Raw genomic sequence first — 57671 nt, forward strand, 5'->3', positions numbered from 1 at the left:
GAGCTACTCGATGAGCTGACGGCCCGACGCGGCGTCCGTTCCTTTGACCCCGCCAGCGAACGAAAGCTCGCTGACCTGCTTGAGCGGGCCCGCCGCTCCTCCAAAACGACCCCCTTGGGTGAGGCAGCCCAGCCGCACACAAGTGCTGAGCCCTCCACGGAACCAGCACAGCAGCACACAGACCCTCACCAGGCAGCGGACGACGCCGCCCCTCAAGCCCCTCAGTCATCTAGCTCCGCAGATGAAACTGCCCCCCAGCCTGCACCCGAAACACAGCTGGCCCAGGTCAGCTCCCCTACTGAACAGGTAGCAGAATCAGTAGCAGACCAGAATCACGCCCCGGAGACAGAGCCCGAAACCACGAGCGAGCGCGTAGGCAAACGATTCGCGCAAGTCACCCCGGAAGCCCCGGCCCAGCCCGAAGCCCTTGCACCTGGAGCTACTGAACCCTCCTCTGCTCCGGAAGCCCCGGCCCAGCCCGAGACTACCCCAAGCTCAAATACTGCCCAGTCTGAGGACGACGCCAAGGCCCAGTCCCGTCCTGCTCGTGCCAAGCGCACCAGCGTACCTAGCTGGGACGACATCATTTTCGGCAACCAGCGTCGATAACCTGCGGTCATCTGCCCCGTGTGCCAGCCCTAGCGGGGGCGCACGGGGCTGGGCTATGAGGGCCCCGAAACCGTTAGGGGCACCACAGCCCCAGCCACGCGGTAAACAGTACAATAAGACCAACACCTACTCACCATCGCACCTGGGAAGAGCCCGGTTTCGCCCCGGCCTCCCACCCACACCTTGAGGACTACATTGCCTGCACCTAGCCCCAATGACCATCCCCAGAATCAGGGCCAGGACGACCCCACAGAGGTTTTCCCTGCCCACACCGGTGCATCTGAACCGGCACCAGATACAACGTCAGACAAAGCGGTTGCCCTTGCAGAAGAAGCCCGCCGCCAGGCAGCTGCCGCAGCAGCCCTCGCAGCTGGTGCCAGCCGTGACCAGCTTGAACCGCCGCTTGACGAAGATGAAGAGACGGAAGCTGAAAGACGGCCCCTGGGTTCAAAGCTGCTGTTTGCTGGTTCAGCTGCTGCCACGGCTGTTGCCATTGGTGTAGCTGCCCTCCTTCTCGCCCCTGGAGCTGACCAGTCCAGCCAGCAGCCGTCCGGATCCACCGCAGAAACATCAAGCAGTCCTGCTGTATCTTCTGCGTCTGCTACTTCCTCGCCCACGCCCAGTCCTACGGCTAGCCCGTCCCCGTCGGAAACCCCAACTCCTGAGCCAACAACGGCTGAACCCACCGTCCTTGAAGAGACCCCTGAGCCTACCCCTGAGGAGGCCCTGGCCAGCGCTGAGGCTACAGCTGCGGAAGAAGGTGTAACAGAGGAGGCTCTGGTCGAAGAATACGTGGAAGACACTGGTGAAGCGTATGTGACGGAAGAACCCCAGACTGTGGAAATTGTCGCCCCTGTTGTCCCCATGCAGCCGGTAGCGCCGGTGCCTCCTCCGGTCGTGGTAGCCCCTGAGGACGCGGTTGAGGACGTTGAGGAAGGCGCCGCTGTTGTGACTGCTGAGGCAACGGATCCTGGCCTTGTGCCTGCCCCTGAGGCATCGAGTGCTTCAACCTCTGAAAGCACGGATTTCTCAACCTCCCCCTAGGGTCGAAATCCCGCATCTAGCTTTCCTTGCAAAGCGCCCTGAATCTTCTGACGATTCAGGGCGTTTTCGTTTCTCTTGTTTGTGTTGATTGCTGGTGGGGTGGGTGCTACCCGGTCGGTAGCATCAGCAAGGGTACCGTGGTTTCTTCTGGGGTCAGGGAGCCATGCTGGCCCACCATATTCAGTGCGTGTGGCTTGTAATGCCGCATGTCATAGAGGGCTATGGGCTCGCGGGCTGCGACGATGATATCGCCCATGCGTTCCCGGGCGGTTGAGCTGACGGGGCTCCCACAATAGCCTGCGTCGAGTAGGCTGTCCCGGTCGATGACCCAGGCGGCGTGGCCCCAGGCCTCAGCCCAGGCTGTCATGGTAGCTTCTGTGGCGGCCTCTGACCTATCTTTCACATACAGCTGAACCATGCGAGGCTCACCAGCTGTGAGTTTGACGTTGGTCAGCAGGTCAGTATTGGTGGAGTAGTCATAGCGGTGTTCGGCGGCAATATCTACCATTCCGTGGTCAGCAGTGACGAGCAACAGGACGTGGGGCGGGAGTTTGCGAGCCAGGGATTTGAGGGCAAGGTTCAGCTCTTCGAGTTGATGTAGCCACTGGTCTGAGTCAACGCCGTACCGGTGCCCGGCCTGGTCTATTTCACCCCAGTAGAGGTAGACCAGGGAGGGTTTCCGGGAGGTGAGCAGGCTGGCTGCCAGTGTAGTGCGGGCCGCGTACCCGGTTGCATGGATAAATCTTCCCCCTCGTAGGGAGGCCTCGCTCAGGCCGGTCCCAGCATACTTACTGAGGGACACTGTTGCTACATCGAGGTGCTTCTCGTACCGTTCAAAGACGGTGGGGTGGGGCTGCCAGGCTCGGGGGTCTACCTGTTTATCCCAGCCTGAGAGTTGGTTCATGACGAGCCCGGTTGCTGGGTTGAGCACCTCGTACCCGGCCATACCGTGAAAGGCGGGGGCTGTTGCCGTCCCCAGGCTTGTTAGGGACGCTACGGTGGTAGATGGCAGGGCTGATGAGAGGGGCCCAAGCTGGGTGGCTTTTTTAAGGAAGGGGGCGTAGGAGCCGTACTTTTCGAGCAGGGTTTGCCCGAGCCCGTCGACCATGACCAGACATACGCTGCGGTACTTGCTGGGATCTACCCCGGCCTGTGCCAGGCGGCCAGCAAGATCTGCGGGGTCGTGTCGTCCTGGGCCCAGAACGGGGTGGGCGTCCGGGGTGATGGTCTGTTGGGCAGTGAGACTTCCGCAGGATTCAAAAATATCGCCAATGGTGTTCTTGCCGTAGGCGGGTGGAGCGGGGAGGGGGTTTCCACAGTGATCTTTGAGGACGGTCATGGTTCTACTCCCCTAGTCTGGTGGGTTCTTGGGTCTTTGCCCGGACGTCGCAAGCCCGGCCTATCTCTACCAGTGTAGGTGATAGGGCCGGGCCTGGAGGCACTTTAGTTTTTCTACCGGCTCATGGTTCTACCGGCTCATGGTTCTGCGGGCTGAGTCAGTTCGCTGCTGGGGGTTACCGAGGCGGAGCTTGGCTCCAACGACTGTCACGGTGTCTTGGGAGACGAGCACTGGTTTGAGCTCAAGGTAGGCAATTTCTGGGTGGTTGTCCTTGAGCTGGGCGACTCGGACGCAGAGGTCTTCGAGGAGGTCTACCCGGACGGCTGGGAGGTCTTGGGCTGCGAAGAGTTTTGCTGCTGATTTGGGAGAACGGATCATCTTGTAGACGTCGCGTTCTGTCAGCGGCGGTACCCGGTGGGCCCAGTCGTCCAGCAAGCTCGTGGCGTCACCGGCAAGGCCGAAGGATACCACGGGGCCGATTAGGGGGTCTTCGATAGCTGTCAGGACGCAGGCCTGGCCCCCTGGTACCTGCTGCTGCACAGACAGGTCGAAGACACCGTAGGGTTCGAGGACCCGGTGCATTTGGGCGATTTCACGCACGAGCTCTTCATCAGATTCGATGCCCAGGCGAACGCCACCTAGGTCGAGCCGATGGCGGAGGACGTCGTCTGTGGTTTTCAGAACGACCGGGTACCCTCCTGCCTCGTGGGCTGCCGCTACAGCTTCGTCCGGGGTTGAGAAGGTGTATTCAGGGAGCAGGTGAATTCCGTAGTGGGCGAGGACTTCCTCGGTTTCTGTGGTGGTGAGCTCTAGCAGTTCTTCCCCGTTGATACGGGCCAGGTGCCTTGCGATGGTAGCAGCTGCCTGCTTCGGGTGGGTACCGTCAGACTGGGCCAGTACCCCTGTTTCCTTGTCGCGCCATTCTACGTAGTCCATTACTGCAGCGAGCGCCTGAATTGAGGCCCCGGGGGACTCAAAGCAGGGTAGGCCGGTCTGTGATATTGCGGGCAGGGCAGTCCCGTCCTCAGGAGTTTCTGGGGAGGTTGCTGGTTCGTCCTGGCCTGGTTCTTCCCAGATACCGCGCAAGGCAGATTCGAAGCTGCTGGTGCCGGGGAAGGAGGCGATGGCGGGTTTTCCTGCTTTGAGGCTGGCTTTGAGTAGGACGGAGGCGACGTCTTTCGGGCTGATGGTCTCCCCGGTGAGGAAGACACCTAGGACTGCATCGATATCTGATGATTCAAGTGCGCTGGTGGCGACGTCTTCAAGTACGTCGAGTCCGTTGATTCCTTCGTCCGTCAAGCGCAGCATGGATTCGGTGATGCGGACGTCGATGCGTAGCTCTTCAGCCTTGTCAGCAACGATCTGCCCGAGGGCTGATGCGTTGGAGAGGATTGCGACTCGACGCCCTGCGGGTAGGGGCTGGGAGACTACGATTTGGGCGACGTCGAGTACCCGGTCGAAGGTTTCTGCGCTGATGACGCCTGCTTGTTTGAACATGGCGTCGATTGCGCCGGTGGGGGCGATGGAGGTGCGGCCGGAGTGGCCGGGGGGTAGTTTTTGGCCGGTGACGGCGTGTTTGGCGACGAGGACGGGTTTGACGCGGGATAAGCGTCGAGCAATCCGGGAGAATTTGCGGGGGTTGCCGATGGATTCGAGGTAGAGGGCGCAGACTCGGGTGGCGTCGTCGTCTTCCCAGTACTGCATGATGTCGTTGCCTGAAACGTCAGCCCGGTTACCTGCTGAAATGAGGGAGGATACGCCTATTCCTCGTTTGACGGCCGTGTTGGAAAACATGGCCCCGATGGCTGATGACTGGCTAAATAGCCCCAGGGCTCCGGGTTTGGGGTCTTGGCTGCTGATGGTGGCATCGAGCTTGATGGCTGGATCATTATTGAGGAGGCCGAAGGAGGCTGGGCCGATGATGCGCATGCCGTATTTTCGGGCTGATTTGACGAGGGCTTTCTGGCGGGCGCGGCCTCGGGCCCCGTCGTCGGCAAAGCCGGAGGTGTAGATGAGGGCCCCGCGGACGCCTGCTTCCCCGCAGGCTTCGACGACGTCGGCGACGTCTGTGAGCGGCACCGCAACGATGGCCAGGTCGATGGTGTGGGGTACCTCTGCAAGGGAGGTGAAGATGGGGGTATCGCCTGCAGGGTGGCCAGCGGAGTTGACGCCGACGAGGGTGCCGGTAAAGCCGCCGTCAACGATATTATCGATCACTTTCTGCCCGTTGGACTCCCATTTGTCGGCGGTGCCGATGACGGCGACGACGTTCGGGGCGATGAGTTCTGCAATTGACTTGGCCTCGGCTCGGTGTTCGCGGGCTTCGCGCACGGCCTGGGATTTTTCGGTGGGATCGATGTTGAAGTGGACCATGACTAGGCCATCTTCAAATTCTCGGGAGATTTCGTACCCGGCGTCTGTGAAGACGTTGAGCATTTTGCGGTTCTGGGGTAGTACTTCTGCGCTGAAGCGGTCGATGCCTCTCTCGTGGGCTGCAGCGGCGAGGTGTTCTAGCAGGATCGAACCGATGCCCCGCCCCTGGTGGGCGTCTGAGATCATGAAGGCAACTTCGGCTTCGTTGTTGAGGTGGGTTCGGTCAAAGCGTCCGATGCCTATCATTTCCTCCCCCAGCATGATGACGAAGGCGACGCGGTCTTGGTGATCGACGGTTGTAAACCGGGTGAGTTCTTGGTCGCTGAGGGTGGGTTTGTGGGTGAAGAAGCGTAGGTAGATGGTGTTTTCTGATTGCCCTGCATACATTTTTTCCAGGGCCCCCCGGTCGGTTGGAACCACTGGGCGGAGATGGGCTGTCGCTCCGTCGCGTAGTACCACGTCTGCTTCCCAGTGTTCGGGGTAGATGAAGGGGATTTCAGCGGTTGTGGGGTGGGCGGGGTCTGCTGGGGTGAAGCGGTTTTCGCCGGTCATGGGGAGTCTCCTGGTGGGGGTGGAGGGCTTGGTCCTGTTCACTATTTTAGCGCCTGTGTGAACTTAGGCACAGGCCTTGGGGGTAGATGAAGCAGTATAGGCAGAGGCCCCGCCGATCCCTGGGGTAGGGACGGGCGGGGCCATGACGGTGGGGTTCAGCCTGCGACTGGTGCAGGTTAGAAGTCGGCTGCGGTGTTGTCTTCGATGCAGTGGGCAATTGCTTCATCGTCGCCTGCGTGCGTGTATTCGCAGTTGGCTGTTTCTGCAATATTGAGGAACCAGCTCATGAAGAAGAGCATGAGGATGGCTAGCGGTAGGCAGATAGCCCCTAGGGCTAGGCCGCTCCAGGCGAACCCCTTGGTAGCTCCCTCGTAGCGGGTCCGGGGTGAATTTCGGAGGTTTTTGAGGGCCTTGACCCCCAGGACGATAGCACCGATGGCGGGGATGAGGCCTGCGAGCGCAACAATTCCACCTAGTATTACCACGATGATGCTGGAGATGGCCGCCGCCAGTGACATGACTGCCAGGTAGTACCCGCGGCCGCGTTTGTCCCGCACGTTGACCCCCAGTGGACGACGCTGCCCGGGGGGAATGAGGTACTGGGCGGGTTCGCCGGGGGTAATCTCGTCGAAGGGCGGGGTTGGGGGTTCCAGCAGGGCCGTCGGGGCAGTTCCCTGTGCTGGCTGGCCCTGGGGTGCCGGCTGGTTTTCGGGGGCGGACGGGTGCTGGGGGTGGGTCACGGCTCTACTCACTTTCGGAGTTACTTGGCTGAGCTTTTAGCTTATCAGTTCCCGTGGTGGAGGGCTGGGCTGGTGTCATTTTCCTGGAGTTCCCTGAAGAGTTTGAGCCAGAGGAGCTCGAAGTGGAGGTCGATGCTGCTGACGTCTCGGCCCACGATGCTTTCGAATTTTGCAAGCCGGTTCCGGAGGGTGTTTTCGTGGATGTAGAGCTGGGCTGCTGCCTGCTTGTAGTTGAGGCCGTTTTCTATGTATGCCCAGACGCATTCCAAGAGGGATGCGCCGTGGTCTGGGAGGTCTAGTAGGGTTGCTCCGAGGTGTTCTTCGATGAGTTCACCGATGAGGGGGACGAGGGGGACTGCCATCCGCCAGCTACGTTCAGGTCGGTCGTAGCGGCCAGGACGTGAGGAGACTGGAACGGACCGGGCGACGGCGACGGCCCCTGCCCAGGAGACGTGGAGGTCTTCGAAGCGGACGCCTTGTCCGAGCATGACGCGGGCGTCAGGGCAGAGTTTGAGGACGGTTTCAATCCTGTTCGAGGTTACTGCTGGTATCAGGCCAATCAGCTGCCCGTCGGCTTCACCTGCGAACGCTGGGACTGTTTCGGTGGAGTATTCCTTTTCGACGGCCTGTTTCCAGGCTGCTGGGTTATTGCTGCGTCCCAGGCACACGCGGTAGAGGTGCTGGCCGGAGAGTCCTAGCCTGTGTGCGTAGCCGGCTCGGGCGGTTCTGGCGTCCTTATCTTCTTGGGTCAGGAGGTTCAGTAATTCAGCGACGACTGCCCTTCTGCTTTCTATCCTGTCTTGGCCGGAGGCCTGCAGGGCCCGGTGCAGGGAAAGGTTCAGGGTGTTTTCGGCTGCTCCTAGGGCTTCTAGGTGACGGCATGCTTCTGGGGCCGGGGAACCGTCGCCGTCTGCGTCCAGGAGTAATCTGCTCTTGACGGCTCGGCTGCTTGCCCCTGTGATGAGGAGCAGGACGGCCTCCCCCACCTGCCGCGCCATGGGTAGCAGGGCTTGTGCCACCTGCTGGGCCTCAGCTCTGTTACCGGGAGTTGTACCTTGCTGCGTCACAGCGTTGATGTAATAGTCCACAAGGAGGCTAACGTCTGCGTGTAACTGCTGGCGAGGTGGAGTGGAACATTCCTCTATTGTTTCCAGCAGCTCGGTCAAGATATCCATGACCAGGAGATTCTTTGAAGCAATCAGCTGTGACTCGCTCAGACCTGCCGAGATGTTGGGGATTTTTTGCATACATCATTATAAAAATCTCCAAGAAAATTAGTAAAGTAATAGAATTTTCTACATTGCCATGAACTGAGTCACATCATTAGTCTTGTTCTCAAGCCTCAGACATGAGTGAGGCATGACACTTATACCCCATTGCACAAAGGGCCACCACCATGACACAAGCAATCTTCAAAGCAGAACAGGTCATGCAACCTGTCCGCACCACCAAGCAAAAGAGGAAGGCCTTCATCGGCGCCGTCGCCGGCCACCTCATTGAATGGTACGACTACGGCGTGTACGGCTTCGTTGCCGTCTACGTCGGCGCAGCCTTCTTTGCAGCCAACACCCCCGCCCTAGCCCTCATGGCCTCATTCGCGACCTTCGCTCTGTCCTTCTTCATGCGCCCTCTCGGTGGCTTCGTCTTCGGCCCCCTGGGCGACAAGATTGGCCGCAAGAACACCATGGCCCTCGTCATGTTCCTCATGTCGGGCTCAACCTTTGCCATCGGTCTCATGCCTACCTACGCCACCATCGGCGTCTTCGCCCCCGCTCTATTGATCCTGGCCCGCTGCCTCCAGGGCCTCTCAGCAGGTGGTGAAATCGGAACCGTCACCTCCTACGTCGCGGAATACGGCGGCCCGCAACGACGCGGCCTAGCCACCTCAATCCTGATGACTATCGCAGTTTCCGGCCTGATTCTCGGCTCCATTGTGGCCAACGGCCTTGCCTCAATTCTGGGTGACCAGGCCATGCAGGAGTTCGGCTGGCGTATCCCCTTCCTAATCGCTGGCCCCCTCGGCCTCATTGCAGCCTTTATCCGCTCCCGCCTGGAAGACTCAGCCCAGTTTGAGGCCATCTCAGAAACCGGCCACCAGGAGAAGGCCCCCATCCGAGCCACCTTCAAGTGGAAGCTCAACATCACCCTTGTCGCAGGCTCTATCGCCCTGCTGGCCTCCATGTTCTACCTGATCCTGACCTACTCCTCCACCTACTTCGTCAAAGAACTCGACTTCTCCCCCACCACCAGGTTCTGGTTCATCACCATCGGCGGCCTCACCGCAGCATGCATGATGCCCCTCGGTGGCCTCATCACCGACGTCCTGGGCCGCCGCTGGTTCCTGATGCTCACATCAGCCCTGCACATCCCCGCCCTCTACTGGTACTTCACTACCGCTCCCGGATCAACCCCTGCAGAAATTTTCCTGCCCTTCATGGTGATCTGTGTCCTCTTCGGCCTCTACTCATCAACCCCGTACGCCGTCATGAGCGATCTCATCCCCACCGCGATCCGTTCCACCGGTATCTCCATGGGCTACAACATCCCCGTCGCGATCTTCGGCGGCTCCGCCCCCTTCATCGCCACCTTCCTCGTAACCCAGACCGGGGATATCACCTCCCCCATGTACTTCTTCATCGGGTGTGCCGTGCTCTCCTTCCTGGCAGCCCTCTTCACCACCCGCAAGAACTACGAGCGTGTTGAGAAGGCAGACGCCGACCTCATGGAGAAGGTTGCTACTTCCTCCATCCCTGTGGTTGACAAGAAGTAGGCCCGCCCCTCCCCTCTAGGCCAGGACGGTCCCGCCCCACCCGGGCGGGACCGTCCTGTTTAAGCACAAAAAAGCCTCCTGCCCCTTGTAAACCAAGGAGCAGGAGGCAGTATGTGGAGATGCGGGGAATCGAACCCCGGTCCGATGTGGCGTCAACGGGTCTTCTCCGTGCGCAGTTTGTGAAAGCGGTGTTTTCGGCTACCTTGCTTGCGCAAACACTTACAAGGCCTAACCTAGCCGTATAAAAGTCCCACCCGGCCCTACGACAAGGACGGGCAGCAGTGGCCTTTTAAACTGATGGTAGGGGCTGAGCCAAAGGCAAGCTCAGGCTACCAGACTGCATCGCTGGGATTATTAGGCAGCGAGTGCGAAGTCAGTGCGCTTAGATTCTGCACTTATTTTTTTGCAGAGGGCGTTAACGAGATAACCCTGCGTCCTCGGCACGCTTCATCCATCTCAACTCACATCGTCGAAACCGATCATCCCCATATTCTTTTATCAAAGAGCGCCAAGCTAAGCGTTTTCCGGTACACCCTCCGAGTCGCAACTCAAGTGGAGAATGCCAGCCCAAATAGCTCGGACAATCAACTCTACCACCGGCTTAAAAAGCTGTAAAGCAGTGTGGGGCACAACCTACAGGTTATGCCCCACACTCCTGATCACAACTTAGCTATCAATGCCCTCGTCATAGGTGCTCATACCAGTTTTTTCATCAATGCACTGCTGGACTGCATATTCATTGGGCTGATCAGCACACTGGATTGCAAGGGTGGTAATCCAACCCCAAAAGACAGCTGCCACCAGGGCACCAATCAGGCCCAGGCTGCTGGTGACAATACCAGCGATGGCCAGGCCTTTACCTTCGGCCTCTCCCCTGTTAGCCCTCTTGATACCCATGATGCCCAGAATCAAACCGACGATGCCGAAAAGTCCACCGATCAGTGCCCAACCGCTCAGGAAAGCAAGGATACCCAGCACGAGGCTAGCTACTGCGAGCCCCTTAGGTTTGGGGGCGCTATCAAAGCCATAACCATAACCGGCAGCTGCCCCGTACCCGCTGTAGGCGGGGGACCCGGCATAGGAATTGGCGTCATAGGAGCTTGTCCCATACGCCCCCGAGGTAGTGCCGTAACCGGTTGAGGCCGGGGTGCTGTAATCGGGGGTGCTGGCAGCTCCAGGAGTATCTGTGGAGTAGCTTGCAGTTGCGTCAGTTCCCTGGGACGGGGCTAGGGGCTCGCTGCCCTGGCTGTACTGCCCAGGTACATACTCGCCGTAGGGGTTGTCCTTGTTCGGTCCGGTGGTCATTGTTCTCCTCTTTCGTAGGTGTTCTGGTCTTAGCCCAGGTTCTTATACCGCATTGCCCTCTGAGCTTCGAGGTTGTCCTGGCGCTCCCGCAGGGCCTGGCGCTTATCGTAGTCGCGCTTACCGGTTGCCAGGGCGATTTCTACCTTGGCCCGACCTTTGCTGAAGTAAAGCTTGAGGGGCACGACCGTGTAGCCGCTCTCTTTCAGTTTCTGGGCAATCTTGTTAATTTCGTTGCGGTGCATGAGCAGCTTTCGCCGACGGCGGGCAGCGTGGTTAGTCCAGGAGCCCCGTCCATACTCAGCAATATGAATACCCTCTAGCCACAACTCATTGCCGTACATCTGGCAGAAACCGTCTGTAATCGAGGCCCCGCCATCTCGCAAGGATTTAACCTCAGTGCCCATAAGCACCAGCCCGGCTTCCCAGGTTTCTACGATGTTGTAGTTATGGCGGGCACGGCGGTTGGACGCTATGGTGTGGTTGTTAGGGTCTTCTTTAGTTACTTTTTTCTTAGCCACAATTATTCTTCGTTCTTTCTCTTCTGTCGCTCTGATGCACGCCAGCGAACACCTGCGTCAATGAAACCGTCCAGAGCCCCGTCAAATACGGCGCTCGGGTTTCCTTCCTCGTAATTGGTGCGCAGGTCTTTCACCATCTGGTAGGGATTGAGCACATAAGAACGCATCTGGTCCCCCCAGGAAGCCTTGACGTCGCCGGCAAGTTCCTTCTTCTTGGCGTCCTCTTCTTCCTTACGGAGCAAGAGCAGGCGGGATTGCAGTACCCGTAGCGCCGCAGCCCGGTTCTGCAACTGGGACTTTTCATTCTGCATAGACACTACGATGCCGGTAGGTATGTGGGTCATGCGGACGGCCGAGTCGGTGGTATTCACGGACTGCCCCCCGGGCCCTGAGGAGCGGAAGACATCAATTTTGAGTTCCGACTCAGGGATGTCGATGTGGTCAGTCTGCTCAATCAGGGGAATAACCTCTACCGCGGCGAAGGACGTCATGCGTTTACCCTGGCTGTTGAAGGGAGAAATACGCACCAAACGGTGGGTTCCCGCTTCGATCGACAGGCGCCCGAAAGCATAGGGAGCTTTGACCTCAAAAGTTGCTGACTTAAGACCGGCTTCCTCCGCGTAGGAGGTATCCATAACCGTGGTATCAAAACCATTCTTTTCGGCCCAGCGCAGGTACATACGCAGAAGCATCTCTGCGAAGTCGGCGGCATCCACACCACCGGCTCCCGCTCGGATTGTAACAACAGCGTCGCGCTGATCGTACTCGCCCGAGAGTAGGGTAATCACTTCAAGCTCAGCCAGGCGTTTTTCAATCGCCCCTAGCTCACTTTCAGCCTCACGCAGGGTTTCTGCATCCCCCTCTTCGTCCGCAAGCTCAACCATCACTTCAAGATCGTCGATCGCTTCTTTGAGCTTGTTAAGTTTGTCCAGCTCAGCCTGCTTATGGGACAGCTGCGAAGTCACCTTTTGAGCAGCGTCAGGATCGTCCCAGAGATCAGGGGCACCGGCTGCCTCAGAAAGCTCTGCGATAGTAGCACGAAGCTGCTCAACATCACTGACCTCTTCGATAGAGGCATAGGTTGAGCGCAAGTTTTTAATCTGGGCAGAGAAGTCTAAAGTAGCCATGACTATTAACCCTATCTGATAGTGCCCCTCTACGCCCCTCTTTCCCTGTATTTTCGGCCTGGGCGAATGCATGTGTGGACAGGATCATCGAGCCGTGACAGCCCGAGCCTGACTAACCACAGTAATGGTAATGCCCTGAGGAACGACAACGGACAGCAAAGGCGGGTGGGATGTAGCGCTTAGGACAACTCGCGCTGTATTCCCATCAGCGACCCCCGTATCAGGGCCAATACTGAGATTAGAAAACTCCCCGCCAGCCCCTGTTTCAAGCACAAAGTTTTGAGTAGAGGCTTTTACCTGATCAGATGAAAGGTAAATCTGGGCTTCACTATCTGACAGGGCGCCAATACCACCTACCTGGGAGGCAGCAACAGTAGCAGCCTGGTCAGCAAGATACTGCAGCTTATGCCGCTCCAGGTAAGCCGAACTAATTGCAACGACCGTAGATGCAAGAAGCAGCAAGACCGCACAAAGCCCAATCACCAGCAGCAGAATACTCCCCTGGTCTGCTTCACTGTGGAGCTGCGGTATCTTCGCCCTATTCTTCAGCCCTCTACTCAACTTCTTAAAAACAACCCGGGCCATCACGAGTAATCACTCCCCCAGCTAATAGCTTCAGAGGTCATCGTCGCCATTGTCGGAGCATGAGACCAAGGAACCAACGGCAACGGCACCTCAACCGCTACCTGCACCCTGATACGGTCAGCGGGACCGCAGGTTGTTTCACACAGCAGAGTGGCTGTGACCCGGTGGCCTTCCAAACCATAATCGCCAGCTGCAAGTTCAGCAACTTTCTGGGCAACAGCCTGACTTCGTTGCCCCTCAGGTACCTGCTGAATAACCTGTAGGGCATGAGCGCTCGCATGGGAAGCTGCAAACGCACCGGCCTGCATCGCGAAAATCGACAGAAGGAAGTAGACAGTCGGGATCATGAGCATCGCGCCCAGACCGACGAATTCGACAATAGCGTTTCCGGTCTCCCGATGACTCTCTTGGGTGGAATCTGTGCTTCCTGGGTGAGGCAGGACCGGCTGTTGAGGAAAGGCATTATTCAGGCAGGATCGCATGGCCAGTCACCTCCCACCGGGAGTTCAGACCAAAAGGGCCAAGGAGCGGTATTGGCGCGTTCACCCGCACCTGCACAGCGTCGGCACCGTGCCACTGGGTGATGGCGTAGGTTACATCTGCCGAATAAGCATCTGGCAGGACGGCGGTGAGCAGCTCTCGGGTTCTTTGGGCTCCATCCTGAGGGGACCGATCTATCATGGCACCGTATCTGGCACCCTGAGAGGCTGCATCTTGAATCACGTTCTTTGTGAACATAGCGAAAGCAACTTGAAGAACCCCCAGAAACATCAGTATCACGAGGGCTGAAACCATGACGAATTCAGCTGTTGCATTGCCTGAATCCTTCTGTTGCTGTGGAGTGCTCACCGCCGGGCTTCCTATCGGTTGATCAGGCCCATAGCATTATTGAACATGTTCACGAGGGCTTCCTGGGCTACAACCAGGATCGCGGCCACGAGTAGCGCCGACATCATCGTGATCATCACCCAGCCCGGTACGTCTCCACGTTCCTTATCATCGTCCTGGGGGCCAGCAAATACAGCCAGCACAACCTTCAGAATCGCCTCATTGATCATCTGCTTCTTCATTATTTTCTCCTTAGGGAAGGTGCCCTTTCGGGCAGGTGTGGGGTGGATAATGGGGACATAAAAGTGATGGGAACCTAGAAATTTAGGTTGAGCAGGGAAACGCCGGGGAAGAGCGCAAAAACCACAGTGAGGGGAAGGATCATAAAAACCACCGGGGCCATCATTCCGATTTCTTTCTTGCCTGCGGTTTCCATGAGGTCGCGTTTCGCGTTGTCGCGGACGTCCTGGGCTTGAGCCCTCAGAACATCAGCAAGCGGGGTGCCCCGCTCGATTGCCACAATCAGGCCATCAACAAATCGGGAAAGGGCTGCGACAGTCGTCCTTTGGGAAAAGGTCTGGAGTGATGCCACCAGGGTTTCGCCTGATCGAGTCATAGCAAGAATCTTGGTGAATTCCTTGGCAAGTTCTCCGTTAGAACAACGGACTACCCTCTCTAATGACCCCAGGCCAGTTTCACCGGCGGCGACGCTTAGGGCCATAAGTTCTGCGAGCGCTGGAAACTCTTCGAGCATGGCCTGTTCCCGCTTCTTGATTTGTTGACCGAGCCAATAGTCTCTGCCAATAAAACCGGCAACGGTTGCTAGAAGTATCAGCATCAGGCCAGGCGCGATGCTCACCCTACCGCTGACGGCGCCCAGTGACACCAAGATGCTACTCACTAGCAGGGCTAGGAGGGCCCAGATTATTTGCTGGATTCGGTACTCTGAAACGGTTAGCCCTGTTCCTAGGTTCTGGAGGCGTTTTTCGAGGGCTACCGTGTCAAAATTTGCTCGGTTTACTATTTTCAAAGCCCACTGAACCATTGGAGTGACGAGGGCGGTAGCCCCACCGTAGAGACCTTCAGGGAGGTTTTCATACTGGTGGTTGAACCGAGATTTTCTGAGTTCGGAACCCCGCAATTGGGGTGCAATACGATCGGAAAAGTCTTGTTGCCGGTGAGAGGTGATGGACGTAATGACCAGCCAGGCACCGGCTGCACATAGCAGGCCTAAAAGTAGTTCAAGTTTCATGTCAGAACCCTTTTTTCTTCCGGTAGTGCCCCGATTTTCATCATGAGCCTGTAGGCGAACCAGGTGACAGCGAAACCTCCTGCGAGGACAGCAAAACCTGCGAAGCTGTTGTAAATCCTCAGGGTGCTCGGTTGGGTTGCCATGAGTGCAAGAACGACCCAGGGGGCAACGCACGCCAACCGGGCAGCGTTGATGGTCCACGATTGTCTAGCTTCAAGTTCAGATCTCGTCCGACTTTTTTCCCGGAGGAAGGAGCTCAGCGTGCCGAGGAGCCTCCCTAGATCGGTGCCACCTACCTCACGGGTGACCTTGAGTGCTTCGATGATGTTGTCAGCAGTGGGGTCGCTCAGTTTGTCCTTGAGGCGGTTGAGAGCGGGAATGAACTCGCCGCTGGCCCGGTAGTCTGATGCGAATGCTGCGAAGGCAGGACGCAATGGCTCAGGCCCCCGGTACTGAAGTTGCATCAGGGCGTCCGGTAGAGACATTCCTGCCCTAATGGCAGAGCGGATATGGTCTACTGCATCCGGCCATTGGTCCCTTAGCTGGGCCCGTCGCTTAGCAGCGATTCTTTTGACCCCAAGTTTTGGTCCGATAAAACCCATACCGCAAGCGAGGAAAGCAAGTGGCAACAGCGAGGTCAGCGCAAACGTCACGACGAAGCTGAGAAAGGCACACACGGTGGAGAGGAGATGGAACATGGTGGGGCTTATCCGTTCCATGTTCGCTTGAATCAGTAGCTGCTGGAGGTTTGAGGGTCTCTGTCTAGCTGTGTTTTTCTGTTGAGTATCAACCCAGAAGGACATAAAGACCAGTAGGGCGCCTAAACCGAGCGTCAGGCCAAGGACGACGCTCATAGGTCGCTCCTTTCAAAGCTTTCGATGCAGGGTAGTACCTGCTCGGGGTTGAACCCTGCCTGAACAAATTTCTCAAGTGATGGCACTTCTGATGCTGTGCAGGTGAGACTCCCGGAAATGTTTTTGAAGATTGGGGTGGATTCAATGATTCCGTTCTCGACCCGATTACCGATAGCAAGAATTTCTGCCACCTGCCGCTTTCCGGATCTGTCCCGTCTACAGTGAACAACCAAGTCAAAGCAGGAGGCTACGGTCGGTACCACGAAGTTAGATGAAATATTTTCACCGGCGAGGAGGGGCAAGGTGCACATCTTTGTGATGGCGTCCCGGGCAGAATTTGCGTGAATCGTGCAAAGCCCGGGCAGGCCGCTGTTCAAGGCTATGAGCATATCCAGCGACTCTGCTTCACGGACCTCGCCAATAATCAGGCGGTCAGGTCGCATGCGCAAGGCTTCCTTGACGAGTCTGCGTAGAGGAATCTCTCCGTTGCCTTCTAGATTTGGCTGGCGGCATTGGAGGTTCACGACGTCGCGCAAGGGAATTTTCAGTTCGAAAATCTCTTCACAGGTGATAACACGCTCTCTAAAGCCAATGGAGGCGGATAGACAATTGAGCATGGTGGTCTTCCCTGCCTGGGTAGCACCAGAGACGAGGATGTTCAGGCCACTGGCTACCGCAGAGTCCAAAAACTTTGCGGCTTCTGGTGTTAAGGAACCTAGCTTTACCAGGTCAGTCAGGCGAGTTGCACGAGCGATGAATTTTCGGATGTTGATCGCCCAGTGCTTCCTGGTGACATCTGGGATAGCCACATGAAGGCGGGACCCATCTGGCAGGGAGGCGTCGACGAACGGGGTACTGAGGTCAAGGCGACGTCCTGAGCTCTTGAGCATGCGCTCAACCAGGGCACGCACCTGCTCGTCGGATAAGGTTAAGCCGGTGAGCTCTGATTCCCCTGCCCGGGCTACAAAAATTTCTGTTGGCGAATTGATCCAAATTTCTTCGACGGTGGGGTCATCTAAGTATTTCTGGAGATCGCCAAAGCCACACACCCGGTCGAACAGAACAGTGATTAAGCCGTCGATATTGTTGACCCGCGGCACTTCACCCCGAATCATTTGTGTCTCATAGGCGCCCAGGGCCTTCTGAATGAGCTCTTTAGCCTCTTGTTGCTGGGCTAGCGGATCGATATTGCTGTGACGGATCAGTTCGCGAACGTTCGTCTCGATAATGCGTTCTGCTTGTACCGTGGGCATCGTGTCCCCCTCTCGCGTCTTTGCGATTAGCTGATAACACCAACAAGATACCCATGGTTAGGAGAAATACTCAACAAGGTGGAGAGTAAAGAGGATGTTTTTCCCGAGCTGGAGGCCCTACCTCAAAGACCCCCAAACCTCTAACACCACCTCTGACTAGGAATAATGCTGACACCCGGGGTAGATATCCACAGGAGAAAAAATTTGGTAATAAATTTCTGTAACTTTTTGACGCACTTCATCATCCTGACTAGGGAATCCACCAAAAAGCCCACAAGCTCAGCAGAGCTTGTGGGCATTTTTGGGGTCAAGGATATGAGCCTATCGCTGAGATCGCATGAGTTCTATCGCCTCATCGATGGGACCATCAAACTCTTTCGTACCGTGGTGCAAGACAACCCCGCGCTCACAGATTTTCGCAATCAAATCCAAATCATGGCTGACGACGACAAGAGTTTTCCCCTGATGGCTCAACTCCTTAATCTTTGCGATGCACTTCTTCTGGAACGGTTCATCACCCACAGCCAGAATCTCGTCTACTAAGAAAATTTCAGGGTTGGTATGCACTGCAACTGCAAAGGCTAGACGCAAATACATACCGGATGAATAAAACTTAACTTCCGTATCAATGAAGTTACCAATTTCAGAAAATTCAACGATTTCGTCAAATTTTTCCTCAATTTCAGCCTTACTCATTCCCAAGATTGCAGCATTAAGATACACGTTATCTCGCCCCGTTAAATCAGGGTGGAAACCAGCACCTACCTCGATCAGGCCCGCTATTCTGCCTCCTGTTAGTACCTGGCCCTGATCGGGGTGCATAACACCTGAAATCAACTTGAGTAGGGTCGACTTTCCAGAGCCGTTATAGCCAAGCAGGGCAACCCGTTCACCTTCACGAATATCTAGTGAAATCCCGTTGAGGGCATTGAACTTTTCGTTCAGGTCCCCCTTCCGGCCCTTGATCAGCCAGATAAAGGCTTCTTTCATGGAACGGGTATGCCGCAGTACAAACTTTTTGACCAGGGATTCAACCCGAATCACCACAGGGGCGTCAGGAGCTACCGGCGGAAGATCAAATTTTTCGATTTTCATGTCGGCTACAACTCCTGGGCGAAGTTACCCTCAAGTTTGCGGAAAAGAAGATCTCCAATCCACAGGGTAAGAAGAGAGGTGACTAGGGCAAGCGGAACCCAGAATGACAGCAAATTCGGAGGAATTTGCGATGTCGGAAGTAGGGCTGCCTCAGCAGATAGAGTGGGATTCCAGAAAGCATAGTGGAAAAGCTCCACAGCAACGGTCAGGGGGTTCAACATGTATACAGTCATGACCCACGAATAGAGGGTGTCCCGGACCATCGTCCATGAATACAAGACCGGTGAAAGCCAAGTGGCCACCATCAGCAACATATCAACGATATTTTCTGAATCACGGAAGAAAACATTAGCCACACCAAAGATAAGGCCAAGTCCTGCCGAGAAAATCATAATAATAACCATGCCGACTAGGGCAGCGCCAACCTGTTTCACATCAGGACTCCACCCAGCAAAGAAGCAGGCTATCAGGAGCACCAAAATCTGGGGCACAAAATGAATCAGGGCAACCCATACTGTAGATACAGAGAACAATTCCCTAGGAAGATAAATTTTCTTAATCAGGGCACCATTCACCACCATCGCCTTGGCACCATTGCTAAAACCTTCTGAGAAAAAGTTAATCACAATCATGCCCGAGAACAGGTAGATAGCATAGTTCTCCATGCCCCGCTCAAGACCGAGGAATAAACCCATAGCGATGTAAAATACACCGAATTGAACACCGGGCTTGATATATGACCAGAGGATACCAAGGACTGAACCACGATATCTTACCTGGATTTCCTTATCAACAAGAAGCTTAAGAAGATACCGATGGTTGATAACATCCATCAAGCCTCTTCCCCTACCCGGAGGTGATAAAGGTGCAGATTTTAGTGTGTTCATCGAGTTAGCTCAGATTCCGTATGCTTTTCGAAAGTCTTCTGCCAAGCTTCAAATGAGGCTATTTCAGTTGCCTTCTCACGGTACAGTTTGCTCAGTTGTGGCCATTGAAGTGCTAATTGAGTATGTAAACGGGTAGCCTCAATGAGCTTACTGCGCAACAACGCAGGATTGCGTTTATACCAAGATACTGCAGATCCTTCAGCATTAGACACTAATGCAGAGTCATACTGAGAGGTTCTCCACCAACGGTTATCCTGATGTGCAATGTGAACTTGGGGGGCCAACTTGGATTCATCTTTTATAGGAATTACTGTCTGTCGAATCACAGTTTTTAGGGTCCAAGGTACCAAGGATTTGTAGCTTGGAGGCGCAAAACCTCTACCCTTCCGTGGGGGCTTTGAGGATTTCGGCTGAGGAAGTTCGTCTATATCAGAGACAAATTGTGTTTCTGAATGCTCAGCAAGCATTTCTCGAATTTCACCAATTCGTTTATCAAGGATATCATGAAGCTGATCGGGACCGGCTAGGACATCTTTAAATGCCCTAATTCTCCCCTCCTCAGTTGAATACTGCATTGAAACCAAGTGCTTAAAATCAGCAAAAGTAGATTCTTTAAGCAATCGACCACCACGCTCATAGGGAGAATGAATTAATGCGGCAATGAGCCTGTTCCGTTCATGGAAGTATGACTGCCACCCCACCAAATCATCTTTATCAACCCAAGATACATGCCAGACAGCTGTACCCGGAAGTGAAACAGTGTTGTATCCTGCTTTTTTAGCACGGTAACCGAACTCAGCATCATCCCACTTAATAAATACAGGCAACGATAAGCCAATATCTTTAATCACTGAAGTAGGTATTAGGCACATCCACCAAGCATTGTAGTCAACATCAATTCGCCGGTGTAGCCAAGGAGTTCCTCTCAAATTACCAAATGCGAAATTAAATCCTGGAACGAGAGACTCATGTGCAGGCTCCCAGAAGAAACGATAAGGGTTAATTTTTTCGCCAAAAGTGTGAAGCACAGTTCTATTGTTTAAGTCAAACATGTGCCCACCCACTAAAGTGGGCTTCTTGCAGTAATCCCCAAAAATGATAGATCGAACAATAGATTCCGGTTCGATAGCAACATCGTCGTCAAGCAAAAGAACGTAATCTGAACCGTTTTTGATGCCTTCAAACATACCTCGTGCGAAGCCGCCTGAACCACCCAAGTTAGCTTGATTAATAATACGCAGCTTCCCAGCTAGCAGTTTAGCTATTTCTTCGAACTCTGAGTGGTCCTGCACTTTTTTAGTGCCTTGATCAACAACAAGAACTTCTTTTACTACGTTTAGCACTTCTTGACTTTCTCCAATAGCTCGGAGATTTGAAATACAGTAGTCAGGCTTGTTCATCGTAGTGATTTGAAGAGTTACTTCCCCGACACGAGGACGAGGCACCTCTGTACTCCAGCGTGCGTAATCTATAGTAACTGGCTCTCCAGAAGAGACAATATCAAACCAATACCAACCACCATCGCCAAATGCAGTAAGAGGTAGCTTGACAGAGGAGGATGACACACCCGTAAATGAAACTGATTTTACTGTCTGAACATTTCCCCAAGCATTTGATTTATAAATAAAGATAGTTCCCGCACCTTTAACCTGGTATTCAAGGTTAACACTCTTTATATTTGTCCAACGCTTCCAATAAGAGGCTGCAAATGCGTTAAAATATGTAGCGAACGATACTCTTTTGTTGGAGTCAATTGTTATAGAATAACGACTTGCCTTAGAGGCCAAAGAGTCATCAGAGTAGACAACATTGTTCGTCTGCGTTGAATCAGAATCTTTTTTAAGGTCCTCTTTCAGAGTTGTTTCTCTCTGGTACAGAAAACTATTATCAGATGAGTTTTGAAGCCCGCTCTGATCAACATAAAGAGGCAAGGTATCGCTATTTTCCACTGAAGGAAACACGATATTTTGAAGCGTGATGTTTTTCATTGAAATTTCCTTACGCGTCGATTCCACCTGAGACAAGCTTTTCGCCCTTTTCGAAGTGGGGGCGGAGCTTGTTGTCGAACATGGAGAGGGCAGCGCCGATGGCCATGTGCATGTCCAGGTACTTGTAGGTACCCAGGCGGCCGCCGAAGAGGACGTTGTTCTCACCACCGGCAAGTTCGCGGTACTTCAGGAGCATTTCGCGGTCGGCGCTGGTGTTGATGGGGTAGTAGGGTTCGTCGCCCTTTTCTGCGAAACGGGAGTATTCGCGGTGGATGACGGTGGCGTCCTTGGTGTAGTCACGTTCGGGGTGGAAGTGACGGAACTCGTGGATACGGGTGAAGGGGTAGTTGGCGTCGGGGTAGTTCATGACGGAGCAGCCCTGGAAGTCTTCGATATCGAGGACTTCTTCTTCCAGGTCAATGGTACGCCAGGACAGGTCACCTTCAGCGTAGTCAAAGTAGCGGTCTACGGGGCCGGTGTAGACGACGGGAACCTGGCCCAGGACCTTGGAGCGGGAGTACTCGTGGCCTTCTTCGAAGAAATCGGTGTTGAGGTGAACTTCGATGTTGGGGTGGGCGGCCATACGCTCAAGCCAGGCGGTGTAGCCGTCGACGGGCAGGCCTTCGTACTTGTCGTTGAAGTAGCGGTTGTCGTAGTTGTAGCGTACGGGCAGGCGGGAAATGATGGACGCGGGCAGGTCGGCGGGATCGGTCTGCCACTGCTTGGCGGTGTAGTGCTTGATGAAGGCTTCGTAGAGCGGACGCCCGATGAGGGAGATGCCCTTGTCGTTCAGGTTCTTGGGGTCGGTTCCAGCCAGCTCGCCAGCCTGTTCCTGGATCAGGGCCTTGGCTTCAGCCGGTGAGTAGGCGGCGTTGAAGAACTGGTTGATGGTACCCAGGTTGATGGGCATGGGGTACACGATACCGTTGTGGTTGGTGTAGACGCGGTGGGTGTAGTTGGTGAAGCCGGTAAAGCGGTTGACGTATTCCCAAACCCGCTCGTTAGAGGTGTGGAAGAGGTGGGCGCCGTAGCGGTGAACTTCGATTCCGGTCTTCTCTTCGTTTTCACTGTATGCGTTACCGCCGATGTGGTGGCGACGGTCAAGCAGGGCTACCTTCAGACCGAGTTCAGTTGCAGCTTGCTCGGCGATTGTCAGGCCGAAGAGGCCAGAGCCTACTACTACAAGATCAGCGTTCACTTACATACTCCTTGTTTGGGGCTGCAACCTGGTGGGGCAGGGAGCTGCCATACTCTGCATTTCTACATCGTAGAAAAACCTTCCAAGGTTTGCCTGGGTTGAGGCAAACACAGTTATAGATAAAACTACCGGATTCTAGGGCCTAGTGTCTGAAAAATTGGCTTGTGGTGCCGTGTGATTATTCCCCCCTGGCGGTTAGGCCTCCTAGTGGTGGTCAAGAGTCCCCTACAATTTTGAATTTTTTCCACCCCAAACACCCTAAAACAAGCAAATATGGTTGTTTTTTAGTTTTGTGCCGTTGAAATGGCACTTTTTCTGGTGTTTAGTTCACCCCATGGATCTACACATGAGAGTTCAGCAGCCCGGATCAAATTCCTTTCGTGCCGTGTATCTTTCACTCGGCGGACGCCCCTCTGGTCTACTCCTGTGGGAGGAATTATGTCGCCTGTGGGGTACCGAAGCCTATACCTGGTTTGTTGGCGGTAGGGATATTAGAGACCTTTCGCCAGCGGATCTATTGCCCCTCGATAGCGCTACCCTGAACTGCCAGCTGGTCAATAGCCCCCTTGGTTTTGCGCCGCCAGCTCCTCCTCTATTTACACTAACTGTGCTGCATGGCCCTGATTCCCAGCATCAATTCCCACTTGCTCGTGGACAGTGGAGTCTGGGGAGAGCAGCTAAGCACATTCGTGTTGCTGATCCTGCCCTTGAGCCTGTAGCTGGGTATCTTGAAGTCTCTAGTTCTGGCATTACTGTCGTCCAGGGTGACATTTCAGCTCCTGTGAATCTGGGGCAACCTTTCCAGCTGGGTGATTCCGTTTTTGTGGTTGATCGAGTGTCAGAGACCTCTATCAGTTCTTTTTGTGATCCGATCGGGCAAGAGGTTGATGTCCCTTCCCCACGGCCCCTGTGGATACTTTTAGTGATGCTGTGTTTCCCCCTGGTCATTGGTGCTGTCCTTGCCTGGTACACGGGGCTTTGGTTCATCGTGTTATTGGCTCTTGGTTCTTCTGTCGTGATGGGTTTGCATATGCTTGCTCAAGGTGGTGAAACCGGTCAGAGAAAGAAATTATTCAACTCCTGTATAGATCAAGAGTTGGCAGCTGTTTCCCAGTATCGCGGGCACCGGTCAGTTGCCCCTGGTCAGGGATTTGTTGTAGGACGCGGACGTCGGCCCATTCGGGTGAGGAGCAAGCACAAAGAGGTTGGGGACCTGCCGCTAGTAGATGACGTTCCCTGGGTTGTTTCTTTTGACCAGGTAAAGCAGTTTTGGCCCCAGCTGTCTCTGTCCACCCAGCGGGCGTTGATATGCCAGTTGCTTCGCCAGGGTGTTGAGTGTTCGGTTTTGGTGAATGAGTCCTCCTACGGAGGGCCAGTTGTCGAAGGCTCCCCTGCATTCGGTGAAATTCTAGAAGCCCTTGCAGGCTCACAGATGGTTCAGTTAGTGCGTCCTCATCAGATACTCCAAACTTCAGGTCAGGTACTTTTCACCCCCGTCGCCCTTCCTGATCTTCCGGATCAGGTCACGCAATTAGTGGTTGGTACCCCAAAGCACGACGGTACCCTAGAAGTACCGGATGTTTGGGAGTCAGTTACTCCCGATGGGATCTCGATAGCCCGTATGATGCAGGAGCTTGATGAGTTTCGGCAACCACCGGGTGTTTTTCACCCTAGAGGTTTGACTCGCACATCTGAGCTCCCCTCCTTTTCGGGCCCTACGAGCGCCGACTTCTCGACACACCTGTGGGCCCCTGAGGTTTCTTTTTACCTGGGCCAAAACCACGAGTCAGACTCAGAACTTTCACTGGGCTTAACCAGCGATGGCCCTCACTTCTTATGCGCCGGAACTACAGGTTCTGGAAAATCTCAGCTCCTCCGCACCCTTCTGTGGTCCATGGTGTTACGGTATCCCCCAGAGCGCCTGGGGCTTGTACTCATAGATTTCAAGGGAGGAGCCGGCCTCGGTCCCTTCGCGCCGCTCCCCCACGTCGCTTCCTTCATCACAGATCTTGACGATTCAACCTTAGAACGGGCCCTTAAATATCTCAGGGCTGACCTGAATAGGCGCAAGAAAATATTCCTCCGAGCTGGAGTTAGTTCCTACGAGGACTACCTCCACCTCTGCAGGACTCAGGAACAACCTCCTGAATTTCCCGAGCTGGTGCTCTGCATCGACGAGTTCAAAATGCTGGTAGATGGTTACCCAGAAATCATGGAAGAATTCATGCGCATTGCGACTGTCGGCCGCTCTTTGGGTTATCACCTAATTTTGGCAACGCAGAGACCACAGGGGGCTATTTCACAAGATATTCGGGCTAATATTTCCTCTATCTTGTGTCTCCGAGTCAGTTCGTCGCAAGAATCCTTCAACGTTTTAGGGTCAGATAAGGCCTCCCATATTTCTGCTTCCACTCCCGGTCGAGGCTATCTCAGCGACGGCAGCGGACAGCTCCTTGAATTCCAAGCTCCATTACTTGATGGTCTGCATCATGTTCAAACCAAGAACACTGTTCAAGCACGTTTCGTACTCTCTCAGCCTTCTGGTTCTCCTGGTGAGCAGCTGTCCCATTGTTTAACAGATGGGGAACTACTCACGCTTCACCAGTCCCTCTTCAAGGGACATAGGAAACCGCAGTACCAGCCGATTCCTCCGACGCCGACCGGTCCCCTTCTGGCATCGCCCCCTGACAACCTAGCCTCATCTCGCCCTTATGTCCTTGGAGAGTTTGAAATTCCTGAACTGGCAATTTGTCAGGATGTGGAATGGGGAAACTCTAACCTCCCCATCTTATTGATGGCTAGCCCTGCAGACCGTTCTACGCCCCTTCAGTTACTGGTCCGACAAGCCATGACCCGACGAGATCCCGTCATTATCTACACAGAGTCAGAGCAAACTGCTGAAGAGTTGTCTTCGAAGCTCGGCCAAGAACCAGGAGTTCAGATTCTGACCCCCAAGGACTTCGATTTCGTACGCCTGATCCTTGCAGAGCTAAACGCCTATTCAGCCCAGCGTCTCATCCTCATTATTGATGGACTCGATACCCTAGTAGATTCCTTGGGACGGTATCCAGACGCCGAGGCCCAGCTCTTCGAAGCCCTCACTGTCCGTCATCACGTTCAGCACAGAATCTTCTGCACATCCCTACAACAGCCTCGCGGCAAATTCCAGCATGTATTCCCTGTAACCCTGTACTCTGCCCAGGCCCTTGAAACTCACCCCGTCAAAGCTCATCAAAAAGATTATCCCCGTCCGCCCCATGGCATGTGGGCCCTTGAAGGAACCCCTGTACAGGAGGTATCCCAAGGTCAAGTCAAAGCAGGCAGCTTTGCCTGGGCTCAATTTGACGTCGATGCCACTGGCACGGAGCAGTTGCCTCACCTAGAGACAGACCCAGAGGTCATGTGTCCCTGGCAGCAGCTGCCCCACACCATATCTATAGAACAAGCCCTACTAACTACAGGGGCAGAACCTACCTTCCCCAGCCCAGGAAGCCTCTTCCTTGGAGTCAGCAGAAATAATGTTCCTGCCTACTTACCGAAAGTCCGAGGAGGGCTTGTGCCCATCTGCGGTAATGAACGCTCAGGTAAAAGTACCCTGCTAGACAGCCTGATTCAGGCTAATTCCCATCAAAGTTTCATCAAGCTCTCTGCACTCCAACAGCCAAGTCTTGAAGATATCGAGAAGGCTCTCGACCAACAAGGCCCTGCCCGCCCCATCCTGCTGATTGATGATCTGGAATACCTCTCTTCTGATGTCCAGCAAGCTATTTTGAACAAGAAGGAACAGTTCGAGCAGATTATTGTGACCTACAAGCATTGGCCCAGGTGGAGTACGTCTCCCGTCCTTTCAGCGATGAATGGAACCTCAACCGGACTTGCGCTCTGCCCAGAAACACCCGCAGATCTAGGATTCTTCCAAGGCACTCCCCTGCCCCTGGACCTCCGAACGGGCGGTAAAGTACCGGCCGGAAGGGCCGTACTCTTGACAGGTTCAAAAGCAACTGCCTTCCACGTTGCGGTACCCTGAGAGGCACACCAGAAGCAATTATTTCTGGGAGCTTGAAGCAAGATAGAGCAGAGTTTCCTTGGTAAACAGCAAGAGAACACAGGCACCTGCCAACACGGTGGAGGCGATTCCCATCAGAAAGTATCCCCCCAGGGCAGTTTGCACTCCAATGATGACTGCAAAAAGCTCCCAAACAAGCACCAGGGGCTGCCCAAATCGCCTCCCCTGATAGACAGCGAATAACCCTATACCCAGCACACCGGCAAGAATAAAGTAAAAGCTGGCCAGGACGGAGGCAACCCCCAGGTTTTCTGAAGACAGGATTCCCAAGATTGCATCGCCCAAAATATAAGTAATTTGAACTGCACCAATCAGGGCAAGGACCAGGACACTAACTGGTACCTTCCGCAGTACATGGGGCTGGTGTTTTGTCATTTTTCTCCTCGATGTGAAACAGTAGGGCACAGAGTTTCATCTCTAGGATAAGCGCCCCAGAGTGTCAGCACTCACGCGCTTTCACTCAACAACCCACCCCTGTGACATTTACCTCAGGGGTTGGAAGTATTTTGGCTCATAAACCCCTTGTCTAAGTCTCCATATCGTGCGAAAGTTATTGAGGTTCAAGTTTGGCCCCTTGTGAAAGGGGCCAGATTTTTTTGTTAGTTGTTGGTGAGCTTTCACCAGCTGATCCGGTTACCCCTATAGGAGAGCATGCTAATGGATTGGCGAAGCCGTGCTGCTTGTCTGGAAAAAGACCCTGAACTCTTCTTCCCAGTAGGAAACACCGGGCCTGCCTTGCTTCAAATTGAGGAAGCAAAGAATGTTTGCCGAAGCTGCACTGTAATGGACACGTGCCTGCAGTGGGCGATTGAAACCGGCCAGGATTCAGGTGTCTGGGGAGGAATGAGCGAAGATGAGCGCCGCGCAATGAAACGTCGTGCCGCTCGGGCCCGTCGGGCTTCCTAAAGGACACAAAAAGTCTGAGTTTAGTGTGGGGGCTATCCGTTCAACCGGATAGCCCCCACCTCTCTTTTGAGCTTTCAAGGCTTATATATCAGTGACTTCGATGGTCACCAAGGTTCCACCGCCATCTGCTGTAGACCAGTGAATCGACCCATTCAGCTCACTCGATACAAGGGTTTTGACGATTTGGGTGCCTAATCCAGTAGTAGAGGCTCCTTCCTCCAACTCCTGAATTTTCTGGTGGCTAATGCCCTCGCCACTATCTTGAACCGAGACCACGATGCTGTGGTTCTGCCGCTCATCGTAAAGATGCTTACAACCGAGGGTGACAGTACCAGTTTCCCCAGCTAAACCATGTTCAACTGCGTTCGCAACGACCTCGTTAATGACCAGGGCTAAAGGCGTAGCAACTTGGCTAGGCAGCATACCAAAGGACCCCTGAATAACAGTTTCAACGTGCTGGCCAGGTGATGCCAGCTCAGCAGCCAAACGGAACTGCCTTCCAATGAGTTCGTCAAAATCTACCTCCTGGTTGAGGCCCTGAGACAGGGCTTCATGGACCAGAGCGATAGTTGCGACCCGTCGCATTGCTTGTTCAAGGCCCTCTTTTGCTTCCAGGGTCGTCATTCGCCGGGATTGCAGTCGAAGGAGGGCCGAAACCGTCTGAAGGTTATTCTTGACTCGATGATGTATTTCTCGAATCGTAGCGTCCTTGGACATCATCTCCTGCTCCCGGTGACGTAGCTCCGTCACGTCCCGGCAGAGGATGACAGCCCCGTAGCGTTCCTCGCCCAGCCGAGAAAAATGGCGGAGGGGAATAGCCCTGAACGTAATGCTCTTACGGTTAGCCTTGATTTCTGCTCGCCAGGGCATCCGTCCTGTAAGAACGAGGGGCAGGGTTTCGTCAGCCTTTTCACCGGACGGCAGCAAGGTGCGGGTCACTTCCAGGAGGCTTTTGCCGATGAGGTCGCCCTCAAAGTTGAGTCGCTTGTAAATTGAAAGGGCGTTAGGTGAGGCGTAGGTGACCCGCCCATCTGTATCAACCGTAATCAGGCCGTCACTCACACGAGGATTTCCATGGGCTGTTCCTACGGGGGCTGAAAACTCTGGCCAAGCCCCACGTGAGACCATCAGCAAGAGATGATGGGAGACGTCCCGATATACTCTCTCAGCCTTTTGCCGTTTACGGGTCCCTAAGCTCTCCCGGTGGACAGAGAGCAAAGCAACCGTGCGTCCGTTACGAATGAGTGGGAAGAATTCGGCGTCCAGGACGATATCGGTCAGGTACTGTTCGTCCTTCACCGTCTTGGGGGTTTGGCTGTTCCAACTTGCCACTGCCCTGTCCACTAATTCCTTAATCAAAGGAACTCCCACGAGGTCCTGGTAGAAGACAGTATGGGTGCTGGATGGGCGGATCTGGGCGATGCTCACGAAACCAGTGGACGGAGGCAGGGACTGGGTAAGTGAGAACTGGTCAGAGACTGTCTCCTCATCTGGTATCCACAACAGCAGATCACAGTAACCTGTGTCTGCGATGATTTGCCATTCATTGGTGAGAAGGTGCAACCATTCGATGTCCCCAGGCCCGTAGGCACCGGTTTTGGTGAGGACTTCTGTAAGGGTCACGTTGCTTTACTCCTAGCTTGCTCTGCTTTCAACCCTTGCTTGTGCTGGCACAGCAGAGGTATCTGTGCGGACAGTCTATTACTTAGACTAGGCTCACATCACCTGAAGCTCCTAATTATCGGAGGAATCGTTTCACGCTCCTAGCGCCATTGCTCCTGACGGGAGAATGCCTAGTTAGATTGAGCTTCTACGATTTACCGGGAAAGGAGAACCATCTCCGCTTCTGTTGCCCGGCCTGGGTACGTCCTTCTTCCTTAGTGTTCTCAGGACGCCCCAGACCCAATTTTTCTTGGATATGGTCAGTTAGCTTGATGAGCTCCCCTGCAAGGGTTGAATTGGGGTCAGATTCAAAGACCGTCTTTCCAGCTAACCGAGCTTTTTCAACTGTCTGCGAGTCATCTGACATAAAGACGTCAATCGGGTGACTGGGGCCAAAGCGTCTCCAGGAATGTTCCAAAGCGCTTCGAGCTGCAGGGCCAACAGATTCGCTACGGACCCGGTTCACAGCAATGGTTACGGAGGACTCGTCAAGATCTTCCAGTTGTTGCTTCAATTGCTCGTATCCCTTGATCAGCCGGGGTATTCCAACGATGTCTGCCAACCCAATAACCAGAGTGTGGTCTGCTGAGGCAAGTGCTGCTAGTGTTGCGTCATTTCGCTGAGGCGCCAAGCCATCAAAGGCAAGTGCTTCATCTTCCTCTAGACAGAACCCTGAGTCGATAATGACGATGTCGTAGGAGGCAACGAGCCCTTCAATCACCTGATCCATGGTGTGCCGACGAATCTCGGTCCACCGATCAGGTCTGTTGATTCCTGATATGACGTGAAAGGAGCCGGACCTATGCGTGATGGTTGTTGTCAGCCTATCTATGGTTTGCTGAGTCAGCTGACCTCTTTCCGCATGGTGGCAAAGCTGGGCAAGGCTCGAATATTCATCGGTGAGCCCAAGAACAGCACTGACTGCAGGACCATAGGTGTCTGCGTCGACGAGACACACCGAGTACCCCTTGTCTGCATATGCCCCAGCAAGATTGACCGCGATAGTAGTCCTGCCGGGGGCACCAGTTGGCCCCCACACAACCAGGGTGTTCCCTCTGCTGGGTTTAGCCGACGTTGCCCGGGCATCAATTCCGGTGGTATCACTAGGCCCGTCAATATCCGGTGCCTCGACTAAACCTTTGGTGGTTTCGTATGCGTCTGCTGGGGTCCCTTCATCGTGACCGGTCTCCACCGCACCTGGTTGCTTCTCAACTGCTTGCTGAATCGCAAGGATAACCTCGCTGATGTCAGCTAACGAGTCAATATAGGTAGCCTGGTGGAAAGGAACTTGGTCGCCCGAATCGTTGATAATACAGACCGCTACGTCAGCTTCCACCAAAGAGGCAATGGTTGATAGGGTGAGCTCCTCAGCCTGAGTTACAATCAAGGCTGCTCGCGCTATCCCGCTCCGGGCCACTCCTAACAGTTCACCGATATCTTGAATATGACGGATGACGTTGACGTCCCCCCGCTGGGCTTCAATGCCAGCAATAAACCTGCCGCTGACGTCCCCCAGGACAATCAAAGGAATATGTGCCATCCCTATTCCTCCCCGTACGCTGCAGGGATGAGGTTAATGGCGGCACCACCGTTAGAGGCATTTAGAACCTGGCCCAGCTGGTCAGCGTTAACCCATAGCTCAACCGCAGTTTTCCCGGTCCCACCAATAATGGATTCCTGCGCCGTCACCGAGTGGATTTCAGCATGAGACACCAAGCTCTGCGGTTCCTCATAATCGTTTGATCCCTCTCGTTTGAACGACACCCACACATCGACCCGGTCACCGGACGTAAAGCTAGATACGGCGTAATGATCCATGAGGAGGGTAGCTAGCCGACGCCCATCCTTCAATTCGTCAGTGATACCTGACGACGTAATGAGCTCTCCAGCCTTCATAGGCTGAGTTGCAACCGTACCCGGCTTAAGCTCGACGTCCGCGCTCACGTAGTTCGGGGCAGCATCACCTAACTGCACATCGACGACTTTGAGATTTGCGGACGTCAAGGCATCACCAATTTTTAGGTCTGTAGAAGCCATGTAGAAGGGTTCAGTCTTATTGGCAAACCGCACTATCCCTACAACACCGATCATGGAGATAAGAATGAGCAGGAGGCCAAGCACAAGTTTGGGGTCCTTAAGTCCGGGGCGCTTATACCGCTGAGTTTCGGATGGAGTTGACATGTTGACACCTCTTTGAGTCAAATGAATTCTCGGTTGGCTAGGGGTTTTCCCTTGCAGTCTCTAGTTTTTCTGAGTTTACACTCCAGAAGCTAGCCCACGACACACATTACAAGCCATTTGCTTCCAATTTATATCAAATCGTTCCAAATGAAGTCATACTGCACTAAAATGGGTCTGCAGTAGAAGATCTTTACGCATCAATCGAGAGGCACCCAGATGGCCGAATCCCGTTTCCTAACCCTGACTGACGTAGCCGAAATTCTCAATATTTCCGCAAGTCAAACACGGGCACTTGTTCGCACCGGTGAACTTAAAGCCATCCAGATTGGCGGAAGGAACCAGTGGAGGGTCGAACGAACCATGCTCGAAGAGTACATCAAAGAGCGGTACGCCATCGCGGAAGAAACCATTAAAAATGAGCGCATGAACGCCGACATCAACTAACTTCCGCTCCCCCTCTATCTACTAGTCGATGCGCACTGCCGCAATGTTGAGCAAGGAAACCTCCCGAAGACTGAGGGACCTCCTGCCAGTTGCGGGATCAACAACGTCAATAGACACCTGGCAATAATCAGCACCAACTGCCACAATAATCCCCTCCGTACTGTGCCCGGAGTTGCCGCTATGGTCGATACGAATCCGTCGGCGCCCCTTCACCAATGCCCTCAACACTGAATTCAAGGTAAGCTTCCTGGCCACGTCACCTGTATCGGAATAAGACTTTTGGTCCCCTCCTTCCCACCACAATATTTCGGCGAGTGGGACGATGATATGCCCAGCATCTACTTTGAGGCGAAGCCAACCCATTCCAAGATCAACAAGTTTCCCTCTCCATACTTCGTCGTACCGCCAGGCAACTGTCACCAGTTTTCCCACCTGAGCGGCAAGCCTATCTGACATGGCTATACGTGACAGTTCTAGCTGCCTCAGCTCCTGCGCGTCCGCTTCGTAATCAAGCTGCCTTTGCGCATCTAGTTGCGCCTCGAAATCTCTGAAGAGTAGGTCTAGCGTATCCATAGGACTGAGCCTACCTGGATTCACCCAAATTTCGAAAAAGTCGAACAAAATCACCTAGAAGACTTGAAAGCCACCCAAACATCAGTAACATATTGAATTATCATCAAACTACATCAAATGACATGATTAGAGGTGATTTCAATGAAGAAGACGTTTCCTCGGGTCCTCGTTAAGGAGCTCATCCAGCCCTTCCTGGCATCCGTTGGTTTGTTGGTTGGTGTCGTGCTCTTACTTCCCAGCAGGGGTTCTGGTGCCCGTGTCCACGGTAGTTTCGACGCTTGGTTCAGCTGGTACTCCCTGGTGGGAGTCACGATTCTGTGCGGGCTAATTGTCCTGTGGTGGCTCGCTGGTTTTGTCTTCCTCGGGGGAAGTTATATCTTTGCCCGACTTCGACCCAGTTCCTATTCACCAGTTGTTCCCTCCTGGGCCCCTAAGGCAATGAAGACTCTTGCAGCTAGCACTCTTGGCGTGAGTGCTTTGATGGGTTCCGGTTTCGCTCATGCATCTGCTATGCCAGAAGCGACACTTGTGGCGGGTGTTGAGAATCAGCTGAGTGTCTCTCAATTGCTGCCCAGGGCCCCAGCGGCTGGGCAGATAAGCCAGCTGCTGCCTGAAGGTGGAGGTGTCGATTCTGAGCCTCGCCAGCAGGTAACTGTGACCTCCTTCAGAACTGTAGGCGAGCAGTCTTTGCCCTCGCCCCTTTTTCCTGGATCCTATGTGCAGGGCCCGCAGGCCTTGATAGTTGAGGCTGCTGCGAATAGCTATTCAGGCATTTCCCCCTTCTTTGGAGCAGGTCAGAGAATCGCTGGTGGTTCTGGTGGTGGTGAAGCTGGTCCTGCTGGTCAGCGGATTACCTACACGGTTGTCAGTGGTGACACGCTGTGGTCTATTGCTGAAAAGCATCTTCCTGCTACTGCCTCTGGAGCTGAGATTTTTGATGCTGTTCGTTCTATTCAGTTGAGTAATCAAGACTCTATCCCCACTCTTGATGCCCTGATTTTTCCTGGTCAGACCATTCATTTTTCCCTTTAGTTTCCCCGTTGAAGGATTTTCCCATGAAGACGACTTTTCCCGAACATGATGATCGCCGGTTTTTTGCGATGGATATTGATTCTTATGCTCGTGCCTTGGCACGTGGTGCTTCTTCACCTCGTGTGAGTGGTGTTGAGCATGTTGTTCCTGTTATTGATGAGGAAGAGGCTGCGGTTGAGCAGCTTGGTATAAGGATTGGTACGGCTTCTCTTGAGATTTTGATGGGTTGGAGGCCTGTTCATCATTTGTCTGCTTGGGTGTCGCCGGGGTGTTTTCGGGCTTTTGAGAAGCAGGTGGCTGTGGTGCGGAAGGTGGTTGCTGAGCGTCATCGGAAGTTTCCGCCTGTGCGGTCTCAGTTGCGTCCTCAGCCGTTGAAGCCGGTGAGGATTATTGTGCAGCGGGTTTCTTCGGTGGCTTTTGAGATGAGTTTGTTGGTGTCGGATGGTTTGATGACGCGGGCTGTTGCTCTTCGGGCTGAGAAGGTGAGGAAGAGCTGGCGGATTACTTCTCTTCAGGTTGCGTAGTGTTATCCCCCGGAACGTTTTGGATCCGGGGGATTTTTCTGTCTTGGTATGGGGTGTTGCAGGATTTTTCCGAGCGTGCGAGGAAAGAAAAAATCCTGCGGAATGGTTACCCGCGACCCGCTCCCCCCTCGCTGTTCCTCTTGTGTTTAGTCGAGGTAGTCGCGTAGGACCTGGGAGCGGGAGGGGTGACGGAGTTTAGACATGGTCTTGGACTCAATCTGACGGATAGGCTCGCGAGATGGAGCAGGATTTTTCCGAGCGTGCGAGGAAAGAAAAAATCCTGCGGAATGGTTACCCGCGACCCGCTCCCCCTCGCTGTTCCTCTTGTGTTTAGTCGAGGTAGTCGCGCAGCACCTGGGAACGGGAGGGGTGACGGAGCTTAGACATGGTCTTGGACTCAATCTGGCGGATACGCTCGCGGGTAACCCCGTAGACCTTACCAATCTCGTCCAAGGTCTTGGGCTGGCCGTCGGTCATGCCGAAGCGCATGGCGACGACGCCTGCTTCTCGTTCTGAGAGGGTGTCGAGGACGGAGTGGAGCTGCTCTTGGAGCAGGGTGAAGGAGACTGCGTCTGCGGGGACGACGGCTTCGGAGTCTTCGATGAGGTCACCGAATTCTGAGTCGCCATCTTCACCGAGGGGAGTGTGCAGGGAGATGGGTTCGCGGCCGTATTTTTGAACTTCGATGACCTTGTCGGGGGTCATATCGAGTTCTTTGGCAAGTTCTTCGGGGGTGGGTTCCCGGCCAAGGTCTTGGAGCATTTGACGCTGGACGCGGGCCAGCTTGTTGATGACTTCGACCATGTGGACGGGGATTCGGATGGTGCGGGCCTGGTCAGCCATGGCACGGGTGATGGCCTGTCGGATCCACCAGGTGGCGTAGGTTGAGAATTTGAAGCCCTTGGAGTAGTCGAACTTTTCGACGGCGCGGATGAGACCGAGGTTGCCTTCCTGGATGAGGTCGAGGAAGAGCATACCGCGACCGGTGTAGCGCTTTGCGAGGGAGACGACGAGTCGGAGGTTGGCTTCGAGCAGGTGGTTCTTGGCGCGACGACCGTCGTGGATGACCCAGCGGAGTTCTTTTTTGAGCTGGGGGTCCATGTCGGGGTTTTCTTTGAGCTTGTGCTCGGCGTAGAGGCCTGCTTCGATTCGCATGGCAAGGTCTACTTCTTGTTCTGCATTCAGCAGGGCGACCTTACCGATTTGCTTGAGGTAGTCCTTGACGGGGTCGGCGGTTGCACCGGGGGTGACGACGCGGACGGCGGGGGCGTCGTCTTCGTCGTTGTTGGTGAGGACGAAGCCGGATCCCTTGGCGGCTACGGCTTCGGCTTCCTTTTTTTCTTCTTTGGTGACGGAGTCTGTGTCTTCATCTTCTTCCTCTTCGAGGTCGTCGATGTCTTCGTCATCTACGATGTCTTCGTCGAGGTCGAGGTCGTCTTCGGTGAAGTCGTCTTCTTCGTCTTTGACCTTGCGGGTCTTTTTGGGTGCGGCTTTTTTGGTGGTAGTTTTTTTGGCCCGCTTGGGTGCTGCCTCAGCTAGGTCGTCATCTGCTTCTAGGGTTTCTGCCGCTTCCTCAGCCTTTTTAGACTTAGTGCGGGTTGAGGTTTTTTTTGCGGTTGCTTGGGTGGCAGCGGTTTCGCTGGCTGCTTTCTTGCGTGCGGCTGGTGACACAGAAAACCTTTCTGAGCTAATTGACCGTAGCGAGTAGGTTGTGGTGTTAGCGGTCAAAACACCTAAGACCCTGTCAAGAGTGCCGTGCGATGTTTTGGCTTTCCTGGAGTCTTCATCAGTGGTTAACACTGGATGAGTTTTGTTTATTCCAGGTGGTTGGCCTGTGGTCGCTGTGATACTTCTTGATCGGGGTCAATAGCCTAGTATGACATGTTTTAGGTGTGGTTTCCATGAGGCGGGGCTTGTGCTGCCTCTGTTGTGGGTCACTTTCTTGGGGTTGTTGGGTCTGGGGTGATCCAGAGTGGCAGCACGCCTGAGGTGATGAGGGTGTGGATGGGTAGTGGGGTTGTGCTTGGGCTGAGTCGATTGGCTTTGTTGAGTAGGATGGCTGCTTCTGATGAGTAGCCGAAGCTCCATCTGATCCAGGCTTGGAGGGCTATGAAGTGGCTTTCTGCTTGGGTTGTGGAGATGTTTTCTAAGAGGGCTGCGAGGCTTTCTAGGGCTATGAGTTTGGTCCAGTGTGGTTGTTTGTCTTGTGCGCCGAGGAGTGCTGTGGCCAGGGGGCGGGCGGCGTCGGTGGTTGCTGGTGTTTTGGGATGTGGGAGGTGTGTTTTTTGGTGTAGTTCTGTGCAGCCTAGGGGTGTTAGTTCTTCTTGTGGTGGGAGTAGCCGGTGGTGTTCTTGGTGTGGCCCTTCTGGCTGGGTGCCCTCTATTTCTGCGATGAGTTCTAGGGCTTGGTGGGCTGCTTCTAGTGTTTCTAGGGTTGCGCCTAGGAGAAGCTGCATGGTGAGGCTGTTGTCTAGGGAGGACGCTAGGTAGGCTGCGATATGGGGTGAGACGAGTTCCCGTAGCTTATCTCCTAGGATGTATCCCTGGTCTGTGGTGAGTAGTTTTCGCCGCAGGCTTTGTGCTTCTTGGTGGGTTTGGGCTGTGCCCCATTCTGTGTGGATTTCCTGTGCGATGGTGGTGAGTACCAGGTCCCAGATGGTTAGGTCTGCTTCAAGTTGGAAGGTGGTGGGCGGGTTGAGGGTGTGGCGTTGGGTGGTACTTTCAGCGGTGAGTATTTCTGCAAGTGATAGCCAGTGGTCGCATTCTTCTGCGTCGTGGGTGTGGAGTGGGGCTGGGCTGAGTTGTTCTGCGCTTTGTTCGATGTTTTCTGCGATTGAGTACCCTCGGGTGAGGAAGTCTATGTAGACTCCGCTGCAGGTTATGTCTTCTACCTGACATACCTGGTGGAGGTTGAACTTTGTTCTGTCGAGGGCCCAGATGTCGTCATGCCCGATGATGATGAGGTCTTGGAGTGTGATGTCTCGTAGGGTGGTTTGTAGGTGTAGTTCTGGGAGCACACTTGTTTGAGAGAAGGCCACTAGTTCTTTCTCTTTGAGTTGTGATTCCTGGCTCTGGTTCGTGTTTCTTTCTGCCTTACTTTCGGTAAAGGCTAGGACGAAGATTTGTTGTGTTGGGGTACCGCTGGAGGTTTCTGCTGGAAGGTAGGTGAGGAGTGCGTTGACGGCTTCTTCTACTCTGTTTTCGGTGAGGATGGGTAGGTCTACTCGGAGGATCGGTCCGACGCCTTGTCCGTCTGAGGCCAGTATGACGAGTGAATTTTCGGGCCAGTAGCCGAGGAGGAAGAGGGAGGCGGCAACGACGTCGCGTTCTGAGCTGATGCGGGCGGTGATGGGTGTTCGTGACGGTGAGTTGAAGGTGTTCATAGCTTCACTGTGGGGTACTGGCGGCCCTTCTGACCAGGCTTCGAGCCCCCTGTGAATTATCGTTCACCATCTGGCTCCCTGGCCTGACTGGTGCTTTTACCCTTGTTTCACCCGATGGTGTCGCGTATTTGATGAAACCCCTGGAGAACCTTCACTGTCATGACGTGAATTTTCCACAGGGGTTACATCAGGTATTGAACCTGCTAGAAATTTTCTGAGGTTTCGTCTTCACCTTGGTGGTGGCTGTTCCTCAGGAGGAACTCTTCAATTTCTGCGCCAATTTCATCCCGTGATGGAATCTTACCTGCAGCACGTTCTGATAGGGGGCGGGAGGCGCTCCACTGGGCGGTATTAGCGTCGTAATTTTCTTCAAGCCGGTTGATCATCATCTGAATTTCGGGGTTGGCGCTGGCTTGCTCGTCGATCTGGTGCTGAACATTGACTGATAGCTCGCGCAACCGGTCTGATGGCAGGCTCAGTTGGGCAGCCATAGACAGGTGTTCCATAGCCACGAGTGCAGTTTGGGGCAGTTCAGATTCGGAGAGATATTGGGGTACGTTGACTGAGAAACCGGCTGTTCCGATTCCTGCTTCGGTCAACCGGACTTCGAGCAGGCTTGAGACTGACCCTGGGACGATGGCGTCCGGCTGGTAGGCCGAGATGCCTGCGGTGAGGTCCTTCCGGGACCCGTGGGCTGTCACGGGGATAGGACGTGTATGGGGTACGGGCATGGGGAAGGCCGTGATGGAGAGGGCCACTGATACTTCAAGTTGGACTGCAATTTCCACGATTTCAGCGGTAAATTTTTGCCAGCGGAGGTCAGGTTCGGCCCCAGCGAGCAGGAGGAATGGTTTACCAAGACGGTCTTCAACCACGTAGATCTTCAGCTCGGGCAGGACGGGGTCAACAAACCGGTCTTTCCTGAAGGTGATGCGAGGGCGTCGCGTCCGGTAATCATGAAGCTGATCTGCATCAAACTCGATGATCGCTACGTTCTCTAGTTCATGCAGTAAGACCTCACCCAGGTGACCTGCGGTTCCGCCGGCGTCCTGGGGGTGGGAGAGGGCAACGACGAGGGGCAGGCCCTTCAGGCGCGGGTTATCCAGGGCACCTGCGTGGGCGATGTAGAGCTTGTCGTGTTGGTTCATCTTCTGCTGCCTCCTCTTCCTGTGAGCCGGGGTCGTGGTGATTCTGTCATCCATTCGTAACTCGTCGCCCCTGAAGCGGTGCGTTTGTAGGCGACTGTCCCCGTGTCGTGATTATAACTCGTAGGGACCAGCCTTTATTCCCGTGTTCAAGGTGGGCGGGCCCGTCCAGTAACTTTCCTGAGCCGCCTGTTCGCTGTGCGTGATGCCCAGCTTTAACAAGGTTGCAGAGGTTACATTTTTTGCTCTGAAGGAATAGGCTTAGATGTTGAGTGCCAAGCCACAGCACATATTTTGCTCGTGCTGGCCGTTTGATTCCCACCTGATCAAGGAGACTTCAATGAGCGAATCTCATGACCTTTCTTTCTCTGTTTCTTCCCCTAACCTGGAGGACCTTGACGTCAACGTCCTCGTGCTGGGCGTACATTCAGACAAGGAAGGCCCCTTCTTGGCCGCCCACACTCTCGACGATGAGACCGCAGAGGGCCTGGATGCAATCTTGGAAGATGTTGGGGTAACTGGTGCGCAGGACGAACTCGTCCGCCTCCCCGGTTTTGAGGGAGTTGGCGCGGACGTCGTTGCCCTCATTGGTCTGGGTGGCGCAAAGGAGGACGAGGCTGCCCGCCTGGTTGCCCTGCGCTACGCTGCTGGTTCTGCCGTCCGTCAGCTAGCTGGCACCGAGAGCGTTGCCCTGGCCCTGGGCACCAACTCGGTAGAAGAGCTTGCGGCGGTGGCCGAGGGTGCAGCCTACGGTGCCTTTGCTGATGCCCAGATGCGCGTCAAGACTGCCGAGTCCGTCAAGGCCCCCGTCGCTGACGTCACCATTGTGACCGAGCTGTCTTCATCTGAGGCCGAGGGCGCCCTGACCCGTGCCCTAATTCTGGGTGAGGCCGTTGACCATACCCGCCGCCTCGTCAACACTCCCCCCTCTCACCTCTTCCCTGAAACCTTTGCAGAACGCGCCCTGGCCCGTCTTGAAAACCTTGACGACGTTGAGACAAAGGTCTGGGATTACGAGGAGCTGCTTGCCGGGGGCTTTGGCGGTATCGCCGGCGTCGGTCAGGGATCAGAACGGAAGCCCCGCCTGGTTGAAGTTAAGTACACCCCTGCCGGAGCCACCAAGACAGTTGCCCTGGTCGGTAAGGGCATTACCTTTGATACCGGTGGCATCTCCCTGAAGCCTGCTGGCTCCATGACCACCATGAAGTCCGATATGGCCGGGGCCGCAACCGTCCTCAACGTCGTAGCTGCTGCTGCTGAGCTGAAAATTCCTGTCGCGGTAAGCGGCTACCTCTGCCTGGCTGAAAATATGCCCGGCGGCAACTCCATCCGTCCCGAGGACGTCCTGACTATGCGTAGCGGCCACACCGTTGAGGTCATGAACACCGACGCTGAGGGTCGTCTGGTCATGGCCGACGGCCTGGCCCTGGCCTCCGAAGCTGAGCCGGACGTCATCCTCGACATCGCGACCCTAACCGGCGCCCAGCTCATTGCCCTGGGCGTCCGCACCGCCGCAGTCATGGGTGCTGAGGACGTCCGCAACCAGGTACTCGATGCAGCCAAGGCCGCTGGTGAAGACTACTGGCCTATGCCCATGCCCGAGCACCTGCGCTCCAGCCTCAAGTCCCCCGTCGCTGATTTGCAGAACATCGGCTCCCGCTACGGCGGCATGCTGGTTGCAGGTCAGTTCCTTGAAGAGTTCGTCGGGGAAAAGGACGGGGTCAAGATCCCTTGGGCCCACCTTGACTTCGCAGGCCCCTCCTTCAATGAGGAAGCCCCCTACGGCTTCACCCCCAAGGAAGGTACCGGCCACTCGGTAGCTACCCTTATCAAATTCATCGAAGGCTACCAGGCCTAAGCCAATCCTCGACTGATCTACCAGATCAGTAGCCGTCCTGCCCTGGCTTATCCCCAGGCAGGGCGGCTTCTTTTAACCCTGAATTTAACGTGGGATGCACCATATCTCATAGGCATATCTGAAACGGATGGCCTTCAAGTTACCCCCTTCACCCTGCACCCACCACCCACCTTGCCAACATATCGCCTAGTCAGAAGCTCATTGATTGCAAGGGGTTTCACCCGACCAGCGCATCCACCTCCAGGCAGCCCAGCCGGTAACAATACATAGCCCAATGGTGGTAGTCAGCCCCTACAAGATATAAGCTAGAAAACGACAGTACATAAGGGGGCTTAGGCCTCCGCGACCCATGCAAGGGAGCGTCAACGTGGCCGATTCGGCAACAACAGAATTCGATATCCTCATCCTCGGTGGCGGTAGCGCCGGTTACTCCGCAGCCCTACGCGCAGTACAGCTGGGCTTCACCGTAGGTCTCATCGAAAAGAGCAACCTAGGCGGCACCTGCCTGCACACCGGTTGCATCCCCACCAAGGCTTACCTCCACGCCGCAGAACTGGCTTCTGAAGCCAAGGAAGCATCAAAGTACGGCGTCAACACCACCCTTGAGTCCATCGACATGGCCAAGGTCCGTGATTACAAGGACGGCATCGTCGCCGGCAAGTTCAAGGGCCTGTCAGGCCTTCTCAAGATGAAGAAGGTCACCGTCATCGAAGGCGAAGGCAAGCTGACCGGCAAGGACACCATCACCGTCGGTGGTGTTGCCTACAAGGGCAAGCACATCATCCTGGCCTCCGGCTCTGTTTCCAAGACCTTCGGCATCGAAATCCGTGACCGCGTCCTCACCTCAACCGAGGCCCTGCAGATGGACTACCTGCCCAAGAGCGCAATCGTCCTGGGTGGCGGCGTCATCGGCTCCGAGTTCGCCTCCATGTGGAACTCCATGGGCGTAGAGGTCACCATCATCGAGGGCCTTCCCAACCTGGTCCCCAACGAAGACCCCTCCATCATCAAGGTCGTTGAGCGCGAATTCAAGAAGCGCGGCATCAAGTCCTCACTGGGCAAGTTCTTCAAGACCGTTGAACAGGACGCCAACGGCGCCAAGGTCACCCTGGAAGACGGCACCGTCTTCGAGGCCGACATCGTTCTCGTGGCCGTCGGCCGTGGCCCCAACACCGAAGGTTTCGGCTACGACGAGCAGGGCCTGACCATGGATCGCGGCTTCGTCATCACCAACGAGCGCCTGCACACCGGCGTCGGCAACATCTACGCCATCGGCGACATCGTCCCCGGCGTCCAGCTGGCCCACCGCGGCTACCAGCAGGGCCGCTTCGTTGCAGAAGAAATCGCTGGCCTCAACCCCCAGATCGTTGAAGATATCAACATCCCCAAGGTCACCTTCTGCGAGCCCGAAATCGCCTCCATCGGCTACTCCCAGCCCAAGGCTGAAGAGAAGTTCGGCAAGGAAAACGTTGAAGTTGCCGAATACAACCTGGCAGGTAATGGCAAGTCCTCCATCCTGGGTACCGGTGGCCTGGTCAAGGTTGTCCGCGAAAAGAATGGCCCCATCATCGGCGTTCACGCTGTTGGTAAGCGTATGGGCGAGCAGATCGGTGAGGCCCAGATGTGGGTTGTGTGGGAAGCCTTCCCCGAGGATGTTGCTCAGTTCATCCACGCTCACCCCACCCAGAACGAGTCACTGGGCGAAGCCGCTATGGCCCTCGCCGGTGCCCCTCTGCACGGCTAAATGAGTCTTCGGTAGGTGGTGCATCTTGGCGCCACCTACCCTCTTTCAATTTTCATCACTCACAAGGAGAATACGAAGGACTATGTCCACTACCGTAGAACTGCCCGCACTGGGCGAATCCGTGACCGAGGGTACCGTTACCCGTTGGCTCGTTGAGGTTGGCGAAACCGTTGAGGTTGACCAGCCCATCGTCGAAGTTTCCACCGACAAGGTTGACACCGAGGTTCCCTCCCCCGTCGCCGGCGTCGTCGAAAAGATCCTGGTTGAAGAGGACGAGGACGTCGAGGTCGGCGCCCCCCTCATCATCATCGGCGACGGCTCCGGTGCAGCTGCCGCTGCCCCCGCCGCTCCCGCCGCTGAAGAGAAGAAGGAAGAAGCTGCTCCTGCAGCTCCCGCCACCCCTGCTCCTGCTGCTGCCGCTCCTGCCCCCGCCGCAGGTTCTGCAACCGGCACCGAGGTCACCCTGCCCGCCCTGGGTGAGTCTGTCACCGAAGGCACCATCACCCGCTGGCTCAAGGAAGTTGGCGAAGAAGTAGCCGTTGACGAGCCCCTCGTTGAGGTCTCCACCGACAAGGTTGACACCGAGGTTCCCTCACCCGTAGCAGGTACCCTGCTCGAAATCCGTATCCAGGAAGACGAGGACGCTGAGGTTGGCCAGGTTCTGGCTATCATCGGCGACGCTTCTGCCGTTGCTGCCCCGGCTCCTGCAGCTGCTCCTGCTGCCCCTGCCGCAGAAGAGAAGAAGGAAGAAGCTGCCGCTCCCGCAGTTAAGGCTCCCGCCGCCGCTGAGGCACCCGCAGTTGAGCTTCCCACTGGCGAGAACGGCGAAGCCTACGTCACTCCCCTGGTCCGTAAGCTGGCCAAGCAGGAAGGCATTGACCTGTCCACCCTCAAGGGCACCGGTGTTGGCGGCCGCATCCGCAAGCAGGATGTCCTGGCCGCTGCTGAAGCCAAGAAGGCCGCTGCCCCTGCAGATGCCCCCGCTGCCGCACCTGCTGCAGCTGCTGCCCCTGCCCCCAAGGCTGAGGCCCCCAAGGCTGCCCTGTCCTCCAAGCGTGGCACCACCGAAAAGGCCCCCCGTATCCGCCAGACCGTTGCTAAGCGCATGGTTGAGTCCCTGGCTGTGTCTGCCCAGCTGACCACCGTCCAGGAAATCGACCTGACCCGCCTGGTTGCCCTGCGCAACAAGGCTAAGGCTGGCTTCGAGGCTCGTGAAGGTACCAAGCTCACCTTCCTGCCCTTCTTCACCAAGGCAGTCACCGAAGCCCTGCAGCAGTTCCCCCAGTTCAACTCCTCCATGAGCGACGACTTCAAGGAAATCACCTACCACGCCTCCGAGAACATCGGCCTGGCTGTAGACACCCCCAAGGGTCTGCTGGTTCCCGTCGTCAAGGACGCCGGTGAGCTGAACATCTCCGGTATTGCCAAGAAGATCAACGACGTTGCCAAGCGTGCCCGCGACGGCCAGGTTGGCCCCGAGGAGCTTTCAGGTTCAACCTTCACTATCTCCTCCACCGGTCAGACCGGCGGTGTCTTCTTCACCCCGATCATCAACCAGCCCAACGTTGCAATCCTCGGCATCGGTTCCACCAATAAGCGCCCTGCAGTTATCCAGGACGCCGAAGGTAACGACGTCATTGCAATCCGCTCACTGGCTTACTTCTCCCTGACCTACGACCACCGCGTTGTTGACGGGGCAGACGCAGGCCGCTTCCTGGCCTTCCTCAAGAACCGTCTTGAAGAAGCAGCCTTCGAAGCTGAGGTTGGCCTCTAAAATCCCGTCAAGCTATTTCAGCTGACACATGAGCAGGTGCCCTATCGGATTATCCGGTAGGGCACCTGCTGTACATACGGCAGCCTTGCCTGCGTGGCCACTCCCACACCGCTTTTACTGTCAAAGTGTCGCTAAGCCGCAGTCCCTTAAGTAGACTTGTCATTATGACGATCGCATTTTCAATTCTTCTTTTCTTGCACCTGGTCGGTGCAGCCATGGTCTTCGGCATCTGGATTGGCACCTTCAAAAAAGGTGTTGTGCTACCGGGCCAGTTCCATGCGGCCCTCCTGCAGGTCGTAACCGGTTTTGCCCTCTACTTCATTCAGATGGCTCACAACATGCAGCTCAACCACATGATGATTGGTATCAAGATGGTGATTGCCCTGGTCATCGCCGTAGCTGCCTTCATGGGTCAGAAGAAGTACAAGGCCGCTAAGGCCCTGGGCACCCCCGAAGCAGGCAAGAACATCGGCCTGGCTCATACTGTAGGTGGCCTTGCCCTCATCAACATCGGCATCGCTGTTTTCATGCAGGGCCCCCTGATCTAAGACAGGTCACCTCATCCAGGGACCCAAAGGGTAGGGACGGTTATCCGTCCCTACCCTTTTGTTTACCCTAACTATGAGTAGGCCAAGCTGACCGCTTCTGCCCTGTGAAGAAGGTACTTTCCCTCCTGTTTCTTGGCCTCGATCCGGGCTTTTTGGAGGACGATGCCGTCCCTGACTTCTATGCCCTGTTCAGCCAACTCAGCAGAAGGCCCCTGGGGAGTATACCCAACAGATTGAATATAGATAAGGGCCGTGAAACTATCACCTCCTGGGCCCGGGGTGATGGATTCAATGCTGTGTAAGGAGGTTTGCATGTGGGCTAATTGGGAGGCATCTGGGTCTTGGAGCAAAGTTCTATCAGCTTCATCAACTCCCCCACCGGCAACAGCATAATCAGCGATGCGCTCAGGCGCTTGGTCTGTTAAAGCCTGGCTCCGTACTGAAATCAGGTCTGCCAGAATCTGGGCTAGGTCTTGGTTCTCTTCCATCTCGGGGGCAGCTGCTTGGGCGGCGGGGACGGAGGGCTGCTCTCCAGGAGATGCCTCGGCCGCTGGGCTTTCTTCTTCTACCGCGATCTCAGCGGCGACAACAGTATCTGGGGTTGGGGCAGGTGTAGCCTGCTGATGGGCGTCCTGCCCAGGCAGACCAAACTGGAAGGCCAGGTAGCCACCTGCCGCGAGGACGAGGCATAGAGCCCCCACCACCTGCACCCTCGGGGGCAAACGCCGCCCTGTCTTTCCTGTCTTTCCTGCGGCAGTCTGGAAAATCTTGGGTGAGGCTAGATTCCGGCCTGCGGGCCGGTTCAAATTTTTGGTTGTCTCTCGCACCTGGGACTTTTTGCGAAACTTCCGGCGGACGGGGGTAGGTTCGGCTGGTTGCAGTGTGGGCAGAAGGTGGTGGACGCTGGGATGGGCGCTCAGATGCAGTTCAAGGGGCTGGGGGTCGTCTGCGAGTTCGAACAGGGACGCTATTTGGGCCAGGGTAGGTTGCTGGGCGCGACGGTCAATGGCGTTCTCTAAAGTCTCTGCCATCGCTTCACTAGTGCCAGGAGCTGCAATAGGCAATGGGGTGCGTAAACGCTGGGCTACTGGTTTTTCCCCCGTCAGGCACTGCCAGAGGATACCGGCGCAGGCCCCCGTATCATCTGCGATTGCTTTGGCGACGGTTGCCTCATCTGCTGCACGAAGATCCTTATCCGGCGGCAATAATTTCAGGTCCCCCGTCATGGTAAAGGCAAGAGAGTCTGCTGTGAGGTCCCGGTAGGCCATCTGGTGGCTGTGGAGTAGGTCGAGCCCTTGAATGAGTTGGCCGGCAACTGAGACAACCTGCCCCAGGGGCATTGCGCCCTTGGCCGCGCAGTAGTCGGCGAGGGTTCCGGCTTCTAGGGGCTCCACCCAGATTTGGTCGTCTGCTGAGTCTTGCCCCTGGCTGATGGCGTCCACGCGGGCAACTGCAGGTAGCGCAGGCAGGCTACACAGCCTCTCTGGGGCCTTACTCTGCCCGGACGGCATGGGAACAAGGGTGTAAGGCCCGGGCGGTAGCTGGAGGTGCTCTGCTGTTTCGCCTGAGCAGGTAACAAGCCAGGCTGGGGTTTTCCGTGAGCTGCCCAGGGGGAAGAGGACCTTGACGTCTGGTGCGGTTGATGTGTGCTCAGCCCCAGGCACAGGACCCGTTGGGAACTGATCGACGGCGGTGTCTGGGGCTAGGCTCGTGGGACTAAGCTGTGCATTCATACCCCTAGTCTTACCTGACCCGGCTATTCCCCCCTGAAAGTTTTCCACAGGCACGACTATTTCCCCTAGCCAGCTCAATGAATCTGCGGTGTCACAGAAGAGAAACACAAGGAATTCTCCCCATATCCCCCAGGAGTGCTCATCGCTGCCTGAAGCGACTGCCGGTTTTACCTTTTCCTCAAAAGGACTAATCTAGAGGGTATGGCATTAGAGTTTGAGCGTGTGGGCCTGGCCCCCGACTATGTGGAATACACCGGTGCCCTGGACTATCAGCGCACCGTCCACGAGCAGGTAGCCAGCAAACGCCGGCAGAACACCGTCCTGCTCCTAGAGCACCAGGAAGTCATCACCGCCGGTAAACGCACCGAAGACCATGAGTACCCCACCGACGACCGCGTCCCCGTCGTGAAAATTGACCGGGGCGGCAAGCTCACCTGGCACGGCCCCGGCCAGCTCGTCGGCTACCCTATCGTTCAACTCCCAGAGCCCATCGACGTAGTCCGCTACGTCCGCGTCCTAGAAGAAGTCCTCATCAACGTCATCACCGACCTGGGCATTACCTGCCAGCGGGTTGAAGGACGATCAGGGGTCTGGGTCCTGGGCGACGGCGCCCTCATTCCCGACAAAAAAATTGCAGCCATCGGAATCCGGGTCTCAAAAAACACCACCATGCACGGCTTTTCCCTCAACTGCAACAACCCCACCGACCCCTTCAGTGCCTTTATCCCCTGCGGTATCACCGATGCGGGCGTCACCACCATCAGCGAACAGCTCGGCCGGAATATAACCCCAGCCGATGTTGTTGACCGTGTAGAAGAAGAGCTGGCCCGCTACGCTGATCAGCTCGCAGCTGACTTCACCGTCGCCAACTAGTATTATTCAGACACCAATTGACCGGTTGGAATCCAACCCCACCGAAGGAGAAACCTCACCCATGAGCGCCCAGCCCGAAGGCCGTAAGCTCCTGCGCGTTGAAGCCCGCAACGCCGAAGTACCCATCGAGAAAAAGCCCTCATGGATCAAAACCAAAGCCAAGGTCGGCCCCGAATACAAGGAAATGGTCGACCTCGCCCGCGGTTCAGGCCTGCACACCGTCTGTGAAGAAGCAGGCTGCCCCAACATCTACGAATGCTGGGAAGACCGCGAAGCAACCTACCTGATCGGTGGCTCCGAATGTACCCGCCGCTGCGACTTCTGCATGATCGACACCGGCAAGCCCGTCGCCATCGACCGCACCGAACCCATCAAGGTCGCCCTCAACGTCAAGAAGATGGGCCTGCGCTACGCCACCGTCACCGGCGTCGCCCGTGACGACCTTGAGGACGGCGGGGCTTGGCTGTATGCCGAAACCATCCGCCAGATTCATCGCGTTTCCCCCAACACCGGCGTTGAAATCCTGATTCCCGACTTCAAGGGCAAGGAGGAGGACGTCCAGCAGGTCATCGACGCCGCCCCCGAGGTCTTTGCCCACAACCTCGAAACCGTCCCCCGCATTTTCCGCCAGATCCGCCCCGCCTTCCGCTACGAGCGGTCCCTGGACGTCATTACCCAGGGCAAGGAGGCCGGGCTGATTACCAAGTCCAACCTGATCCTGGGTATGGGCGAAACCAACGAGGAAGTCTACGAAGCCCTCTGCGATCTGCACGACGCAGGTTGCGACCTCATTACCCTCACCCAGTACCTACGCCCCGGCCCCCTCTTCCACCCCATCGAACGCTGGGTCAAGCCCGCCGAATTCGTCGAGCTCTCCAAGATGGCCGAAGAAATCGGCTTTGCCGGCGTCATGGCTGGCCCCATGGTCCGATCCTCCTACCGGGCAGGTAAGCTCTGGGCCCGCGCCATGAAGAAGCAGGGCCGGGAAATCCCCGAGCACCTCTCCCACATCGACGACACCGGCTTCGCCATGCAGGAAGCCAGCTCCCTCGTCGCCGCAGGAGCCTAATCACCAACAGTTCAAGCGCCCACCGGTTTCACCAGTGGGCGCTTGCCCTATAGAATAGGTGAGTTATGGCGACGCCGAATACGCCGGCTCCCAGCGCCAGAAAAACCATCACACCAAAGGACACAGAAGTGGCTGAATCCCGCGAAGAGAAGAAGAAGGCCCGCGCCGAACGTCGCGCCAAGCGTGGCCCCGGCATGTTTGCCCAGATGAAGCAGGTCTATGCTATGACCCGCGAACAGGACCCCAACATCCCCTGGATCTTGGCCCTCATCTTCTTCGGCACCGTCCTCGTCTTCCTGCTCATCGGTTTGCTGTTGAACAACTGGATCACCTTCCTGATTATCGGCATTCCCTTCGGCATCCTCTTCGCCGTCATGGTGCTCTCCCGCCGTGCAGAAAAAGCAGCCTTCGCCCAGCTTGAAGGCCAGCCCGGCCGATCCGGCGCGGCCCTGTCCACCCTGCGTCGCGGCTGGATCTTTGAACAGCAGCCCGTAGCCGTCAACAAGTCCCAGGACGTCGTCTTCCGCGCGATTGGCCGCCCCGGCATCGTCCTGGTCACCGAAGGCCCCACCTCCCGCGTCAATGCCCTGGTCCAGAAAGAAAAGCTCAAGTACGCCAAGATCGTACCGACCGTACCCGTCTCTGTGATCAACACCGGCAAGGCTGAGGGGCAGACCGACCTCAAGCAGCTCACCAAGACCATGAATAAGCTGCCCAAGAAGCTCACCCAGCAGGAAATGCACCAGGTCGCAAACCGCATTGAGTCGCTCTCCAAGCACAACAGCATGATGAACTCTATCCCCAAGGGTATCGACCCCATGCGTATGCGCCCCGACCGCAAGGGCATGCGCTAAAACCCAACAGTAAAGGCCCGGTTCTTCAAGAACCGGGCCTTTACTGTATGCACCCTTATGTGGTGGTCTTCTGCTTCTTACTGGACTTATACCAGTTAGCTATGAAAACGTAGGCAAGCAGGGCCAGAGTTATCTGCAGCATGTACTTGTCTATGGTTTGCAGAGTTGGTTGAACTCCCTCACCAAACATCAAGCCCAGGTACAGGTAGAAGCACTTATTGGCCAGGGCCAGCAGGTAGATATAGACGGCAATGCCCCAGCCGCTGAGCCGACGAATTCCCGCAATAGCCACCAGGATCGTGGCCGGGATCGGGGAGAAGGGAATAAACCCAAGAGCCAGGCAGAAAAAGAGGTGGCGCTCCACAAAACCTTCAAGTTTGCGGTACCAGAGGGGGGTGTGGCTAGCGAAAATCCAGTGGATGAAGTCCTGCCCCCAGTGCTTACCCATGAAGTAGTAGACCAGCAGGAACTTAATATGGCTCAGGGCCGCTAGCAGGGCTACCCCAGACCACAGCAGTATATTTTGCTGGTTCTGGGCGGCCGTAATCAGGGTACCAATCCCAGACCCGGTCAGCAGGGCCAGCAGGGCCGGGGCATTAACCATCAGGTTGGGGCGCAGGGGAATCATGACCAGGGAGAAAACCGTCATGACCCCCAGCAGGCTCAACAGAATCTTATCTGTCTTACCGGGGTGCAGCAGGAAGTTCGGCAAGGACGCCTCCTGCCCCCGCTCCTCCGGTGCGGACGGCTGGGCGTCGGTTGGTTGGGCGTCGGTTAGTTGGGTGTCGGCCAGCCCAGCCTGGTTCGGCTCAGCCTCAGCTACGCTAGCAGCCTCAGCCCCTCCCCCAGCTACAACCGGCCCGTCCAGATCAGCCGGGGCAACCGCGTCCTGGCCCACCTCAATCTGCTCACCACGAGCATTCTGCGTTTCAGACATCCACCCCTCCTAACGAATCACAACAAGAACAGTATGCCGGGCCTGGTCATGCAAACCCCGCTGATTAGCGTCCATAATCAGCACTGGCAGAAGCAGCATCACCAAAGACTGCCGAATCAAAGCCGACAACCAGCCAGCAGGCTTCCCGTCCAAACGCTGAACCTGCATACCCAAGGCAAAATGCCCCACCGTATGCCCCATAAAACCAACAGCCACCACCATATACAGCCAGAAAAACACCAGCTGAACAACATCAATGACAGCGACATTGACCTCCGGGAACAGGAACCGGCCTACCAGCCAGAACAAACCCTCCACCAGGTACCAGTCAACCGCAAAAGCAAGCAACCGGGGCAAAGGCCGGGCAATAGCCCCCCGCCCCTTACGAGGCCGCCCCATATCCTGCCCCGGATACTCCATCCAGGTCGGCGCCCCCTCAATCCAGGAGCCCAAATCTTTTCTCGAAACCATAACATCTAACCTTACCGGCTTCACCCACCACCGGCCAGGGACAACCCACCCCCGCGCCCCGTCCTACCATCCGAGAAACCAACACCCCACCACCTACACTGGAAGAAGCACCGTAACAGCACCGCAACCAACCACACAGGGCTTGTTACACACGCGAAACACAAGCGACACTTCAGAGCAAAAAATCCAGCCTAGGCTAGGAAACAACAAACAGGGACCCAGACCAGGGACCCGGGTCGCCACAACTCAAGGAGAACAACCGACCATGTTCACAACCGCACAGGAAGTCCTCGACTTCATCAAGAACGAAGACATCAAGTTCGTTGACATCCGCTTCACCGACCTGCCCGGTGTACAGCAGCACTTCAACCTGCCCGCCAAGGCCATCGACGAAGACTTCTTCACCGTCGGCCAGATGTTCGACGGCTCCTCAATCCGCGGCTTCCAGGGCATTGCCGAATCAGACATGCAGCTGATCCCCGACGTCACCACCTGCTACGTCGACCCCTTCCGCCTTGAAAAGACCCTGGTCGTCACCGGCTCCATCGTCAACCCCCGCACCGGCGAGTCCTACCACCGCGACCCCCGCGGCGTCGCCGAACGCGCCGAAGAATACCTGAAGTCAACCGGCATCGCCGACACCGCCTTCTTCGCCTCCGAAGCAGAATTCTTCGTCTTCGAAAACGTCCAGCACGAAGTCACCCCCCAGTCCGTCTTCTTCAAGATCGACTCCGACGAAGCCCCCTGGAACTCCGGCCGCGCCGAAGAAGGCGGCAACCTGGGCAACAAGACCCTCACCAAGGGCGGCTACTTCCCCGTCTCCCCCGTCGACAAGCAGGCCGACCTGCGTGACGCCATGTGCGTAGCCCTTGACGAAGTAGGCCTTGAAGTCGAACGTTCCCACCACGAAGTAGGCGCCCCCGGCCAGGCTGAAATCAACTACAAGTTCTCCACCCTCACCCAGGCCGCCGACGACCTGCTCAAGTTCAAGTACGTCATCAAGAACACCGCCGACCAGTGGGGCAAGACCGTGACCTTCATGCCCAAGCCCGTCTTCGGCGACAACGGCTCCGGTATGCACTGCCACCAGTCCCTCTGGCAGAACGGCGAACCCCTCTTCTACGACGAGCGCGGCTACGCAGGCCTCTCCGACGTCGCCCGCTGGTACATCGGTGGTCTGATCGAGCACTCCTCCGCAGTACTCGCCTTCACCAACCCCACCGTCAACTCCTACAAGCGCCTGGTCCCCGGCTACGAAGCCCCCGTCAACATGGTCTACTCCCAGGGCAACCGCTCCGCCGGTATCCGTATCCCCATCACCGGCACCAACCCCAAGGCCAAGCGCCTCGAGTTCCGCGCCCCGGACCCCTCATCCAACCCCTACCTGGCCTTCGCAGCCCAGCTCATGGCAGGCCTGGACGGTATCCGCAACCGCATTGAACCGCCTGCCCCCATCGACAAGGACCTCTACGAGCTGCCCGCCGAAGAAGCAGCAGACATCAAGAAGGCACCCGCCAACCTTGAAGAAGCCCTGTCCGCCCTCGAAGCCGACCACGACTTCCTGCTCGCAGGCGACGTCTTCACCGAAGACCTCATCTCAGCCTGGATCGACTACAAGCGCACCAACGAGCTGGCCCCCCTCTCCCTGGTGCCCCACCCCCTCGAATACCAGCTCTACTACGGCGTCTAAAGCCCCAGTAAACTGACATTCACCAGCACAAAGCCGCGCTAGGCGTCCGCACCCCAAGGACGCCGAAGCGCGGCTTTTGCGCCCCAGCAAGAGCCCACGAAAGGACCCCATGAACACCCAGGCAACCATCCTCGACGGCCGCTCCACCATCTACCGCAACGAAGTCTTCCAAACCGGCCTCATGAGCCAACTCCTCGACGGAATCTACGACGGCGACATGACCATCGGCGAACTCCTCGGCCACGGCAACTTCGGCGTCGGCACCTTCGACGGCCTCGACGGCGAAATGATCGTCCTCGACGGAACCTGCTACCAAATGCGCTACGACGGCACCGTCACCCCCGCCTCCCTCGACCAGAAAACCCCCTTCGCTGTCATCACCAACTTTGTTCCCGCCATCAAACGCGACCTCCCCACCAACCTACTCCGCCAATCAGCCAGCCAGGTGCTCGACAACTTCACCCTGTCGGACAACTACATGTACGCCATCAAAATCGTCGGCGACTTCGAATGGGTACGCACCCGCACCGTCAAAAAACAGGAAAAACCCTACCCCAAGATGGTTGACGCTGTAGAGGGTGAAGACATCGTCCAATTCGACGACGTAGCAGGCACCATCGTCGGCTTCCGCACCCCCATCTACGAACAAGGAATCGGCGTGCCCGGCTGCCACGCCCACTTCATCGACAACGACCGCACCCGCGGCGGCCACGTCATCGACTTCAAACTCCGCAGCGCCCACGTCGAAATCTGCCCCGGCACCGGCCTCCGCCTCCACCTGCCCCTCAACGAAGCCTTCTCAAATGCAGACCTGTCTCCTGAAGATCTCGCTGATCAGATCTCTAAGGCTGAGAAGCACTAGGAAATCTCAGCGGTTTCGGGCTCATGCTCGCTGCCGACCCTCTCGTCTGGTTCGCTAGCGCTCACGAGCCGATTCACGCCAGCCCCATCCAGCAGCTTCGCTACGAGCCCGAAAACCGCTACGGCAAGTTCTCGTGTGGATAAGAAAACTCACCGTACTCCCCTACCCCGGGTAGAAGTGCTTTTCGTAGACGGCGCGGGCCTGGCGGGTGATTCGCAGGTAGTCGTCCTCAAGGAGGCGGGCTGAGTTGGGCGGGTAGCCGCACCAGCGGGCGATAGCCTCAAGGTCAGGACGGGTGGTGGTAAGGGTATCGGAGGCCCGGCCGGTTCGTAGCACGTTCAGGCCCCGGATTTTTGAGGCCAGCTTCCAGGCTGATTCCAGCAGCTCGGCGTCCTCCACTGGGAGCAGGCCCTCCTGGGCGGCGGCCCGCAGGGCTTTCAGGGTTGAGGTGGTCCTCATACCCTCGACCCGGTGGGCGTGCTGGAGCTGCAGGAGCTGGACGAGCCATTCGACGTCCGTCAGGCCGCCACGGCCCAGTTTCAGCTGGCGGGTCTTATCAGCGCCGCGGGGCATGCGTTCGTTCTCCACGCGGGCTTTCATGCGGCGGATCTCTGTGACCTGTTCTGGCCCGAAGGTTTCTGGGTAGCGGTAGGGGGCGATCAGGTCGACGAAGGCCTGGCCAACCTCGTCAGAACCGGCAAAGGGCCGGGCCCGCAGCAGGGCCTGGAACTCCCAGGTATCTGCCCAGCGTTCGTAGTATTCCCGGAAGGAATCCAGCGAGCGCACCATGGCCCCTGCCTTGCCTTCGGGGCGCAGGTCGGCGTCAATTTCAAGGACTTTCTCGGCGCGGATCGGCGGTGTGGTGGGTTGTTTGAGCAAGGCAACCATGCGGTTGATCAGATCGGTCGCTTCTGCTTGGGCGGCTTTTTCGTCGGCCCCGGGGCGGGGAATGTGGACGTAGATGAGGTCGGAGTCTGAGCCGTAGCCGATTTCGGCTCCACCCTGGCGGCCCATGGCGATGACGGCGAGGTCGGTGAGGGGTTCTCGTCCGTCGGTGTAGAGTTCGCGGGTGGCGATAGCGAGGGCGGCGCGGATGGCGCCCTGGTCGATATCGGAGAGGCCGTGGGCGACTTCTGCGTTGGTGTTGAGGCCGAGGGCTTCACCCATGGCGAGGCGGAGGATTTCGCGGCGCCGGGCCATGCGGACGGCGCGGATCGCTTCGGCTGTTTCTGGGTGCCGGGTCAGGTGGGAGCGGAGTTCCCCGATGATGACTTCGGTTTCCCGGGGTTTGAGGTCTTCTGCCTTGTCGAGCCAGGCGATGGGGTCGGGGACGTCTTCGAGGAGGTCTGAGATAAAGCGGGAGGAGGCCAGGAGGGTGCAGAGGCGTTCGGCGGCGGCTGGGGAGTCGCGGAGCATGCGGAGGTACCAGGGGGTTCCGCCTAGGGATTCGCTGACGCGGCGGAAGCCGAGTAGGCCGGCGTCTGGGTCGACGCCTTGGGCGAACCAGCCGAGGAGGACGGGCATGAGGGTGCGTTGGATTTCTGCTGAGCGGCGGAGGCCCTTGGTGAGGGCTTCGATGTGGCCCATGGCCCGGCGGGGGTCCTTGTAGCCCAGGGCGGCGAGGCGGTCTTGGGCGGCTTGGGGGGTGAGGGCGACCTCGTCCTTGGACAGGTGGGCTACGGCGGCCAGGAGGGGCCGGAAGAAGAGCCGCTCGTGGAGGGACTTGACGGCCCGTTTGATGCTGGCCCACTGCTTGAGCATGTCTTCTTCGGTCAGGTGGGTGTTGGTTACCGGGGAGCTGAGGGCCCGGGCTAGGGCCCGCCGGTCGTTTTCCTTGGCCGGCATGAGGTGGGTGCGGCGCATGTAGAGCAGCTGGATCCGGTGCTCCATGACGCGTAGGGTGGCGTAGTTTTCGGCGAAGTCTTGGGCGTCGGCCCGGCCGATATAGCTGGCCTTGGCTAGGGCGGTGATGGAGTCGGTGGTGGTTTGGGTGCGGACGGTTTCATCGGTGCGTCCGTGGACGAGCTGCAGGAGCTGGACGGTGAACTCGACGTCGCGTAGGCCCCCTGGGCCGAGTTTGATTTGGCGGTCGACCTCGGCGGCGGGGATGTTGTCGGTGACGCGGCGGCGCATGGCTTGGACGGATTCGACGAAGGATTCCCGGGCAGCTGATTCCCAGACGAAGGGGCGCATGGCGCGGGCCCAGCGGACGCCCAAATCTGGGGTGCCTGCGATGGGGCGGGCCTTGAGGAGGGCCTGGAACTCCCAGTTTTCGGCCCACCGCTTGTAGTAGGTGGTGTAGGAGTCGATGGTGCGTACCAGGGCGCCGTCCTTGCCTTCGGGGCGGAGGTTGGCGTCTACCTCCCAGAGGGCAGGTTCGGGGGCGGGGGCCATGATGGCCTTGGAGAGGGCGTGGACGAGTTCGGTGCCGATTTGGGTGAGGTGGTTTTCGGTGAGGGGGGTGAAGTCGTCGGGGAGGTCGGTGAGGGGTTTGTGGGCGACGGCGTAGACGACGTCGACGTCTGAGATGTAGTTGAGTTCACGGGCCCCGCATTTGCCCATGCCGATGATGGCGAGGTCGACGGCTTCGACGTCGAGGGGGTTGCGGGTGGTTGAGACTTCGGCCCGGGCGATGGCGAGGGCGCCTTCGAGGGCGGCGGCTGCTAGGTCGGCGAGGTGGCGGCCGATGGTGGGCATGGCCTGGACGGGGACGAAGCTGGTGAGGTCCTTGATGGCGATATGGGTGATGGCGCGGCGGTAGGCGACGCGCAGGGCGGTGTAGCCGTCCTTGCCGGTGAGGGTGGCGACGGGGGTGGGGGCGGTGGGGTCTGCGCCGACGGCGGTAAGTAAGTCAGTGCGGTAGACGGTGTTGAGGGGGGCGATGGGGGTGAGGTAGTCGCCGTCGGTGTCGGGTAGGAGGGATCTGGGGGTGTCCTGGCTGAGGTCGGGGGTGCGGTCGGGGTCGAGGAGGTCTGTGTGTTCGGGGTGGCGAATCAGGAACTCGCCGAGGGCTTCGGAGCCTCCCAGCAGCCGGTAGAGGGCTTCAGCCCTAGCCCCCTGGGCGGCCAGTTGAGCGATGTGGGGGGCGCGTTCGATGAGGCGGACGAGGGCGGGCAGGGCGATATCGGGTGAGGGGGCTAGTCTGAGCCCCTCGAAGAGGGCTGCCCTGTCAATGCCTTCAAGTTCCCGGGAGTTGAGCCAGCGGGCGCTCTTGGCGGCGTCGTAGAACCCGATGGCTGCCATTTCGCTGATGAGCCGTAGCTGGGCCTTGCGTTCTTCTTCGGCGCGGCGGGCGGCCTCATCGGGGGTGGGGGTCTGAGTCTGGTGGGCTGTCACCTCAGCTGGCTCCTCGGGTCAGGTCTGTCGGTTCAGGGGGCTACCGTGGCGGGGACGGTTCAACGAGGGCAGGCGTAGAGCTCGCTAGTGAGCTCTACGCCTGCTGGGGGTGGGTTAAAGGATTCCGAGATTGTTCTTCAGTTCGTAGGGAGTCACTTCTGCACGGTAGGCATTCCAGTCACGGCGCTTGTTGCGCAGGAATTGCTCGAAGACCTGTTCGCCCAGGGTTTCTGCCATGAACTCTGACTCTTCGGTGCGGTGAATGGCATCGTAGAGAGAGGTGGGTAGAGCGTGGTAGCCCATAGCGCGGCGTTCTGCGCTCGTCATGGCCGAGATATCTTCGGTGACCGCTGGTGATGAGAGTTCGTATTCGTTTTCGATGCCCTTGAGGCCTGCGGCCAGGATGACGGCGTAGGCCAGGTAGGGGTTGGCTGCGGAGTCGATACCGCGGTATTCCATGCGGGCTGACTGCATTTTGTTGGGCTTGTAGAGGGGGACGCGCACCAGGGCGGAGCGGTTGTTGTGGCCCCAGGAGACGTAGGAGGGGGCTTCGCCGCCACCCCAGAGGCGCTTGTAGGAGTTGACGAACTGGTTGGTGACCGAGGTGAACTCGGGGGCATGGCGCAGGACGCCAGCGATAAAGTGCTTGGCGGTGCGGGAGAGCTGGTACTCGGCCCCAGCCTCGAAGAAGGCGTTAGTGTCGCCCTCGAAGAGGGAGAAGTGGGTGTGCATGCCGGAGCCTGCGTGTTCGGTGAAGGGCTTGGGCATGAAGGTGGCGTAGATGCCCTGGGAGAGGGCAACTTCCTTGACCACGGTGCGGAAGCTCATGATGTTGTCTGCGGTTTGCAGGGCGTCGGCGTGGCGCAGGTCGATTTCGTTCTGGCCGGGGCCGGTCTCGTGGTGGGAGAACTCTACCGAGATACCGATTTCTTCGAGGGTGGTGACGGCCTTGCGGCGGAAGTCCTGGACGACACCGCCGGGGGTGTGGTCGAAGTAGCTTTCAGAATCGACGGGCTCGGGGAAGCCGTTGGGGCCCAGTTCCTTGGATTTGAGGAGGTAAAACTCGATTTCGGGGGAGGTGTAGCAGGTAAAGCCCATGCCTGCTGCCTTGGACAGCACCTTTTTCAGGACGCCACGGGTGTCTGAGGCGCTGGGTTCCCCGTCGGGGGTCAGGATGTCGCAGAACATGCGGGAGGTGGGCTCGTCGTCGCCCCGCCAGGGCAGGACCTGGAAGGTGGAGGGGTCGGGCTGCAGGAGCATGTCTGACTCGTAGACACGGGAGAGGCCCTCAATGGAGGAGCCGTCAAAACCGATCCCCTCGTCAAAGGCCGATTCGACCTCAGCCGGTGCAATCGCCACAGACTTCAGTTGGCCCACCACGTCGGTGAACCAGAGACGGACAAAACGCACGTTGCGTTCTTCAATGGTGCGTAATACGAATTCTTGCTGACGGTCCATGTACCCATCCGTTCGTTCTCGTCGTCGAAGCACCTACCCCACGGTGGGCAGGTAGTATCTTCCCTACCCACCACTTTAAGCCCTGAAGACCTGTCAGGCCCGCCAGGCACGCGCCCTAACCCAAAACGGATACGCCGGACGAAACTTTAGTTTCACCCAGTGAGATAATGGCTAGGGAATCGGCCCCGCCGGGCCCCTCTCACCCAGTAGAGTAGAGAGCATGAGCACGGA

At 56.7% G+C, this 57671-nt stretch carries 48 protein-coding genes, 1 other RNA gene and 1 pseudogene (2 of these 50 running past the window's edge); 18 read left to right on the plus strand and 32 right to left on the minus strand.

Annotated features, from left to right (window positions below; all coding sequences use genetic code 11):
- Together sepH and L7A15_RS04070 are read left to right on the plus strand one after the other, a co-directional pair.
- Positions 1-609, plus strand: the end of a protein-coding gene (gene sepH / locus L7A15_RS04065) for a septation protein SepH (RefSeq protein ID WP_237212309.1). 762 nt of this gene lie to the left of the window's left edge; only the last 609 of its 1371 coding nucleotides appear in the window; its start codon lies beyond the left edge, outside the window; it ends in the stop codon at positions 607-609.
- Between the two features lie 195 nt (positions 610-804).
- A complete protein-coding gene (locus L7A15_RS04070) occupies positions 805-1653 on the plus strand; it encodes a hypothetical protein (RefSeq protein WP_237200990.1) in 849 nt (282 codons plus the stop codon).
- Positions 1654-1759: 106 nt separating this feature from the next.
- Here L7A15_RS04070 and L7A15_RS04075 read toward each other — a convergent pair whose 3' ends face one another.
- The 4 genes from L7A15_RS04075 to L7A15_RS04090 all read right to left on the minus strand — a co-directional run bounded on the left by L7A15_RS04075 (position 1760) and on the right by L7A15_RS04090 (position 7904).
- Positions 1760-2992, minus strand: a complete 1233-nt coding sequence (locus L7A15_RS04075) for an alkaline phosphatase family protein (RefSeq protein WP_237212310.1) — start codon at positions 2990-2992, stop codon at positions 1760-1762.
- A gap of 129 nt (positions 2993-3121) precedes the next feature.
- Entirely contained in the window at positions 3122-5917 is a 2796-nt protein-coding gene (locus L7A15_RS04080) for a bifunctional GNAT family N-acetyltransferase/acetate--CoA ligase family protein (protein WP_237212311.1), read from the minus strand.
- Positions 5918-6093: 176 nt separating this feature from the next.
- Positions 6094-6657 carry a DUF4190 domain-containing protein gene (locus L7A15_RS04085; RefSeq protein ID WP_237204414.1) on the minus strand — a complete coding sequence of 188 codons (564 nt, stop codon included), beginning with the start codon at positions 6655-6657 and terminating at the stop codon, positions 6094-6096.
- A 44-nt stretch (positions 6658-6701) separates the two neighbouring features.
- Positions 6702-7904 (minus strand): PucR family transcriptional regulator, encoded by a 1203-nt coding sequence (locus tag L7A15_RS04090; RefSeq protein ID WP_237208354.1) that lies wholly within the window; start codon positions 7902-7904, stop codon positions 6702-6704.
- Between the two features lie 149 nt (positions 7905-8053).
- Between L7A15_RS04090 and L7A15_RS04095 the strand changes: the two genes are divergently transcribed.
- Positions 8054-9427 (plus strand): MFS transporter, encoded by a 1374-nt coding sequence (locus tag L7A15_RS04095; protein WP_237200985.1) that lies wholly within the window; start codon positions 8054-8056, stop codon positions 9425-9427.
- 111 nt (positions 9428-9538) lie between these two features.
- On the opposite strand, the gene ssrA is transcribed toward L7A15_RS04095, so the two are convergent.
- The 14 genes from ssrA to glf form a co-directional block, all read right to left on the minus strand.
- Positions 9539-9914: a transfer-messenger RNA gene (gene ssrA / locus L7A15_RS04100) on the minus strand.
- A gap of 179 nt (positions 9915-10093) precedes the next feature.
- Positions 10094-10732 (minus strand): DUF4190 domain-containing protein, encoded by a 639-nt coding sequence (locus L7A15_RS04105; protein WP_237200984.1) that lies wholly within the window; start codon positions 10730-10732, stop codon positions 10094-10096.
- A 29-nt stretch (positions 10733-10761) separates the two neighbouring features.
- Positions 10762-11256, minus strand: coding sequence for an SsrA-binding protein SmpB (gene smpB, locus L7A15_RS04110; RefSeq protein WP_237188493.1), 495 nt, complete (start codon positions 11254-11256; stop codon positions 10762-10764).
- Positions 11253-12377: a peptide chain release factor 2 gene (prfB, locus tag L7A15_RS04115; protein ID WP_237200983.1), complete on the minus strand. Its 1125-nt coding sequence runs from the start codon at positions 12375-12377 to the stop codon at positions 11253-11255. Before prfB ends, smpB begins: the two co-directional genes overlap by 4 nt.
- 84 nt (positions 12378-12461) lie before the next feature.
- The gene (locus tag L7A15_RS10765; protein WP_369127659.1) at positions 12462-12962 is read right to left on the minus strand and encodes a Tad domain-containing protein; all 501 of its coding nucleotides are present in this window, start codon (positions 12960-12962) and stop codon (positions 12462-12464) included.
- A 462-nt stretch (positions 12963-13424) separates the two neighbouring features.
- Positions 13425-13811 carry a TadE family protein gene (locus L7A15_RS04120; protein ID WP_237200982.1) on the minus strand — a complete coding sequence of 129 codons (387 nt, stop codon included), beginning with the start codon at positions 13809-13811 and terminating at the stop codon, positions 13425-13427.
- 11 nt (positions 13812-13822) lie between these two features.
- On the minus strand, positions 13823-14032 hold the full coding sequence (locus L7A15_RS04125; RefSeq protein WP_237188482.1) for a hypothetical protein: 210 nt from the start codon (positions 14030-14032) through the stop codon (positions 13823-13825).
- Positions 14033-14106: 74 nt separating this feature from the next.
- Complete coding sequence (locus L7A15_RS04130; RefSeq protein ID WP_237212312.1) at positions 14107-15042, minus strand: type II secretion system F family protein; 936 nt, start codon at positions 15040-15042, stop codon at positions 14107-14109.
- A complete protein-coding gene (locus tag L7A15_RS04135; protein WP_237208356.1) occupies positions 15039-15896 on the minus strand; it encodes a type II secretion system F family protein in 858 nt (285 codons plus the stop codon). Before L7A15_RS04135 ends, L7A15_RS04130 begins: the two co-directional genes overlap by 4 nt.
- Complete coding sequence (locus L7A15_RS04140; RefSeq protein ID WP_237188478.1) at positions 15893-17149, minus strand: CpaF family protein; 1257 nt, start codon at positions 17147-17149, stop codon at positions 15893-15895. The genes L7A15_RS04135 and L7A15_RS04140 overlap by 4 nt, the downstream gene beginning before the upstream one ends.
- A 321-nt stretch (positions 17150-17470) precedes the next feature.
- Entirely contained in the window at positions 17471-18244 is a 774-nt protein-coding gene (locus L7A15_RS04145; protein ID WP_237200979.1) for an ABC transporter ATP-binding protein, read from the minus strand.
- A gap of 5 nt (positions 18245-18249) precedes the next feature.
- Positions 18250-19131, minus strand: a complete 882-nt coding sequence (locus L7A15_RS04150; protein WP_237208357.1) for an ABC transporter permease — start codon at positions 19129-19131, stop codon at positions 18250-18252.
- On the minus strand, positions 19128-21119 hold the full coding sequence (locus L7A15_RS04155) for a glycosyltransferase (protein WP_237208358.1): 1992 nt from the start codon (positions 21117-21119) through the stop codon (positions 19128-19130). Before L7A15_RS04155 ends, L7A15_RS04150 begins: the two co-directional genes overlap by 4 nt.
- A 10-nt stretch (positions 21120-21129) precedes the next feature.
- Positions 21130-22317: a UDP-galactopyranose mutase gene (gene glf, locus L7A15_RS04160; protein WP_237188474.1), complete on the minus strand. Its 1188-nt coding sequence runs from the start codon at positions 22315-22317 to the stop codon at positions 21130-21132.
- Between the two features lie 346 nt (positions 22318-22663).
- Between glf and L7A15_RS04165 the strand changes: the two genes are divergently transcribed.
- The gene (locus tag L7A15_RS04165) at positions 22664-26344 is read left to right on the plus strand and encodes an FtsK/SpoIIIE domain-containing protein (RefSeq protein WP_237212313.1); all 3681 of its coding nucleotides are present in this window, start codon (positions 22664-22666) and stop codon (positions 26342-26344) included.
- A gap of 18 nt (positions 26345-26362) precedes the next feature.
- Here the strand turns inward: L7A15_RS04165 and L7A15_RS04170 are convergent, their stop codons facing one another.
- A complete protein-coding gene (locus tag L7A15_RS04170; RefSeq protein WP_237208360.1) occupies positions 26363-26758 on the minus strand; it encodes a hypothetical protein in 396 nt (131 codons plus the stop codon).
- A gap of 282 nt (positions 26759-27040) precedes the next feature.
- Here L7A15_RS04170 and L7A15_RS04175 point away from each other — a divergent pair, with 282 nt between their 5' ends.
- Positions 27041-27289, plus strand: a complete 249-nt coding sequence (locus L7A15_RS04175; RefSeq protein ID WP_135013289.1) for a WhiB family transcriptional regulator — start codon at positions 27041-27043, stop codon at positions 27287-27289.
- Positions 27290-27370: 81 nt separating this feature from the next.
- Here L7A15_RS04175 and L7A15_RS04180 read toward each other — a convergent pair whose 3' ends face one another.
- The 3 genes from L7A15_RS04180 to L7A15_RS04190 form a co-directional block, all read right to left on the minus strand.
- Positions 27371-28912 carry a sensor histidine kinase gene (locus L7A15_RS04180; protein WP_237208361.1) on the minus strand — a complete coding sequence of 514 codons (1542 nt, stop codon included), beginning with the start codon at positions 28910-28912 and terminating at the stop codon, positions 27371-27373.
- Positions 28913-29099: 187 nt separating this feature from the next.
- Positions 29100-30491 (minus strand): AAA family ATPase, encoded by a 1392-nt coding sequence (locus L7A15_RS04185; RefSeq protein WP_237208362.1) that lies wholly within the window; start codon positions 30489-30491, stop codon positions 29100-29102.
- Between the two features lie 2 nt (positions 30492-30493).
- Positions 30494-31132, minus strand: coding sequence for an SAF domain-containing protein (locus tag L7A15_RS04190; protein ID WP_237200972.1), 639 nt, complete (start codon positions 31130-31132; stop codon positions 30494-30496).
- 216 nt (positions 31133-31348) lie between these two features.
- On the opposite strand from L7A15_RS04190, the gene L7A15_RS04195 reads away from it, so the two are divergent.
- Positions 31349-31576 carry a helix-turn-helix domain-containing protein gene (locus tag L7A15_RS04195; protein WP_237188466.1) on the plus strand — a complete coding sequence of 76 codons (228 nt, stop codon included), beginning with the start codon at positions 31349-31351 and terminating at the stop codon, positions 31574-31576.
- A gap of 21 nt (positions 31577-31597) precedes the next feature.
- On the opposite strand, the gene L7A15_RS04200 is transcribed toward L7A15_RS04195, so the two are convergent.
- A complete protein-coding gene (locus L7A15_RS04200) occupies positions 31598-32149 on the minus strand; it encodes a hypothetical protein (RefSeq protein ID WP_237208363.1) in 552 nt (183 codons plus the stop codon).
- A 438-nt stretch (positions 32150-32587) separates the two neighbouring features.
- Here L7A15_RS04200 and L7A15_RS04205 point away from each other — a divergent pair, with 438 nt between their 5' ends.
- Positions 32588-33181 (plus strand): LysM peptidoglycan-binding domain-containing protein, encoded by a 594-nt coding sequence (locus tag L7A15_RS04205; protein WP_237208364.1) that lies wholly within the window; start codon positions 32588-32590, stop codon positions 33179-33181.
- 23 nt (positions 33182-33204) lie between these two features.
- A complete protein-coding gene (locus tag L7A15_RS04210) occupies positions 33205-33705 on the plus strand; it encodes an Rv3235 family protein (RefSeq protein ID WP_237188461.1) in 501 nt (166 codons plus the stop codon).
- Between the two features lie 146 nt (positions 33706-33851).
- Here the strand turns inward: L7A15_RS04210 and L7A15_RS10770 are convergent.
- The 4 genes and pseudogenes from L7A15_RS10770 to L7A15_RS04225 all read right to left on the minus strand — a co-directional run.
- A pseudogene (locus tag L7A15_RS10770) lies at positions 33852-33932 on the minus strand (RNA polymerase sigma factor); the annotation flags it as partial.
- 103 nt (positions 33933-34035) lie between these two features.
- On the minus strand, positions 34036-35376 hold the full coding sequence (locus L7A15_RS04215) for an RNA polymerase sigma factor (protein ID WP_237208365.1): 1341 nt from the start codon (positions 35374-35376) through the stop codon (positions 34036-34038).
- A 263-nt stretch (positions 35377-35639) separates the two neighbouring features.
- Positions 35640-37088 (minus strand): DUF4192 family protein, encoded by a 1449-nt coding sequence (locus tag L7A15_RS04220; protein WP_237208366.1) that lies wholly within the window; start codon positions 37086-37088, stop codon positions 35640-35642.
- 203 nt (positions 37089-37291) lie between these two features.
- Positions 37292-38236, minus strand: a complete 945-nt coding sequence (locus L7A15_RS04225) for a proteasome assembly chaperone family protein (RefSeq protein WP_237188458.1) — start codon at positions 38234-38236, stop codon at positions 37292-37294.
- A 337-nt stretch (positions 38237-38573) separates the two neighbouring features.
- On the opposite strand from L7A15_RS04225, the gene L7A15_RS04230 reads away from it, so the two are divergent.
- The 4 genes from L7A15_RS04230 (at position 38574) to L7A15_RS04245 (ending at position 44157) form a co-directional block, all read left to right on the plus strand.
- The gene (locus L7A15_RS04230) at positions 38574-40091 is read left to right on the plus strand and encodes a leucyl aminopeptidase (RefSeq protein WP_237208367.1); all 1518 of its coding nucleotides are present in this window, start codon (positions 38574-38576) and stop codon (positions 40089-40091) included.
- A 349-nt stretch (positions 40092-40440) separates the two neighbouring features.
- The gene (gene lpdA / locus L7A15_RS04235; protein WP_237201061.1) at positions 40441-41835 is read left to right on the plus strand and encodes a dihydrolipoyl dehydrogenase; all 1395 of its coding nucleotides are present in this window, start codon (positions 40441-40443) and stop codon (positions 41833-41835) included.
- An 82-nt stretch (positions 41836-41917) separates the two neighbouring features.
- Positions 41918-43609 carry a 2-oxoglutarate dehydrogenase, E2 component, dihydrolipoamide succinyltransferase gene (gene sucB, locus L7A15_RS04240; RefSeq protein WP_237188456.1) on the plus strand — a complete coding sequence of 564 codons (1692 nt, stop codon included), beginning with the start codon at positions 41918-41920 and terminating at the stop codon, positions 43607-43609.
- Positions 43610-43773: 164 nt separating this feature from the next.
- Positions 43774-44157: a hypothetical protein gene (locus L7A15_RS04245; RefSeq protein ID WP_237188455.1), complete on the plus strand. Its 384-nt coding sequence runs from the start codon at positions 43774-43776 to the stop codon at positions 44155-44157.
- A gap of 71 nt (positions 44158-44228) precedes the next feature.
- Here L7A15_RS04245 and L7A15_RS04250 read toward each other — a convergent pair whose 3' ends face one another.
- Entirely contained in the window at positions 44229-45890 is a 1662-nt protein-coding gene (locus L7A15_RS04250; protein ID WP_237208368.1) for a hypothetical protein, read from the minus strand.
- 201 nt (positions 45891-46091) lie between these two features.
- On the opposite strand from L7A15_RS04250, the gene lipB reads away from it, so the two are divergent.
- From lipB to L7A15_RS04265, 3 genes are all read left to right on the plus strand, one after another.
- Entirely contained in the window at positions 46092-46763 is a 672-nt protein-coding gene (gene lipB / locus L7A15_RS04255) for a lipoyl(octanoyl) transferase LipB (RefSeq protein WP_237208369.1), read from the plus strand.
- A 61-nt stretch (positions 46764-46824) separates the two neighbouring features.
- On the plus strand, positions 46825-47832 hold the full coding sequence (gene lipA / locus L7A15_RS04260) for a lipoyl synthase (RefSeq protein ID WP_237188452.1): 1008 nt from the start codon (positions 46825-46827) through the stop codon (positions 47830-47832).
- 128 nt (positions 47833-47960) lie between these two features.
- The gene (locus L7A15_RS04265) at positions 47961-48686 is read left to right on the plus strand and encodes a DUF4191 domain-containing protein (RefSeq protein WP_237188451.1); all 726 of its coding nucleotides are present in this window, start codon (positions 47961-47963) and stop codon (positions 48684-48686) included.
- A gap of 55 nt (positions 48687-48741) precedes the next feature.
- Here L7A15_RS04265 and L7A15_RS04270 read toward each other — a convergent pair whose 3' ends face one another.
- Together L7A15_RS04270 and L7A15_RS04275 are read right to left on the minus strand one after the other, a co-directional pair.
- Positions 48742-49623: a DedA family protein gene (locus L7A15_RS04270; RefSeq protein WP_237188450.1), complete on the minus strand. Its 882-nt coding sequence runs from the start codon at positions 49621-49623 to the stop codon at positions 48742-48744.
- Positions 49624-49632: 9 nt separating this feature from the next.
- Complete coding sequence (locus tag L7A15_RS04275) at positions 49633-50094, minus strand: RDD family protein (RefSeq protein ID WP_237188449.1); 462 nt, start codon at positions 50092-50094, stop codon at positions 49633-49635.
- Between the two features lie 265 nt (positions 50095-50359).
- On the opposite strand from L7A15_RS04275, the gene glnA (L7A15_RS04280) reads away from it, so the two are divergent.
- Both glnA (L7A15_RS04280) and budA read left to right on the plus strand, forming a co-directional pair.
- On the plus strand, positions 50360-51784 hold the full coding sequence (gene glnA, locus L7A15_RS04280) for a type I glutamate--ammonia ligase (RefSeq protein ID WP_237208370.1): 1425 nt from the start codon (positions 50360-50362) through the stop codon (positions 51782-51784).
- A 109-nt stretch (positions 51785-51893) separates the two neighbouring features.
- A complete protein-coding gene (gene budA / locus L7A15_RS04285) occupies positions 51894-52646 on the plus strand; it encodes an acetolactate decarboxylase (RefSeq protein WP_237208371.1) in 753 nt (250 codons plus the stop codon).
- Between the two features lie 162 nt (positions 52647-52808).
- Here budA and L7A15_RS04290 read toward each other — a convergent pair whose 3' ends face one another.
- Complete coding sequence (locus L7A15_RS04290; protein WP_272879359.1) at positions 52809-55982, minus strand: bifunctional [glutamine synthetase] adenylyltransferase/[glutamine synthetase]-adenylyl-L-tyrosine phosphorylase; 3174 nt, start codon at positions 55980-55982, stop codon at positions 52809-52811.
- A gap of 114 nt (positions 55983-56096) precedes the next feature.
- The gene (gene glnA / locus L7A15_RS04295; RefSeq protein ID WP_237189632.1) at positions 56097-57440 is read right to left on the minus strand and encodes a type I glutamate--ammonia ligase; all 1344 of its coding nucleotides are present in this window, start codon (positions 57438-57440) and stop codon (positions 56097-56099) included.
- A gap of 220 nt (positions 57441-57660) precedes the next feature.
- On the opposite strand from glnA (L7A15_RS04295), the gene panB reads away from it, so the two are divergent.
- Positions 57661-57671: the start of a 3-methyl-2-oxobutanoate hydroxymethyltransferase gene (gene panB, locus L7A15_RS04300; protein WP_237208372.1), read on the plus strand. The gene runs 877 nt beyond the window's last position; only the first 11 of its 888 coding nucleotides appear in the window; the start codon lies at positions 57661-57663; its stop codon lies off the right edge, out of view.

The organism is Rothia nasimurium (genome assembly GCF_928391935.1).
Lineage (GTDB): Bacteria > Actinomycetota > Actinomycetes > Actinomycetales > Micrococcaceae > Rothia > Rothia nasimurium_D.

Coding starts and splice junctions, on each gene's coding strand:
- L7A15_RS04075 (WP_237212310.1), bottom strand. CDS start 2,992: ATGACCGTCCTCAAAGATCACTGTGGAAACCCCCTCCCCGCTCCACCC.
- L7A15_RS04080 (WP_237212311.1), bottom strand. CDS start 5,917: ATGACCGGCGAAAACCGCTTCACCCCAGCAGACCCCGCCCACCCCACA.
- L7A15_RS04090 (WP_237208354.1), bottom strand. CDS start 7,904: ATGCAAAAAATCCCCAACATCTCGGCAGGTCTGAGCGAGTCACAGCTG.
- L7A15_RS04095 (WP_237200985.1), top strand. CDS start 8,054: ATGACACAAGCAATCTTCAAAGCAGAACAGGTCATGCAACCTGTCCGC.
- L7A15_RS04105 (WP_237200984.1), bottom strand. CDS start 10,732: ATGACCACCGGACCGAACAAGGACAACCCCTACGGCGAGTATGTACCT.
- prfB (WP_237200983.1), bottom strand. CDS start 12,377: ATGGCTACTTTAGACTTCTCTGCCCAGATTAAAAACTTGCGCTCAACC.
- L7A15_RS10765 (WP_369127659.1), bottom strand. CDS start 12,962: ATGGCCCGGGTTGTTTTTAAGAAGTTGAGTAGAGGGCTGAAGAATAGG.
- L7A15_RS04125 (WP_237188482.1), bottom strand. CDS start 14,032: ATGAAGAAGCAGATGATCAATGAGGCGATTCTGAAGGTTGTGCTGGCT.
- L7A15_RS04130 (WP_237212312.1), bottom strand. CDS start 15,042: ATGAAACTTGAACTACTTTTAGGCCTGCTATGTGCAGCCGGTGCCTGG.
- L7A15_RS04135 (WP_237208356.1), bottom strand. CDS start 15,896: ATGAGCGTCGTCCTTGGCCTGACGCTCGGTTTAGGCGCCCTACTGGTC.
- L7A15_RS04140 (WP_237188478.1), bottom strand. CDS start 17,149: ATGCCCACGGTACAAGCAGAACGCATTATCGAGACGAACGTTCGCGAA.
- L7A15_RS04145 (WP_237200979.1), bottom strand. CDS start 18,244: ATGAAAATCGAAAAATTTGATCTTCCGCCGGTAGCTCCTGACGCCCCT.
- L7A15_RS04150 (WP_237208357.1), bottom strand. CDS start 19,131: ATGAACACACTAAAATCTGCACCTTTATCACCTCCGGGTAGGGGAAGA.
- L7A15_RS04155 (WP_237208358.1), bottom strand. CDS start 21,119: ATGAAAAACATCACGCTTCAAAATATCGTGTTTCCTTCAGTGGAAAAT.
- L7A15_RS04165 (WP_237212313.1), top strand. CDS start 22,664: ATGAGAGTTCAGCAGCCCGGATCAAATTCCTTTCGTGCCGTGTATCTT.
- L7A15_RS04170 (WP_237208360.1), bottom strand. CDS start 26,758: ATGACAAAACACCAGCCCCATGTACTGCGGAAGGTACCAGTTAGTGTC.
- L7A15_RS04175 (WP_135013289.1), top strand. CDS start 27,041: ATGGATTGGCGAAGCCGTGCTGCTTGTCTGGAAAAAGACCCTGAACTC.
- L7A15_RS04185 (WP_237208362.1), bottom strand. CDS start 30,491: ATGGCACATATTCCTTTGATTGTCCTGGGGGACGTCAGCGGCAGGTTT.
- L7A15_RS04190 (WP_237200972.1), bottom strand. CDS start 31,132: ATGTCAACTCCATCCGAAACTCAGCGGTATAAGCGCCCCGGACTTAAG.
- L7A15_RS04195 (WP_237188466.1), top strand. CDS start 31,349: ATGGCCGAATCCCGTTTCCTAACCCTGACTGACGTAGCCGAAATTCTC.
- L7A15_RS04200 (WP_237208363.1), bottom strand. CDS start 32,149: ATGGATACGCTAGACCTACTCTTCAGAGATTTCGAGGCGCAACTAGAT.
- L7A15_RS04205 (WP_237208364.1), top strand. CDS start 32,588: ATGAAGACTCTTGCAGCTAGCACTCTTGGCGTGAGTGCTTTGATGGGT.
- L7A15_RS04210 (WP_237188461.1), top strand. CDS start 33,205: ATGAAGACGACTTTTCCCGAACATGATGATCGCCGGTTTTTTGCGATG.
- L7A15_RS04220 (WP_237208366.1), bottom strand. CDS start 37,088: ATGAACACCTTCAACTCACCGTCACGAACACCCATCACCGCCCGCATC.
- L7A15_RS04225 (WP_237188458.1), bottom strand. CDS start 38,236: ATGAACCAACACGACAAGCTCTACATCGCCCACGCAGGTGCCCTGGAT.
- L7A15_RS04230 (WP_237208367.1), top strand. CDS start 38,574: ATGAGCGAATCTCATGACCTTTCTTTCTCTGTTTCTTCCCCTAACCTG.
- lpdA (WP_237201061.1), top strand. CDS start 40,441: ATGCAAGGGAGCGTCAACGTGGCCGATTCGGCAACAACAGAATTCGAT.
- sucB (WP_237188456.1), top strand. CDS start 41,918: ATGTCCACTACCGTAGAACTGCCCGCACTGGGCGAATCCGTGACCGAG.
- L7A15_RS04245 (WP_237188455.1), top strand. CDS start 43,774: ATGACGATCGCATTTTCAATTCTTCTTTTCTTGCACCTGGTCGGTGCA.
- L7A15_RS04250 (WP_237208368.1), bottom strand. CDS start 45,890: ATGAATGCACAGCTTAGTCCCACGAGCCTAGCCCCAGACACCGCCGTC.
- lipB (WP_237208369.1), top strand. CDS start 46,092: ATGGCATTAGAGTTTGAGCGTGTGGGCCTGGCCCCCGACTATGTGGAA.
- lipA (WP_237188452.1), top strand. CDS start 46,825: ATGAGCGCCCAGCCCGAAGGCCGTAAGCTCCTGCGCGTTGAAGCCCGC.
- L7A15_RS04270 (WP_237188450.1), bottom strand. CDS start 49,623: ATGTCTGAAACGCAGAATGCTCGTGGTGAGCAGATTGAGGTGGGCCAG.
- L7A15_RS04275 (WP_237188449.1), bottom strand. CDS start 50,094: ATGGTTTCGAGAAAAGATTTGGGCTCCTGGATTGAGGGGGCGCCGACC.
- glnA (WP_237208370.1), top strand. CDS start 50,360: ATGTTCACAACCGCACAGGAAGTCCTCGACTTCATCAAGAACGAAGAC.
- budA (WP_237208371.1), top strand. CDS start 51,894: ATGAACACCCAGGCAACCATCCTCGACGGCCGCTCCACCATCTACCGC.
- glnA (WP_237189632.1), bottom strand. CDS start 57,440: ATGGACCGTCAGCAAGAATTCGTATTACGCACCATTGAAGAACGCAAC.